The following is a 57,671-nucleotide window of genomic DNA, read 5'->3' as shown; positions in this document are numbered from 1 at the left end:
TATAGGTTTCACTTTTATGACCTGCAAGGGGCCCAAAACCCGAAAATCGGAGGTCGCTTCGATTGCTCTGCGCGATAATGCCGATAAGATGTTCGCGCAAGTTTTCACCCGCCACAGAATCACCCGCGCCAAAAGCGACAAATAATCCGGATCAATGCCCATGCAAGACGATAAAACACCCCCGAGATCGCAAAGTGATTCGGAAATCATGCGCTCTTACCCCCATCAATCAGCTCCGATTGAGGTGATCGACATGCATACCGGGGGTGAGCCGCTGCGAATCATTTCGTCCGGTTATCCCGAAATTCCCGGCGAAGACATTCTGGCCAAGCGCCGCTATGCCAAAGACCACCTTGATCATCTGCGCCGCTTTTTGATGTTCGAGCCGCGCGGTCATTACGACATGTATGGCGCGATCCTGGTTGCGCCCAGCCTGCCCGATGCCGACCTTGCGGTTCTGTTCATTCATAATGAAGGATATTCGACCATGTGCGGCCATGCGATTCTGGCGCTTGGTCGCTATGCGATTGATTATGGTCTGGTCAAAGCGGTCGAGCCGATCACCACCGTCAATATTGAATGCCCATGTGGCCTGGTGCGTGCCGAGGTCGAGGTGCATGAGGGTAAAACCGGCAAGGTCCGGTTTTCATCGGTGCCATCGTTTATGTTTGCCAGTGATGTCTCCTTACGCCTTGCCGACGGAACGCCGTTTGAAACCGATGTCGGATATGGCGGCGCGTTTTATGCCATTCTGGATGCCGGGCAATTTGATATTGCCATCACGCCGGAAAATGCCCGCCAACTGACACAGCTGGCGGAGGCGATTTGCCAAGCAGTGAATGACAGCGTAACGCTGTCCCATCCCGATCATGATGATCTGGCCTTTTTATATGGTGCGATCCTGACCGACGGGCGCGATGCGTTTGAGGGATCCGCCACACGTAATATATGTGTGTTTGCCAAAAATCAGGTCGACCGCAGCCCGACCGGGTCCGGCGTCAGTGCCCGCCTTGCCATTCAGCACGCCAAGGGACTGATTGCACCGGGACAGGTGCGCCTATTTGAAAGCGTGATCGGATCGCGCTTTGAAGGATCGGTTGAAGCCACAACCAGCTGTGGCCCGCATGAAGCCATCATCGCCTCGGTCACGGGCAAGGCGCATTACAGTGGCAAGGCCAGTTTCTGGCTTGAAGAGGATGATGTAATCGGGCGCGGCTTTATTGTTGGCTGAGTTCAACAAGACAGAAACAGAAAAGGGATGCCATCAGCATCCCTTTTTTCGTTTCGGACTTGGTCAGACTTGGTTCGCCTATTCACGCGCCTTGCGCAGGCAGTCCATCAGGCTGTCGGCAGAACTTTGAATGTGATTGGCGAGAAGCTCGACGGCTTCTTCGACATTCCCGGCCTTGCAGGCGTCAAATATCTGATGGTGTTCACGCTCGGCCCGGTCGGTTGCGCCGGAAAGGGCCAGCTGTGCCTGGGTAAAGCGCACGGTGTTGTTGCCGATCATGCGGACAATCTCGAGCGTCTTGGGACGGTTCGATGCGCGATAAAGCCGGTCGTGGAATTCGCGATTAAGCTCCCCCCACTTCGAAACATCGCCGGATCGGAACGCTTCGTCATAGACCATCAGGATATCTTCGACCGATTTGAGGTCCGCCGGGGTCAGGCGCGGGACGGCATGACGCAGAAGATCACATTCAAGCAGCTTGCGGACTTCAAACAATTCCTCGATCTCGTCAAGCGAGAGCTGCGAGACAATCGCGCCCTTGTGCGGCTGGAACGAGACGAGCCCTTCGGCATCAAGGCGCTGCAAGGCTTCGCGGACCGGAATGCGCGAGACATTATATTCACCCGCGATGGCATCCTGTCGCAATTGATATCCGGCAGGGAAATCGCCGGTCAGAATACGTGCACGAAGATCTTCGGTCACCTGATCGGTGATGGTACGGCGGGTAAATCGCGGTGATGCGGTCATTTCAGCTCTTTTATGGTGTTACCCCGACGCGACATGGCATGCTGATCAATCGGGCAAAATTCCATCCGACAGAATCTGTCAGTTTTGCTATTCATAGCGTTGGGTCAAACAAGTCGCAATACAATTGCCTACTGTATTAGCAGCCAAACTTCGCCGATATACGACAAAGGGGGCATGAAGCCCCCTTGGTGTGATCGACAGCACTTTGCCTATTTGACAATGAAGCCATGGGCATAGGGATCGCGGTCATCAATGAAGATGGTGTTGTAGCCATGCTTGCGCGCCCAGCCTTCGATCCCCGGCACGACGGCATCAAATTCGCCGACCTTGGTTTTCTCGACCACCGACACCCGGAACTGTGATCCGATAATGCTTTCATGGACCAACTCATGTTCGGGATCCCACTGCCCCTTGGCGACCAGTTGGGCGAGCCGGGCCGAGGAGCCGGTCCCGCAGGGCGAGCGATCAATACCCTTGTCACCATAGAACACCGCATTGCGATGCGTGCTGTCGGGTTGGGTCGGCTTGCCGGTCCACTGGATGTGCGACAGGCCCTTGATATCGGGATAAAGCGGATGCACAAATTCGTTCTGTTCGTTCAGACGATGGCGGAGTTCCGGGCTGATGCGTTGCAGGTCACCGGCCGAGAAATCGGCCATGTCGCGGTAGTTTTCCTGCGGTTCGACAATCGCATAGAAATTACCGCCATAGGCAACATCCACCTTGATCGGACCAAGATCCGGGCAATCGACTTCGATATCGGTTTTATAAAGGAACGACGGCACGTTGGTGAGCTTGACCGATTCAACGTAATCGCCAACCTGATTATATTCGGCAATGACGAGCCCCGCCGGTGTTTCAAGGCGCAGACGACCGGGGATTTTGGGTTTTACAAGGCCTTCCTCGATCGCCATCGTCACGGTGCCAATCGTGCCATGACCGCACATCGGCAGGCAGCCAGACGTTTCGATAAACAGCACGGCGACGTCATAGTCATCCGAGATCGGGTCATAGAGGATCGATCCCGACATGACATCATGACCGCGTGGCTCAAACATCAGCCCGGTACGGATCCAGTCATACTCACGAAGAAAATGCGCACGCTTTTCAAGCATGGTCGCACCGTCAAGCTTGGGACCACCGCCGGCAACCAGACGCACCGGGTTGCCGCAGGTATGACCGTCGACACAAAAGAAACTGCTTTTCGCCATGGAGGGGGCCCTAGATGCTATAGAAACGAGAGAAACGATTAATGCGATACGGGGTCATGTCGACCGGCGTTTTGCCCGTTGCCATCAGATCGGCAACCAGACGCCCGGTCGTCGCCCCAAGTGTTAAGCCCAGATGCCCATGCCCAAAGGCAAAATAAGCATTGGCATGATGCGGGCTTTTGGAAATGACCGGGGTTGAATCCGGCATAGAAGGACGGAAGCCCATCCATTCGGTACCGCCCTCGGCATTCAGTTTGGGCAGGACTTCCTTGCCCTTGGCAAACAGGGCCTTGGCACGTTCGTAATTTGGTGCCGCCAGAAGGCCCCCAAGTTCGACCGCCCCACCGACGCGAATGCCCATTTCAAGCGGACTTAAAACAAAGCTGTCATCAGCACAGACAATCATGCGCGACAGTTTGGCATCGTGATAAGGCACGGTGGTGTTGTAGCCGCGTTCGGTATCAAGCGGAACCGGCAAGCCCAGCCGCTTGGCCAGCGTCTTTGACCAGGCACCGCAGGCGACAACCACATGATCAAACGTGATCATGTCCCCAGCATCGGTGGTGGCGGCACGCGGTTTGCCATCGCGGAAGACAAAATTGGTCACATCGGCGGTCTGGAACTTGCCGCCACGATCGAGGAAATGCTTGAAAATGCCGGTGGTGATTTTGAACGGATCAAGGACATGGCCCCAGTCTTCTTCCATCACGCCGCAGGCAAAGATCGGCGCCAGATCGGGCTCGATATCGCGCACTTCATCACGGGTCAGGTCGCGCAGCTTTATGCCGTTACGCCGACGCAGATCAATGGCATATTCGGCCGCCTGACGGGATGCATTGCTGCGATACACCGCCATCGCGCCGTGTTTTTTGAAAACCGCATCCGTAAGGCCAGCTTCCTTAAGCACCGGGTCGTAATCATCCCATGCGCGGTTGAGCAAGGTCGCCATATTGGTTGCGATCTGTTCGACCCGTTGCTTTCTGCTGGATGCCAGAAACATCAACAACCAGGGCATCATTTTCGGCAAATAGCCCCAGCGCACCGAAAGCGGGCCCAACGGGTCCATCAACCAACCGGGAACGTTTTTAAGCACGCCCGGCATCGCAACCGGCGCGCATTCGGAAACCGCAATGCCGCCAGCATTGCCAAAGGACGCGCCCATGCCCGGTTCGCCGCGATCAAGAATTGTGACGTCATAGCCCTTATCAAGTAGCGCCAACCCGACATTGGCCCCGACAATACCCGCACCAATCACAACAACCTTTTGACCGGCGGCGGTATCGGATGGCGTGGTGGTTTTGGCTGATGTCATTTTGGGGCCTCTCGAATTTCGACGATGCGTATTTGGGCGCTTCTGAGCAGCAAACAGATAGCAGGAAGCTCCCCCGCGAGATAGGCGGAGGAGCTCACTGTTTCATCAAATACCGTCTCAATGCAATCACGGTTTTGCGGGTACGCATCCTGATTGCAAAGGACTGCCGATCAAAGCGACGGGCGGGTATCGATGGCTTTTTGGATGGTCGCCTTGATGGTTTCAAGCTCTTCACCGACCAGCGGCAGACGCGGTGCGCGAACGTGCGGTTTGCCAACGCCGGTCATTTCCTGAGCAAGCTTGATGTACTGAACCAGCTTGGCATGGACATCCATGTGCAGAACCGGGGTGAACCAGCGGTAGATTTCAAGCGCTTCGGTGTATTTGCCTTCAGACAGCAGCTTCCAGAGCGCGACCGATTCCTTCGGGAAGGCATCGGTGAAGCCGGAAATCCAGCCAACGGCACCGAGAACCTGCGTTTCCATGACAAGGTCATCCATGCCGCAGAACAGAACGAAACGATCGCCGCAGGCATTATAGATGTCGGTAATACGACGCGGATCGCCCGAGCTTTCCTTGATCGCAACAAGGTTTTTGACATCGGCAAGCTGGTTGAACTCTTCGGGCTTGATGTCGATGCGATAGGCACCCGGGTTGTTATAGATCATGATCGGCAGCTTGGTCGCGCCCGCCACCGTGCGGAAATGTTCGATATTCTCGCGCGGATCGGCGGTATAGACCATACCGGGCAGAAGCATCAGGCCATCAGCACCGAGCTTTTCACATTCCTGCACATAGCGGATGGCCGCACGGGTCGAATTTTCGGCGACACCAGACAGGACCGGGATGCGGCCGTTGGTGACTTCGACGGCGAGCTTCAGAACAGCGATTTTTTCGTCCGGCTCAAGGGCGGTGTTTTCACCAACCGAGCCCAACATGACAAGGCCATCAACACCGGCAGTAATCAGGTCTTCGATCTGTTTGGCGGTCATATCGAAATCAATCGAACCGTCTTCGTTCATCTGGGTGGCAACGGCGGGGAAAACGCCAGTCCAGTTTACCTGCATGGAAAGAAACCTCCTGATATGGCAGCACGGCAACATACCGGCGCCTTTAAGCATCACAGCCCCGATCAACGGCGACCGCATTCAATTCATGTATATTGTATACAAAACTAAAAATCACGATGCAACGGGATTTTTTCGAAAAGAAAAAGGGTCCGTTTTCGGACCCTTTCGATGCGATAAATCTGACACGGACAGCCAAGGCTCTTCAAGCTGTTGCAGTCGCCGTTGCTAGATGATTTGCCTCCATGGCCTCATCACCTGTCATGAAGGCAAGGGTCTGGGCAATGATGACGCTATCGCAAAGGTCGCGCTCTACTAGCTCTCGGGCAGCCTTGCCATAGGCCTTCCGCCGAGTGTCGTCTTCCATCAGTTCTTCGATCGCATCGGCAAGTGCTGTGCTGTCACGCAAAGGAACAAGAATTCCGTTCTCGCCATGGCGCACGATCTCTCGACAACCGGGCACGTCTGTTGCCACCATAGCAAGTCCGCTTGCAGCCGCCTCAAGCAAGGACTTCGGCAGGCCTTCGCGCCAGGACGGCAATACTGCAAGATCGGACTCACGCAGGAGTTCGCCGATGTCTGATCGTTTGCCCAACCATTCAACCAGGCCTTCCGACTGCCAGCTTTGCAAATCTTCCTCGCGGGCGCTATCGGGATTGGCCGGATCTACGTCACCGACCAAAACAATGCGATAGTTGCGATCACGAGATTTCAGGGCGCGCGCCGCCTCAATCAGTTCAGCAAGCCCCTTGGACCAGAGCATGCGTGCAACAAAAATCGCTGATTTGGGCTCGGACGTTTTCTCGCCTGCCGGGCTAAAGGCGGAGATATCAACACCGGATCCACGGATCAGTGCCAGACGCCTTTCCTTAAAGCCAAGCTTCTTCATCAAGGCATAGTCATCTGCATTCTGTACGATTACCCGGATCGATGGGCAGAGTGCATAAAAGCGCAGCAACAATGAAACGATCTGACGCACGATCTTTGTTTTTGCCCCATCTGAGACAAACAGGAAGCCAAGACCGGTGACCATGTTAACCGAACGCTTTGCACCGACCAGCAGCCCCGCAAATGAAGATAGAACCACGCACTGGATCGCCACATTGACGATAATATCGGGATTTTCTCGCCGGATCAGGCAAGCCAACGCTGTAATGGTTTTGAGTGATTTGAGCGGGCTTAGGCCACCGCGCGCAATCGGCACATGGACCACGCGAAAACCTTCCATGCGCAACCCCTCAGTCGCAGCAGCCGTGTTGCAGGCAACGACAACTTCATCCCCACGCACCAATGCTGCCCGCCCCAAACCGATCCGGTGCGAAACAAAGGACCAGTCTTCAGCACAGACGATCAAGGTTTTACGACGCTTCACGATGGCGTCCTTAGCAAGAAGTCGCTCGCGCCGCAGGAATGCCAATGCAAATGTCAACATCACCACACCAAACCACCACGAGGTCCAGAAGGAGTAATTGAACAACCCGGCAAACCAGTAGGCCGCCATCATCATCAATGTAAGTCCACCCGTAACAATTCCATTGTGGCGCACATCCTTAAACCCGGTGAGTCCGATCATTAAAACGAGCGAGACAACCACCGCCAATCCAAGGGCGCCAACTTCCAGCCAGATTTCCATAAACCAGCTATGGGGATGCCCCGGCAAAACAGATTGCGTTGAACTACCCGCCAATTCATTCGCACCCGGCACCCAAGGTGCCGCGTTAATCCCATAGCCGATAAGCGGATGATCAAAGACATGGCTAAAGGTAAACTGCCAGATCATTTGTCGATGTACATCGACAAGCCACATCGGCAGATAAGGCTCAAATCCACGCAGGTCGGACATATTACCTGTCACGTCGCCGAGCCAGGAAAGCGCGATCACGACCAATATTCCAATTGCAGCGGCGATAGCCACTTGCACCAGACGCGAACGGATCAGAAATACTGCACAAAAACCAATCGCGCCGCACGCAGCCAGCATTGCGGCAACGTTTGCTCTGCCATGGGAAACCTCGAGGATCGGTAAAATCGCGACGGCAATTGCGAGCGAGAAAAACCGGCTCGCCTTCTTCCGGTCGATCGCATCGAAAACCAAGATCATCGCGCCAAAGATCAGGAAACTGCCAACGGGTTTCAGGCGACGGGTAATATCAAAATTGAAATCGGGTTCTCGTAGCGCTTTAAGCGACAGGATTTCAGGTTGAATCAAAATCGCAAGCAGGCAATAGGTAACAAGTATCCAGGTGGCATAAATACAAGCATCCCATGCCAGTTTGGCTTTGGGTTCGATCAGGCGCATCAAATACCAGATGCCCGCAACCATCGCGAAACGTCCAAGCCACGTGCCAAATGATTTCTCTGGCACAACAGAAAAGCTTGCCGAAATCAGAAACACAATCAGTGTGGCAACAACCAGCCCGCCAATTGGCGTTGCGATATCACGGCGCATTTTGCGCCATGCTTCGCCATGATCAGCAGACACAACCGCACAGATCAGTGACAATCCAAGACCAATCCCCAGAGCCGCCCGACCAAAAAAGAACAAGGGTGCCGAGATGCCAAACAAAATGGCAGCGATGCCGAGCATTGTATCGCGCCAATGCCGGGTCGAGACGGTCTGTTGCATGATGGGCGGTTCCAAATTGAAGTCTGTCACCTTGCTAAACGCGCGGCGCTTTCGCGTCAATCATCATTGCAAGAACGCGTCGACCAGTTGGCACGACATATGGTTTAATCAACATCATAATTTTCAACCAACTAAACTTGAGGGCGATGATGACGGCGATGAAGGCCCTGCTGCGTTTTCCAGGTGAACGCAAACTTGCGCTGGCTAATTGCCCCATCCCGGCACCGGGCAAAAATGCTGTCCTTGTTAAAACCGCCTGCTCTGTCATCAGTCCTGGAACGGAATTCACTCAAGCAGACCAGACGCACGCATCCTTGTTGCAAAAGGCGTGGCAACGACCGGATTTGGTCGCGCTGACGGTCAAGCATCTGAAATCGGAAGGCTTTGGGAGAACGCGTGCGCGGGTCAACAATCGTCTGGGGCTACCGATGCCGATGGGCTATTGCGCCGTGGGTCGGATCGAGGCCACGGGCGAGAATGTTACGGACCTCAAAGCCGGCCAACGTGTTGCGATTGCGGGGATGGGGCAGGCCAATCATGCCGAGTGGAATCAGGTTTCGGTTAACCTTGCCTGCCCGGTTCCGAATGCGGTTCCCGACCGCAAGGCTGTGTTTGCGACATTGTATGCCTTGGCCTTGCATGCGCTTCGGCAGGGAGAGACATCGATTGGTGATCGGGTTGCTGTTATCGGGGCGGGTTTGATTGGTCAGCTTGTCAGTGAGGCGGCACACGTCGCGGGGGCGTTGGTGACCGTGATTGAACCGGACCTTTCGCGCCGTAAGATTGCAACGGGCGAAAGCCATGCAGTCGGTTTCGCCAAGGCAAGCGATGCGCCGCAAAGCAGATTTGACAGCGTATTTATCTGTGCGCCGGGCAAGGGAAATCATCGATTGATCGACGCCGCCGCCCGCCTTTGTCGTGACCGGGGCACAATCATATGCGTTGGCGATGTCGCGCCGAATGGCCGGCGCAAGACGTTGTATGAGAAGGAAATCACCATTCGGCAGGTCCGGTCCTATGGGCCGGGGAGATATGATCCCAATTATGAAGAACGCGGCGAAGATTATCCGCTTGGTCATGTGCGCTGGACCATCAAGCGCAACATGCAGGCAGCCCTTGATTTGATGGCTGATGGCCGCCTTGATCCGACACCATTGATCACATCCGAGATTGATTTTGCGGACATCGCAGATCACTTCGCCAAGGGGCCAGACCCGGCACAATTGGCGACACTGGTGCGATATAAAAATGCAGAAAACGCCCCATTAGAGTCCCCTGCTCCGTCAGCGCAGACTTCCGTGCCGGCCCGTGACCATGTCCGGGTCGGACTGATCGGGGCGGGCAACTATCTGGGCGGCAGTTTGTTACCCCTGTTGCAAAAGCATCCGAAGATCGAAATCTCGGCCTGCTGTTCTCAAAGCGGGTTGGCGGCCGTTGCGCTGTCAAAGCAGATTGATGGGCTTCGCATGTATGGCGGGGCGGATGAGTTGCTTGAGGACCAAAGTGTCAACAGCGTTATCATCACCACGCGCCATGACAGTCATGCTGAGCTGGCCGCCGCGTCCATTCTTGCTGGCAAAAATGTCTGGCTGGAAAAGCCGATTGCGATTGATCGGGCGGGTCTGGACTTGCTGCGAGAGGTCGCTAACCGCGTACCGCGACACATCTTCATGGTCGGGCATAATCGGCGTTATGCGCCGATGGCAGCGAAACTGCGCGAAGCGTTGCCAACTGGCGTAAAACAATTTCACTATCGGGTTCGCATCACGCCGCTTCCAACCGATCACTGGCTTAACCGTTCGGATCAGGGCGGGTGGACAATTGGCGAGATCAGTCATTTTATTGATCTGATTGTAAGCCTGGTCTGTAGCGAACTGATTGAGCTCAATTGTCACTGGATTGATCGTACGGCGGGTGACAGCATCTGGCAGCTGCGTTTTGCTGATGGGTCAATGGGCGAGGTCAGTTACTTGCACGGCAATCGGGGAGAGCCCAAGGAAGTGCTTGAGGTGACAGCACCGAATTTCTCGGCCAGGCTGTTTGACTGGAAGAAGATTCGGGTGAATGGCCGGATCGTTCTGCGCAACTGGCTTGGGCAGGACAAGGGTCAGGCGGCTGCGATTAAGGTCTTTGCAGGTGCAGTTACAAGTGGCGAGCGCCCTGCCCTGATGCCAAGGATCGAAGATGAAATCGATCTGATGGAGCGTATCCTGACGGCCGCCAACACGACCACCGCCCAAACGCCGAATTAAAGCAGCCCGGCATACAGGATCAGAAGCGGCAAGGTCAGCATGCTGATGATGGTGGTCAGCAGGATGGTCGTGGATGATCGATCGATACAGACATTATAGCTGCCCGCGACAATCGCGACATTGGCCCCGCTTGGCAGGGCTGCCACTAGTGTGACGATCATCAGCCAAAGCGGCGGCAGATCGAAAATGAAATGCCCGACCGAGAACACCAGAAGCGGCTGGACAAACATCTTGGCCGTGGTGCAGAGCAGGCTGGCACTGAGGTTACCACGCACCGACTGCCCGTAAAGCCCGGCACCGACCAGCAAAAGCGCAATGGTCGGACCGGCTGTGCGGAACCGTTCCAGCGTGCCATCGACCATTTCCGGCATGCGGATTTCAAAAAGCGATGCCAGTACACCAAGCACAATCGCCGCAATGATCGGGTTTCTGGCCACACGCACGATGCTGCGAAATACGTTGGACAGCCAATGACCATCGCCACCGCGACTGCCCTCAACAATCAGAATTGTCATCCCCATCAGGGTGACTGGATGGATCGACAGCACGATCAAAAGCGGCACCAGGCCTTCTTCGCCGTAGACCGCCTGTACAAGCGGGATACCTAGAAGAACGATGTTGGAAAAGACGCCGCCCATCGCGGTGACGGCTGCTTCATCGGTTTTGGCGCTCAGCCAAAGCTTGGCGATTATAAACACCAGCGCAAAGTTCAACAGCACGCCGGAATAATAACTGCCCCAAAGCCGCAGGTCGAAATGCGCGCTGATGTCGGATTGCGACAGGGTCTGAAACAGCATCGCCGGGATAAAGGCATTCATGGCAAGCTTGGCCAGAAACGGAATGCCTTCGCGCTTGATGATCTTGATGTGCGTAAGAAGAAAACCGCACAGGATCGTCAAAAAGACCGGTCCAACTTTTCCGACGATCAGATCAAGCATGTTTCCCCCAAAGGCGAGAATGAGCATCAAAGCCCAGAACAGCGCAACAGATCGGGAAAACCACGTCGATCACGCACAAAGAAAGGACAGCATCATTGACGCTGTCCTTTGATACTACAAATCATTTTGCAGTGTTACCAGCCCTGCCCGGCAATTCCATTGGCAAGGCAGCCATGCGTATCAGTCACTTGGCGCTGTTTGCACGCGCTTCACCGCATCTTTCCAGCCATCAAGCAACCCCTGACGGCGGCCGGGTTCGATGTCGGGTTCGAAGCTGGCATCGAGGTGCCATTTCTCGGAAATATGATCGAGATCGCGGTAAATACCGGCCTGTAATCCGGCAAGGTAGGCTGCCCCCAGTGCTGTGGTTTCGGTGACTTCGGGGCGTTCGACCGAAATACCCAACACGTCAGAAAGCATCTGACACATCCAGTCATTGGCCACCATGCCGCCATCAACCCGAACCGCCTTGGGCGATACGCCATCGGCCGCCATGGCTTCGAACAGATCAAAAGTTTGATAACAAACGCTTTCAAGTGCTGCACGCACGAACTCGCGCGGGCCGGTGTCACGGGTAAGGCCGAAAATCGCCCCGCGGGCATCCGGGTCCCAATAAGGTGCGCCAAGTCCGGTAAAGGCCGGGACAAGGTAAACGCCATGATTGTCATCAAGCGATTTCGCCAGCCCTTCGGTTTCGGCCGCGGACTTGATGATACCAAGCCCGTCGCGCAGCCATTGAACCGCCGCCCCGGCAACAAAGATGGCACCTTCGATGGCGTAACTTGTTTTGCCATTGATGCGATAGCCAACCGTGGTCAGAAGACGGTGCTGGGAGGTCACGGCCTCATCGCCGGTATTGAGGATAACAAAGCAGCCGGTGCCATAGGTGCTTTTGATATCGCCGGGCTCAAAGCAGCACTGACCGAATGCCGCCGCCTGCTGATCGCCCGCCATGCCCATCACCGGGATTTCCGCGCCAAACAGCTCGGCATCGGTCACCCCGAAATCAGCCGCACAGTCCTTGACATCGGGCAGCATGTTGCGCGGCACGCGGAAGATTTTGCAAAGCTCGTCATCCCAGGCATTTTCGCGGATGTTAAACAGGTTAGTGCGGGCCGCATTGGTTGCATCGGTCGCATGCGACTTGCCCCCGGTCAGACGCCACAACAGGAAACTGTCGACCGTGCCAAACGCCAGATCGCCCTGATCAGCGCGAGCACGTGCGCCGGAAACATGATCAAGGATCCATGCAACCTTGGTTGCCGAGAAATACGGATCAATCAAAAGGCCGGACTTGGCATTGACCGCCTCTTCAAGCTTGGGATCACGCTTTTTAAGATCATGACACAGTGCGGCTGTGCGGCGATCCTGCCAGACAATCGCGTTATAGATCGCCTTGCCGGTCTTGCGATCCCAGACAACGGTGGTTTCACGCTGGTTGGTGATGCCGATTGCGGCGACCTTGGCGATATCAACCCGTGCCAATGCCTCCTTGCAGACGGCAACTACGGTGCTCCACAAGTCTTCCGGGTCATGTTCGACCCAGCCACTATTGGGGAAATGTTGCGGGAATTCCTGCTGGGCGACGGAAACGGAGCGGCCGTTTTCATCAAAGACAATGGCGCGTGAGCTTGTCGTTCCCTGATCGATGGCAAGGATATAGCGCGTTTCTGACATGTTTGTTTTCCTCCCGAGCCGGCAGGTTTCCTGCCATCCGACCCTGCATACATTGATGCGTTGCGGCCCGTCCACATGACGATGCCATTGGTTTTATCGCTCTATTTAGAAAAAAATCGCGGCAAAAAACAATTCGTTTTCGAAAATTTTTCTGCGCAATGCGTTCATACCCCTGATTTACAAGGGAATTTTCAAACCGGTCTTGCTGAGCAAACAGGCGGGAAAAACGTGCCTGCTTAAGCACGGCACAGGGTTTGCAACGAAAACAGAAGAATGAATTTCAACCGGCATCTTTTTCCCCATGGAGGTTTCTGATGGGATTGTATGAAACGTTGGCTGCTGTCACCAACACCGCACAAAGCGCCAAAAGTGCGGCCAGTTTCCGCCAGACTATTTCATCGAACACCGTCCCGCTTCCCGAAAAGAAGAAGGAAGAAAATGCCGAGCTGGCCTATATCCGCGAACATGGTTTCACGACCTATGTAAAGGAAATCGAGGAACGCAAGATCGAAGAATTGCGTGCCAAGATCCTACAAAGTATGGGCCTTGATGAAGAGAAACTGGCCGAAATGGATGCCGATGATCGCCAGGCCATCGAAAAGGTCATTGCCGACGCCATCGAGCAGCGCCTGAACGGCAACAGTATGGCCGAGGCCGAACTTGGCAAATCAGCCGACGGGGATGAAACCGCCGATGAGCGCCGCGACCGGTTGCAGGCGCGGATTGCCTTTAACCCGAACATGTTTGATGTGTTTACCGAATTGCAGTCCGAACTGCCAAGCGGCTCGTCGCAGTCGATTACCGGCAAGCAGGACGAACAGGATGAAGCCTCTGGCGCACGCAAGAAAAACATCTTTGATGTCTGAGTGCGGGCCTTGTGGCCTTCAATACAAAAGGGCGCTGCGAGTTGCAGCGCCCTTTTCTTTTATGCCTTCTGGGGGATAAGCGTTATTCGTCAACGCCGCCCATGCAGACATATTTGACTTCGAGGTAGTCCTCGACACCGTATTTCGATCCTTCACGGCCGACACCGGATTGTTTGACGCCACCAAACGGCGCCACCTCGGTCGAGATGATGCCGGTATTAACCCCGACAATCCCGCTTTCGAGGCCCTCGGCCAGCTTCCAGATCCGGTTGATGTCACGCGAATAGAAGTAGGATGCCAAACCGAACTCGGAATCATTGGCCATCTCAAGCACTTCATCATCGGTTTTGAACCGGATCAGCGGTGCCATCGGGCCAAAGGTTTCCTCGCGGAAGACGGTCATTTCGCGGGTGGCATCGGCAATCACGGTCGGCTGGAAGAACGAGCCACCCTTTTCGTGACGCTTACCGCCCGTCAGGATACGGCCACCCTTGGCAACCGCATCGGCAATCTGGCTTTCGACCTTTTCGACGGCCTTTTCCGTGATCAGCGGGCCGATAACAACACCTTCGTCCGCGCCATTGCCGACGGTCATTTTGGCAACCTTGGTGGCGTATTTCTCGGCGAACTCGTCATAAATTGCGTCATGTACGAACAGACGGTTGGCACAGACACAGGTCTGGCCGGCGTTACGGTATTTGGACGCAATCGCCCCTTCGACCGCCGCATCAATATCGGCATCTTCACAGACGATAAACGGCGCATTGCCGCCAAGCTCCAAGCTGACCTTTTTGACGGTATCGGAACACTGGCGCATCAACAAACGGCCAATCGCGGTCGAACCGGTAAAGGTCAGTTTGCGGACCTTGGCATTTTCGGTCATTTCCGCACCGATCACCGGCGCATCACCGGTCACGATGGACAACAGCCCTTTGGGCAGACCTGCACGTTCGGCCAGTATGGCCATGGCAAGGGCGGAATACGGTGTTTCCATCGCCGGTTTGACCACCATCGCACAGCCAACGGCCAGGGCCGGGGCGGCTTTGCGGGTGATCATCGCGGTCGGGAAGTTCCACGGCGTGATAGCGGCACAAACACCAATCGGTTCTTTCAGAACCATCACACGGCGACCCTCGGCAAAGGTCGGGATGACGTCGCCATAGACGCGTTTGGCTTCTTCGGCAAACCACTGCAGGAAGGATGAGCCATAAGCGATCTCGCCCTTGGCCTCGGTCAATGGTTTGCCCTGCTCTGCCGTCATCAGGGCGGCCAGGTCGTCCTGATTTTCCATCATCAGGTCGTACCATTTCATCAGGATGCCCGCGCGCTCCTTGGCGGTGCGCCTTTTCCAAAGCTTCTGCGCCTTTTCGGCGACGTCAATGGCATGCGCAACTTCATCACGGCCAAGAACCGGAACGGTGCCAAGCACTTCCCCGGTTGCGGGGTTGGTTACCTCGGCTGTTTTCCCGTCTGGGGCATCGACCCATTCCCCGCCGACATAGGCCTGCTGGGTGAAAAGACTGGGGTCTTTAAGCGAAATCATTTGAGTGCCTCCGGAAAGCATTATTGGGAGCGACATGATCGCATTCTGGTCTTTATCTAGTCTGCTCCGTGGTGGATGCCACATTTTTGCGAGATATTTGCCCAATAGCAATCGCAAACCGGGGAACGAGCAACCTTTGCCATAAGATTGCATGCAAACAGTGTTTCACCAGCGGTTTTGGCAGAAACTGCGATCCATTGCCGTCCAGCGATCTATTCCCGGCGCGCACAGATAATCCAGCCCATCCATGGTTTGCGACATGAGCCGTATCATCAAATTTTTTCATTTTTAACCGATTTCAGGCCGCGCCATACCCTGATTAAAAACGAAATATTCGCAGCTTTCGACACACTTGAGCAATCGCTCAGAGGAAAATCCATTCGATTACAATGTGTTACAATTCGCCGATCCGAGTTCATAATCGAAAATTCCAAACAACCATAATTTTCGCTTGCAATTATTTTGGGGCGTTCGTAACGTTTGTGAAAGAACAGAATGGCAGTTGAGAACTGCTGTCACAAATAAGAGCAATTGGGGAGGAATCGGTTGCTCACTCCAAAAACATATGACATCGCCATTATTGGTGGTGGGATCAATGGCACGGGCATTGCGCGTGACGCATCGGGTCGTGGGCTCAGCGTCTATCTTTGTGAAAAAGATGACCTTGCCAGCGCGACCTCGTCAGCCAGCACAAAGCTGATCCATGGTGGCCTGCGGTATCTTGAACATTATGAATTCCGCCTTGTGCGCGAAGCGCTGATTGAGCGCGAAGTTCTTTTGCGTGCCGCCCCGCACATCATCTGGCCGCTTCGGTTTGTCCTGCCCCACGTCAAGGGCCTGCGCCCGGCATGGATGATCCGACTTGGCCTGTTTTTGTATGATCATCTTGGCGGTCGCGAAAAACTGCCCGGATCCGAGGGCATCAAACTTGCCACCCACCCGGCCGGTGCCCCACTGGTCAAGGGCATGGACAAGGCGTTCGTTTATTCCGATTGCTGGGTTCAGGACGCGCGCCTTGTGGTGCTGAACGCCATGGATGCCCGCGATCGCGGTGCCGATATCGAAACCCGCACCGAATGTGTATCGGCCAAACGCGAAGATGGCCTTTGGACCGTGACACTGCGCAATATCGATGACGGGTCGGAAAAAACCATTCAGGCCAAATCACTGGTCAATGCCGCAGGTCCGTGGTGTGCAGAGCTTCTTGAAAAGCGGGTTGAGGCCAAGAAGAAACAGGGCATTCGCATGGTTCAGGGCAGCCACATTGTGGTGCCAAAACTGTTTGACCATGACTATTGCTATATCTTCCAGAATCCGGACGGGCGGATTGTTTTTGCCATCCCCTATGAGCAGGACTTCACCCTGATCGGCACGACGGATCGCGATTACAAAGGCGATCCGGCCAAGGTCGCGATCAGCGCAGATGAAACCAAATATCTCTGCGAACTTGCCAATACCTATTTCGAAAAGAAAATCACCACCGATGATGTTGTCTGGGCCTATTCCGGTGTCCGCCCGCTGTATGGCGATGGAAGCGAAGACGCATCCCAGGTAACCCGCGACTATGTTCTGGAAATTGACCGGGGCGAAAATGCCGATAATGGTGCGCCGCTTCTAAACATCTATGGCGGCAAAATCACCACCTATCGCAAGCTTGCGGAATCAGCGATGAGCAAGCTTTGCCCGCTACTTGGCAGCAACGACACAAGATGGACAGCGGACAAACCACTTCCGGGCGGTGATATCCCCGATGCGGATTTCGAACGCTATCTTACTGCGATGCACAAGAAGTTTCCCTGGATTCCGCAAGCACAGCTATACCGTTACGTGCAAAACTACGGCACACTCACCAATATGATCATTGGCGATGCCAGCGATCTGAAAGGGCTTGGAAAGCACTTCGGTGACGACGTATACGAGTGCGAATTGCGCTATCTGGTGGATCAAGAATGGGCCAGAACGGCCGATGATATTTTGTGGCGCCGCTCCAAACTGGGGCTGCACCTTTCGGATGAGACGCGTAATGCCATTGTCCAATGGTTCAAAACCGAACCGACATCAAAAAACACCGTGAAAGCGGGCGAAGGAAACAGTGGAAAATGACCCTTACGCTTGAAAACATAACCAAGACCGTGGGTGGGGAGACCCATATCGACGATGTGTCGATGACGCTCGAACCGGGCTCGTTCAACGTCCTTTTGGGGCGGACACTTGCCGGGAAGACGACGCTGATGCGGATTATGGCAGGGCTTGAGCCGCCGACCAAGGGCCGCATCCTTGTTGATAATGCCGATGTGACCGGTATGGCGGTGCAGAAACGCAATGTTGCCATGGTCTATCAGCAATTCATCAACTATCCGTCGATGAACGTGTTTGACAACATCGCATCCCCGCTGAAATTGCAGGGCGTTGATAAGGCAGAGATCGAAAAGCGTGTGCGTTCGACAGCCGAACTCATGCATATCGAACATCTGCTTGATCGCCTGCCACAGGAACTTTCCGGCGGCCAGCAACAACGTACCGCCATGGCACGCGCCATGGTCAAGGATTGCAAATTGCTGCTGCTTGACGAACCGCTGGTCAACCTTGACTACAAGCTGCGCGAAGAACTCCGCGAAGAGATCCCCAACCTATTGGCCGAACGCGACACCATCGTTGTCTATGCCACGACCGAGCCGATGGAAGCATTGCTGCTGGGTGGCAAGTGCGCGGTGATGCATGAAGGCCGGATGACCCAGTTTGGCCCGACCACCGAGGTTTATCACAACCCGGCCTCGGTCAAGACCGGCCTGATCTTTTCCGATCCGCCGATCAACCTGGTTGAGGCCGAAGTGCGCGATGGTGCGATCTTTATGAAAAGCGGCCATCAGGTGCCGCTGAAAGGTCATCTGGCGAACCTGTCGAATGGCGATTACACCCTTGGCATTCGCGCCAACCACCTGTCGGTTGATCCGACCGGGGATGACACGATCGCGATGCAGGGACAGGTCGAACTGGCCGAAATCACCGGTTCGGAAACCTTTGTCCACGTCCATTTCAATGATGTGTCCTGGGTGATCCAGGAAGAGGGCGTTCACAACCCGCGCCTTGGCGAAGCAACCCAGTTCTATGTCGATCCGACACGCCTGTTTGCCTTTGATGCGAACGGTGCGCTCGTGGCCGCCCCGCCGGTCGAAATCAAAAACGGCAAAGCGGCGTGAGGGAAGAGTAAGAAAATGGCACGTATTGATCTTAAAAGCCTTGCGCATTCCTACTTCCCCGATCCGAAAACGGACGAGGACTATGCCCTGCGTCGCATGGAGCATGTCTGGGAAGATGGCGGCGCATATGCGCTTCTTGGCCCGTCGGGTTGCGGCAAGACGACTTTGCTGAACATCATTTCCGGTCTTTTGACCCCGTCACATGGGCAGGTCCTGTTTGATGGCAAGGATGTTACCAATCTGGCCCCGGAAGAACGCAACATCGCACAGGTTTTCCAGTTCCCGGTGATCTATGACACCATGACGGTTTATGACAACCTGGCCTTCCCGCTGCGCAATCGCGGTATCGATGAAAAACGCGTTGATGCCCGTGTGCGTGAAATTGCCGGGATGCTGGACCTGACCGGCAAGCTTAAGCAAAAGGCACGCGGCCTTGGTGCGGATGAAAAACAGACGATCTCGCTGGGGCGTGGTCTGGTGCGTGACGATGTTTCAGCCATTCTGTTTGACGAACCGCTGACCGTTATTGACCCGCATCTGAAATGGGTTCTGCGCCGCAAGCTCAAGGAAATTCACAACAAGCTGCGCCCGACCATGGTGTATGTCACCCATGATCAGGTCGAGGCGCTTACCTTTGCTGACAAGGTTGTCGTCATGTATGGCGGCAAGGTCGTGCAGCTGGGCACACCGCAGGAACTGTTTGAAAATCCGGCCCATACCTTTGTCGGTTACTTCATCGGAAGCCCCGGCATGAACATCATGGATTGCAAGATTGATGATGGTGCGGCCTGGGTTGACGGACAGCGTATCGGTCTTTCGGACCGCCACCTTGAAGCCGTTTCAAAACAGACCGGCAAGCTCGAGCTCGGCATTCGTCCCGAATTCCTGACACTTGAAACCGGCAATGCCGACAAGGGATCAGACGGGATCGAAGTCAACATCACCAAGGTCGAAGACCTTGGCCAGTTCAAGATCGCGACCACCCGTTTTGGCGCATCTGAAATCAAGGTCAAGCTCGGCGAAGACGAACAGGTTGTCGGCCAGTCCGGCATTCTGCGCTTTGCGCCGGAATGGACCAAGCTTTACGCCGACAGTCAGTTGGTCGCGTAAGGGGGGATGGGGAAATGAACAAGATTACCAACAACAAGGCCTGGTTCCTCGTCCTGCCAGTGTTCTTTATTGTCGCCATCAGCGCGATCATTCCGCTGATGACGGTTGTGAACTATTCGGTTCAGGACATTTTCGATCCGCAGACGCGGTTCTTTGTCGGCACCGAATGGTTTGAACAGGTTCTGGGCGACAGCCGCCTGCATGACGCACTGTTGCGTCAGATTTTCTATACGCTTTCGGTGCTGTTCATCGAAATTCCGCTCGGCATTGCGGTTGCACTGACCCTGCCGCGCAAGGGCTGGGGCGTTTCGGCATCGATGGTGCTGCTTGCCTTGCCGCTGCTTATTCCATGGAACGTGGTTGGCACCATCTGGCAGATCTTTGGCCGTGCCGACATTGGTCTTGGTGGCTATGTCATCAATCTGATGGGCATTGATTACAACTACGCCCAGAACCCGATGGATGCCTGGCTGACCGTGCTTGTGATGGATGTCTGGCACTGGACCAGCCTGATTGTGCTGCTGTGCTATGCCGGTTTGCGGTCTATCCCGGATGCCTATTATCAGGCGGCCAAGATTGACGGTGCATCACGCTGGGCCGTGTTCCGCTTTATTCAGCTGCCGAAAATGCAGTCGGTTCTCGTGATCGGTGTTCTGCTGCGCTTTATGGACAGCTTCATGATCTATACCGAACCGTTCGTCCTGACAGGTGGCGGTCCGGGTAACGCAACCACCTTCCTCAGCCAGTTCCTGACCCGGATGGCAGTCGGTCAGTTTGACCTTGGTCCTGCTGCGGCCTTCTCGCTGGTCTACTTCCTGATCATTCTGTTGGTTTGCTGGGTTTTCTATACCGTCGTGATGAACGCCGGAAAGCAGGGGGAACAATAAAATGCAGTTCCAGAAACGACATATCGGACTTCTTCTTTATATCCTGTTCCTGTTGGTTCCGATCTATTGGCTGTTCAACATGTCAATCAAGACCAATACGGAAATCCTGGGCGCCATGACGCTGTTCCCGGACAATCCGACATTGGCCAACTATGCCACCATCCTGACCGATCCGGCCTGGTATACGGGTTACATCAACTCGATGATTTATGTCGGCATCAACGTGGTGATCTCGCTCGTGGTTGCCCTGCCCGCGGCTTATGCGTTTTCGCGGTTCAACTTTACCGGCGACAAGCATCTGTTCTTCTGGCTTCTGACCAACCGTATGGCACCGCCGGCCGTGTTCCTGTTGCCGTTCTTCCAGCTGTATTCAAGTGTCGGCCTGTTTGACACCCATATTGCTGTGGCACTTGCGCACTGCCTGTTTAACGTGCCGCTTGCCGTCTGGATCCTCGAAGGTTTCATGTCGGGCATTCCAAAGGAAATTGACGAAACCGCCTATATCGACGGTTATTCGTTCCCGCGTTTCTTTGCCACGATCTTCTTGCCGCTGATCCGGTCCGGCATCGGTGTGACCGCGTTCTTCTGCTTTATGTTTAGCTGGGTGGAACTTCTGCTGGCGCGCACGCTGACCTCGGTCGAGGCCAAGCCGATTGCCGCCACCATGACCCGTACCGTTTCGGCATCGGGCCTTGATTGGGGCGTTCTGGCGGCTGCGGGTGTTTTAACCATCGTCCCGGGCGCCTTGGTGATCTGGTTCGTTCGCAACTACATCGCCAAAGGTTTCGCGATGGGTCGCGTGTAATCGGAAAACAGGAGGAATATCAAAATGGCATGGATGGCCTGGACCCCGATTACCGCCGCGTTCTTTGGCTGCATCTTTTTGATGCTGATCGGGATGGGAATTTGGCAGGCGGTTTCACCAACCGTACCGCGGCGTGGCTTTTTGCCACTGACCACCACACGCGGTGATCGCCTGTTTATCAGTTTGCTTGGAGCCGCCTATATCCATCTTGGCTGGCTGGCATTTACCGATGCCGCCCTTTGGATCGGTTCCATCATCGCACTTGTCTGGCTCGTCATCGTGATGCGCTGGGGTTAACAACCAAAACGGTACCGCGTCCTGCAGCGGTGCCGTTTTCGATCGAATTCATCACGGTGGGCTGTCCGTCTTCCCCCAGCGTCGATGACCGGGTTTACCGGATGAGCAATAAGGAAGACGACCAGGGAGAAAACGACATGATCGTTAAAGCCAAAGGTGCCAAAAGCGTTGTTAAAGGCAGCGCCGTTGCAGTCGCCCTTGGTCTTGCTGTGCTGGCGAACCCGGCCATGGCAGATCAATATACCGACGCGGCGAAAAAATGGATCGACAGCGAGTTCCAGCCGTCGAGCCTGAGCAAAGACGCCCAGATGGCCGAACTGGAATGGTTCATCAAAGCAGCTGAACCGTTCCGCGGCATGGACATCAACGTGGTGTCTGAAACCATCACCACGCACGAATATGAGTCCAAGGTCCTGGCAAAGGCCTTCTCGGAAATCACCGGGATCAACCTGACCCATGACCTGATCGGCGAAGGCGATGTCATCGAAAAACTGCAGACCCAAATGCAGTCGAACCGCAACATCTATGACGCCTATATCAATGACTCGGACCTGATCGGGACCCACGCGCGTTATGACGCGGTTGTGCCGCTGACCGACTGGATGGCGGGCGAAGGTGCGGACGTTACCTCTCCGACCCTGGATCTGGACGACTTCATCGGTCTGTCCTTCACCACCGGTCCGGATGGCAAGCTCTATCAGCTTCCTGACCAGCAGTTCGCGAACCTTTACTGGTTCCGTTATGACTGGTTCCAGCGTGAAGACCTGCAAAAGCAGTTCAAAGACAAGTACGGCTATGACCTGGGCGTTCCGGTCAACTGGTCGGCTTATCAGGACATCGCCGAATTCTTCACCAATGACGTTGGTGAAATCGATGGCCAGAAAGTCTATGGCCACATGGATTACGGCAAAAAAGACCCGTCACTGGGTTGGCGCTTCACCGATGCGTGGCTTTCCATGGCTGGCGCTGGCGACAAGGGCATCCCGAACGGCCTTCCGGTCGACGAATGGGGTATCCGTGTTGAAGGTTGCTCGCCTGCTGGTTCAAGTGTGACCCGTGGCGGTGCCGCAAACGGCCCGGCAGCGGTTTATGCCCTGACCAAATACATCGACTGGCTCAAGGCTTATGCCCCGCCAGAAGCAGCCGGCATGACCTTTGGTGAAGCTGGTCCGGTTCCGGCACAGGGCCAGATCGCACAGCAGATCTTCTGGTACACCGCCTTTACCGCCGACATGGCGAAAAAAGGTACTCCGGTTGTGAACGAAGACGGCACGCCGAAATGGCGTATGGCCCCGTCGCCGCACGGCCCGTACTGGGAAGAAGGCATGAAGCTTGGTTATCAGGACGTGGGTTCCTGGACTCTGATGAAGTCCACCCCGGTTGAGCGCCGCAAAGCTGCATGGCTCTATGCACAGTTCACCACCTCGAAAACCGTATCGCTGAAAAAGACCCTCACCGGTCTGACACCGATCCGTCAGTCTGACCTGGATACCCAGGAAATGACCGATATCGCTCCGAACTGGGGTGGTCTGGTCGAGTTCTATCGTTCGCCGGCCCGTGTTCAGTGGTCGCCGACCGGTACCAACGTTCCGGATTATCCGAAACTGGCGCAGCTCTGGTGGCAGAACGTTGCCGAAGCTGTAACCGGCGAACGGACCCCGCAGGAAGCCATGGACAACCTTGCGTCTGCCATGGACAGCGTTCTGCAGCGTCTGGAACGTGCAGGCATCGGTGGCGAATGTGCACCGAAGCTGAACGAAGAACGTGATGCCCAGTACTGGTTCGACCAGCCGGGCGCACCGAAACCGCCGCTTGCCAACGAAAAACCGCAGGGTGAGACCGTCAAATATGACGATCTGATCGCGGAATGGCGTGCAGCCCAGTAATTCGGGCTACACTACTGGGGGTGTCGGGGGTGATTTATTCGCCCCCGACCGTCCCGGACATTGTTCATCCCTTTTGATTTTTTCATATCTGATCGCCCGGTATTTTGCGGGCAAAGGTAACTTTCCCATGCGCCTGTCATCCTCCCTCCGCCGGACTGCTTCCGCTCTTGGCTGTGCTGCCGTAACGGCACTGGCCATGAGCGGCCTTTTTGCCACCGGTGCTGCGGCGTCCTCGGCCCTTGATGACGGCATTTCTGCCTATCGCCATGGGGAGTTTGAAAAGTCGGCCGATATACTCGCACCACTTGCCAAAAGCGGCGATGCCACCGCGCAATATCTTCTATCCTGCCAGACCATCAATGGCGTTGGTGTTACTGCCAACGAAGATGCCGGCTGGGCCCTGATGGAACAGGCATCAGACAACAACAATCCAAATGCCAGCGTTGTCATGGCTAGGCGTCTTGAAGCCATGGGCGGTGACAAAGACAAAATTCGCGGTCTTTATATTGCCGCCGCCCAAAAGAACAACACCCAGGCGATGCTGTGGCTGGCCCTAGATGCGCTTGATCGCGGCGATGCGGCACAGGCCGAAGCCCATCTTAAACAGGCGTGGGAACTTGGCGATCCGCGTGCGGCAACGCTTCTTGCCAACCGCTTTGCCAAAAGCGATGTCGACCGCCTGACATATTTGCGCCGTGCTGCCCAACACGGTGAAATGCGCGCGGCCGCTTACCTTGCCGAAGAAGCCCGCACAGTCGATGACAAGGCCGAAGCCGTTGGCTGGTGCGCCATTGCGACCGGCATGCCCGGCCATAACGAAGATGTCGACTGGAAAACCATTGGGGATGCGGTCGAAAAAAACTGCGGCCAGTTCGACAAGGACCTGTCGCCCAAAGACCGTGCGATCAACCGCGAACGCGTTGATCATTTCCTGTCTGAGTTCTTCAAGAATTACGAGCCGTGGCAGCCGTGGCGGGCCTGTGCGGTTGAACAATAGACCTCACAGCTCTGTGTTGCATCACAAGTTGTGTTAAGCCAAGCTAGCCTCAGTAGGAGGTATTGCTACCATGGGCTTCTGGTCTATTAGAGCTGCATTTGTCGTTGCAAGTATATTTGTCGACTATCTAATTGCGGAATTCCTGAGTGAGCATAACTCGGAGTTTTGGCTGATATTTACGGTACTGCTGACGGCACCAGTATTGTTCGCCCTCAAGTACGCCTTAATAAAATACGTTATCTGCACCGTATTTCTGAACGAGAGCGCCACGACTAAACTCCTGCTCAAGTTCGAGAGAGAGTCATGGCCATATCCTCTAATGAATTATCGCGACGGTATGGACTATCTTGTAGATTTGACAGTTGACGAAGATGCCTCGCCTGAAGTCAAAGTGTCGGCCGCACGCCTACACGGCAACTTGGAAAACCAATTCCAATCGATGCAATTGCTCAGCGCATTTATGTCGAACAAGGTTTTGACGAAGGCTGTTAATGCCTACCGAGAAGCCCATCCTAGCTCTTAGTCAATGCAACTTGCTTCTCCAACGCAACATTGACCGTACGAAGGTCATCCGGCGTATTGACGTTGGTAAACGGTTCCAACCCGGAAACCTGATCTTCAAACACCACCCGCGGTGCTTCCAGCGCCTGCAATGGCCCGCGCACCCTTCGATCATCGGACGCCAGCAGGTCGGCAATCACCGGGGCGGCGTCGCGGTGCCAGATGCTGGAGAGGTAATGGTCGCGGTCTGCATGGCTGGCAAAGGCCGCCTTCGCCCCGGCATCCTCGGCTGCGGCCCGCAAGCGCCCCACCATATCAAGCGGCACAATCGGGCAATCGACCGGGAAGGTCACCAGCCAGTCAATGCCATCGGGCAGCGCTTTCAAGCCACCCAAAATACCCCCCAGCGGCCCCTGCCCCGGCTTCGGATGATCCGCCACAACTGGTAGGCCATAATCCGCGAACGCCTCTGCTCCGGCATTTGATGAAATCATCACCTGATCGCATTGGGCTTGGGCAACATCGATCACCCGCCCGATCAGGCTTTTACCCCCGACCTCACGAAACGCCTTGTTCCCGCCCATGCGTCGCGCTTCGCCCCCGGCCAGAACAAGGCCAAGGGTTGGGACATGTTGGGATTGGGGCGTGTTCACGATAAGACCAAACCTTTGAAGGGGGCGAATAATCAGATGCCGTCATCATAATCCAGCGCGCCAACCGTTGCATCTGTCGTCTTGTCACGAACGCGTTTTCTAAAGCCGCGCCCTAATGCTGCACTGCGTCATTTTTGCATTGTCGCCCTACGGGCATTGATTTAGAGTGATTAAAGACTTTGCGACTTCCGCCTTGATACCGGACGACCGGTATTCCTGATCCGATCAATGGGGACGGCCCCGCAAGACAGGAGGCCCCCATGGCCTGGACAGCGTTGGTTATTGCCGGATTTCTCGAAATTTGCTGGGCGATTGGCCTGAAATACACCGAAGGCTTCACCAAGCCCATCCCAAGTGCCCTGACCATTGCCGCAATCGCTGCCAGTTTCTGGCTACTTTCGATTGCCATGCGCACCATCCCGATCGGAACGGCCTATGCGATCTGGACCGGCATCGGTGCGGCGGGTGCGGTGATCTTTGGCATCATCATGGTCGGTGAACCGGCCAACCCGGGACGGTTGGTCGCGATTGCGCTGATCCTTTCCGGGATCGTGATGCTCAAACTGTTCAGCCCGTCGTAAAGCGCCGGTCACAATACGCAAATGCAAAACGGGGCAGCCAATGACTGCCCCGTTTTTTAATCGATCGTGCTCGGTTGGCTTAGACGCCAGCTGGAATACCGCTGCGTTCAACCTTGCGCGGCGAGGTGATTTCTTTCCATTTGGAAAGCGCCTTGTTGACGGCCGGATACGGTTCGCGGGCGATGAATTCGCCGTCGCCGCATTTGGCAAGAACCACACCTTCTTCAGCCGCAATACGGCCGCGGCTGAGCGTGTAGCGCGGAAGGCCGGTAACCTCGATGCCTTCAAACACGTTGTAGTCAATCGCCGACTGCTGGTGTTTGGCGGTGATGGTTTTCGACGCCTTCGGATCCCAGACCACAAGGTCGGCATCGGCCCCGACAAGGATCGCCCCCTTGCGCGGGTAGATGTTGAGGATCTTGGCAATGTTGGTCGAGGTCACGGCCACAAACTCGTTCGGGGTCAGACGACCGGTGCCAACGCCATAGGTCCAGAGAAGCGGCATACGGTCTTCAAGACCGCCGGTGCCGTTCGGGATCTTGGTGAAGTCGCCAACGCCCATGCGTTTCTGTTCGGTCGTGAACGCACAGTGGTCGGTGGCGACAACCTGCAGGCTGCCCGATGCCAGACCATTCCACAGGCCATCCTGATGTTCCTTGCTGCGGAACGGCGGGGACATGACGCGACGTGCGGCGTGATCCCAATCGGCGTTTTTATATTCGCTGTCATCAAGAATAAGGTGCTGGATCAACGGTTCGCCAAACACGCGTTTGCCGTTGGCACGCGCACGACGGATGGCTTCGTGGGCCGGTTCGCAGGATACATGCACGATATAAAGCGGCACATTGGCCATATCGGCAATCATGATCGCACGGTTACACGCCTCACCCTCGACATCCACAGGACGTGAATAGGCGTGTGCCTCTGGCCCGTTATTGCCTTCGGCCAGCAATTTCTGCTGAAGGGTGGCGACCACGTCACCGTTTTCAGCATGCACCAGCGGCATCGCGCCCAGTTCCGAACAGCGCGAGAAGGATGCGAACATTTCGTCATCATCGACCATCAAGGCACCCTTGTAGGCCATGAAGTGCTTGAAGGTGTTGATGCCCTTTTCCTGAACGATGGTCTTCATTTCATCAAAGACCTGCTCGCTCCACCAGGTGACGGCCATGTGGAAGGAATAGTCACATACCGCCTTGGAGGATTTGTTATCCCAGGCTTGCAGCGCTTCGAGCAGCGACTGGTTCGGCGCCGGCAGGCAGAAATCGACAACCATGGTCGTGCCACCGGCAACGGCGGCCTTGGTGCCGCTTTCGAAATCGTCTTCGGAATAGGTGCCCATAAAGGGCATCTCCATATGGGTATGCGGATCAATCCCGCCGGGCATCACATAGCAGCCGTCGGCCTCGATCACCTTGTCCCCGGTCAGGTTGTCCCCGATGGCGGCAATCTTGCCGTCTTCGATCAGAATATCGGATTTGTAGGTCAGGTCGGCGGTAACGATGGTTCCGCCACGAATAACCATGGACATGGGTGGCTCCTTGTCTGTCTCTGCGGCGAAAAGTTGCGGGCCATCCCGGCATTTCGCCCGTTATCTCCAAACACCCCCGAGGGTATTCAATCTCTATTCAATCGATCGTCATAGTCCTGGAAGTCATCCCGTCCGGCGAAGCCAAAACTCCGCCGGACGGATAAAAGTCACAAGATGGAAGATTACATCTTGTCGGTCACGGCGTGGGTCCAGGCACCTTCCGGTTCCTTGGTGATCACCGGATCTGAACCACCTGAAAGCAGGCTGTCAACGGTACGCTGATAGGCTGCCTCGTCGAGAACCGCAGAATCACCAAGCAGTTTGGCGATTTCGGTCATCATGCGGACCTGATGTTTTTCGGTCTGGGCACCGGTCATGTCGTTATCAAGAACGATCATCGCGGCGTCTTCCGGGTTTTCCTTGGCCCAGTTCCAGCCCTTCATGCTGGCTGCAACAAAGCGCGACATTTTGTCGACGAATGCCGGGTCCGAAAGGTTGTCTTCAAGAACATAAAGACCGTCTTCAAGGGTTGCGACACCCTGGTCTTCGTATTTGAAGACCTTGAGGTCATCAGCCGGAATACCGGCATCAATCACCTGCCAGTATTCGTTATAGGTCATGGTTGAGACGCAATCGGCCTGCTTCTGGATCAGCGGATCAACGTTGAAGCCCTGCTTAAGCACGGTCACACCATTTTCACCGCCATCGGTCGGAATGCCGAGTTTCGACATCCAGCTCAGGAACGGATATTCGTTACCAAAGAACCAGACACCAAGGGTACGACCCGGGAAGTCATCCGGGCTTTCAATGCCGGTTTCCTTCAGGCAGGTCAGCATCATGCCCGATTTGGCAAACGGCTGTGCGATGTTCACCAGCGGCACACCCTTTTCGCGCGATGCAAGGGCGGATGGCATCCAGTCAATGATCACATCCGCACCACCACCGGCAATCACCTGCGGCGGGGCAACGTCCGGACCACCCGGATTAATGGTCACATCAAGATCGGCTTCTTCGTAGAAACCTTTATCGAGTGCCACATAGTAGCCTGCAAACTGGGCCTGCGTGACCCATTTAAGCTGCAGGGTTACCTCGTCTGCTGCCATCGCCGAAAACGATGCCAACCCGAAACTCAACCCCATAGCAGTCGAAATAAACTTATTCATTCGTCGATGTCTCCTCAGGTTGTAGTCAAGTCCTCCCGACGGGTCGTCTTGTTTTATGCCTTTAATGGCGACGTACCCGGAATGACGGATGCCATGACGTTGCTTTTCTCTCAATATAAGCCACGGCTCCGTAGAAGGCGGTCCCCGCAAGGGCCGCCAATGCAATTTCCGCCCAGACCATGTCGATATTCATCCGCCCGACCTCGGTCGAGATGCGGAAGCCCATACCAACAATCGGGGTGCCGAAAAATTCGGCGACGATTGCGCCAATCAGCGCAAGCGTGGAATTGATTTTAAGTGCGTTGAAAACAAACGGCATGGCAGCCGGCAAACGCAGACGAAACAGCGTTGACCAATAGCCCGACGCGTATGTCGCCATCAGATCCTTTTCAAGCTTTCCGGCGGCATTCAACCCGGTCACGGTATTCACCAGCATCGGGAAGAAGGTCATGATCACGATCACGGCCGCCTTGGATTGCCAGTCAAAGCCAAACCACATCACCATGATCGGTGCGACCCCGATGATCGGCAGGGCCGAGACCATATTGCCCAGCGGCAAAAGACCACGTTTGAGGAACGGCACACGGTCGACCGCAATCGCCACGATAAAGGCCGAACCACAGCCCATGACATAGCCACTTAGCACCGCCTTCACAAAGGTCTGGTGGAAGTCGGCTGCCAGAATGTCGGTGGAATTGACGAAACGTTCGCCAATCATGCTGGGCGGCGGCAACAGAACCTGTGGCACGCCAAAGCCCGAAACGACAACTTCCCAGACAAACAGGAGCCACACACCAAAGGCCACCGGCACGACAAAGTTCGCCAGATGCTGTTTGGTGCGATCAAGGCTGTGGAAGTTGGCAATCACATCAATCCCGCGCCAGACAAACGCCCAAAGCGAGGCGATGAACAACCAGAACCCCGGCCCGGCATAACCGGCAACACCGTAATCATACAGAACACTGATCGCCTGCCAGCAGCCAAATACCGCAATTGCCAGAATGACCATGCCGGCGGTGACGGATCCGACACCAAGCCAGGTAAAGGCCGACCCGGCAATCACACAGAGCGCCATGGCAACGGCAAGACCGGGAATATCCCCGACAAAGGCAACCTGTTTGCCGGTATCCCCATCCACACCGGCCAACGGGAAAATCAGGGCCAGCAAGGCCGCAATCGCCGCGACGAGACAGAACTTGTCCAATTTCGCCCAGGTCATGACTTCACCCCCATCCGCACAAGAACCCTGCGTTCACACCAGCCGACGATCACCACAAGGATGGCGGCCACAAACGCCGCGGTCAGAAGGGCCGACCAGATTTGAATGGTCTGTCCGTAATAGGAGCCCGCCAGCAAACGTGCGCCAAGCCCCGCCTGCGCACCGGTCGGCAATTCACCAACGATGGCACCGACCAGACTGATCGCAATCGCAACCTTCAGGCTGGCAAACAGATATGGCATGGCGGACGGCAAACGAAGCTGCCAGAAGGTCTGCCATTTCGAGGCATTATAGGTCCGCATCAGATCAAGCTGGATCACCTGCGGGGAACGCAGGCCCTTGACCATGCTGATCGTGACCGGGAAGAAGCACAAATAGGTCGAAATGACCGCCTTTGGCACCAGCCCCTTGATCCCGATGGCGCCCAGAACAACGATGATCATCGGCGCGATGGCAAGGATCGGAATGGTTTGCGATGAAATCACCCACGGCATCAGGCTTTTTTCAAGCGTCATGACATGAACAATGCCAACCGCCAGCAACACACCAAGCAACGTACCAATCCCAAACCCAAGAAGGGTCGAAGAAAGCGTTACCCAGCTGTGATACACCAGCGAGCGTTTGGACGTGATCTTGATGGCAAAGATGGTGTGATACATCTCGACCGCCACCTGATGCGGGGCGGGCAGGATCGGGCGATCTTGCGCAAGGGTATCTTCGATCAACTGGCCTGCGGTCCAGGTCTGGTCAGCACGGTTGTAACGGTCAATCTGGGTCGGCGCGTTCATGAAAACCGCCCCGACATACCACAGAACAAGAAGGGCGATCAGAACAACGCAGACCGGCCCGGTCTGGCCAGACATCATGCGCGTCCAGGTCGATGGTCCGCGAACGGCCCCGGTCATGGCAGCAGTATTACTCGTCATTGCTGTGCCCCGCACGCAGCCCTTCCCGCACCCGATGCGCAATCTCGAGAAATTCCGGCGTTTCGCGGATATCAAGTGTGCGGTCTTTCGGGAAGTCGGTTTCGATCACGTCAATGATCCGCCCCGGACGGGGTGACATCACGACAATCTTGGACGACAGATACACCGCCTCGGGGATGGAGTGGGTGACGAACGCCACCGTCTTGTTGGTGCGCGCCCACAATTTCAACAGCTGTTCATTCAGGTGATCGCGCACGATTTCATCAAGCGCACCAAACGGTTCGTCCATCAGCAACAGGTCGGCGTCGAACGACAGGGCACGCGCGATTGATGCGCGTTGCTGCATGCCGCCTGACAGCTGCCATGGGAATTTCTTTTCAAAACCATTGAGCTCGACCAGTTTCAGGGCCTCCTGGGCGCGCTTGACGCGCTCTTCCTTGGAGATTTCCATGATTTCGAGCGGCAAGGTCACGTTGCGTTCGATCGAACGCCACGGCAAAAGTGCCGGTGCCTGAAACACATAGCCATAAGCACGCTTTTCACGCGCTTCGTGTGGCGTCACACCATTGATCGAAATCTCGCCGCCGGTGGCTTGTTCAAGGTCGGCAATCACGCGCAAAAGTGTCGTTTTGCCGCAACCCGACGGGCCGATAAAGGAAACAAAATCGCCTTCCTCGATGGTCAGATCGACATCAGAAAGGGCGTAAACGGGACCATCTGCCGTCTGGAAGGTCAGCGACAGTTTCTTGATATCAACAACTGCTTTTTTCGATGCGGGCATCTCAGCAACATTATTGACGACTTGTTTTAGCGTCATGGGGTTTCCCCTGATCGTATGTCTCTCTCAGAACCAAAAGCGTCTCTTTTGGCACAGTCGATGGAAGCCTCCCTCAGGGACGTTGCCCTGAACCTTGTCGACATTGATCAAACGCATAAAGCCTTTGCCCGGTCGTTGCCGGGAACGGGGAATGATACCCCACCTGTCGATCAAGGCAAAACAGCGAGCAGCGCTTTGACCGCTCGCCGGTATCATGAAATCAGTTCCCGTCCGTCAGACGGGTATAGGTCGACGGGCGACGGTCGCGGAAGAATTGCCAGTTGTCGCGAATTTCGCGCACCATCGACATATCCATGTCATGGACCAGCAATTCGTCATTATCGCGCGATGCCTGTGCTTCGATTTCGCCGCGTGGATTGACGAAATAGCTTTGGCCGTAAAACTCGCCAATATCCCATGGCTGTTCGCGGCCGACCCGGTTGATCGCGCCGATAAAGCACCCATTGGCGACAGCCGACGCCGGCTGTTCGAGTTTCCAGATATATTCCGACACCCCGGCAACGGTCGCCGACGGGTTGACGATATATTCCGCGCCATTAAGCGCGAGCGCACGCCAACCTTCCGGGAAGTGGCGGTCATAACAGATATAAACGCCAAGTTTGCAATACTGGGTATCAAAGACCGGCCAGTTCGATACGCCCGGCTTGAAGAAGAATTTTTCCCAGAAACCGGCGACATGCGGGATGTGGGTTTTGCGGTATTTGCCAAGATAGGTACCGTCGGCGTCAATCACGGCAGCGGTGTTGTAATAAACACCGGTGATGTCTTCCTCATAGATCGGAACAACGATCACCATTTTGTATTTGGCGGCCAACTCACACATCAGCTGTGTGGTCGGGCCATCAGGGATTTTTTCTGCGGCCGCGTACCATTTCTTGTCCTGGCTCGGACAGAAATAGGGCTGGGTGAATACTTCCTGAAAGCACAGAACCTGCACACCTTTTTTGCCCGCCTCTTCGATATAGGGCAGGTGTGCGTCGATCATGGCCTTGCGGATTTCTTCGGGGGACTGATCGGTTGAACCCTTAAGGCTCATTTGAATCAGGCCACCTCTCAGCTTTGACATCCGAGATACCTCCTTGATCTGATATTTTTATGTCCTTGCCACTTTTGTGGTCTGACGGACTTATGCCCGAACGCGCCCCATGAACCCTGTTTGTTTTTTTGCGGGTTCGTTCCCAGACGGGACGCGATCAGAAAAATCGCGAAACAGATGTTTCCTCCGTGGCGTTGCAGACCCGTTTGTTTTTGGTGGTTCTGCAAGCCGGGTGTCCCCTGCCCGTTTGCGCAGGCAGGGAACGAAAATCGTAATTCTAGTCGATCTCTTTAAGCACTTCGCGCAAGGTGCCGAACAGCTGATCAATGTGTGATTTTTCCAGGATCAGCGGCGGCGACAGCGCAATGATATCACCCGTGGTGCGGATCAGGATGCCCTTCTCAAATGCCTTCAGGAAGGCATTGAACGCACGCTTGGTCGGGAAGCCTTCAATCGGCTCCAGCTCGATCGCACCGATCAGGCCAAGGTTACGAACATCCTTGACCAGCGGCAGGTCGATCAGGCTATGCACCGCATCTTCCCAATACTGGCCAAGTTCCTTGCCCTTGGAATACAGACCTTCTTCTTCATAGGTCTCAAGCGTTGCCATGGCGGCCGCACAGGCAACCGGGTTGCCCGAATAGGTGTAGCCATGGAACAGCTCGATCATGTTTTCCGGGCCGGTCATGAAGGCATCATGGATTTCGTCGGTGGCAAACACCGCACCCATCGGGATGGTGCCGTTGGTCAAGCCCTTGGCGGTCGTGACCAGATCCGGCTGAACACCAAAGTAATCAACCGCAAACGGTGCGCCAAGACGACCGAAACCGGTGATGACCTCATCAAAGATCAACAAGATGCCATGCTTGGTGCAGATCTCGCGCAGGCGTTCCAGATAGCCCTTCGGCGGGATCAGAACACCGGTGGAGCCTGCAACCGGTTCGACAATGACGGCCGCAATGGTCGACGGATCATGCAGCGCGCAAATGCGTTCCAGATCTTCGGCAAGGTATGCGCCATGTTCGGGCATACCGCGGGTAACACCGTTTTCGTCCGGCAGGTAAGTGTGACGCATATGGTCGACACCGCCCAGCATCTGGCCAAAGGTCTTGCGGTTACCCGAAATACCACCGACAGAAATACCGCCGAAGTTCACACCGTGATAGCCACGTTCGCGACCGATCAGGCGGGTCCGCTGTCCATCGCCGCGTGCACGATGATAGGCCAGTGCGATTTTAAGCGCGGTTTCAACCGACTCAGAACCGGAGTTGGTATAGAAAACGTGGTTGAGATTGCCCGGCATCAACTGTGCCAGACGGCTGGCCAGTTCGAACGCCTTGGGATGGCCCATCTGGAATGCCGGGGCATAATCCAGTTCGTCCATCTGTGCCTTGACCGCTTCGACGATTTTCGGACGCTTGTGACCGGCGTTGCAGCACCAAAGGCCTGCGGTGCCATCAAGGATGTCGCGGTTATCGTCGGTTTTGTAATACATGCCATCGGCCGACACCAGCATACGCGGGGTCTGCTTGAACTGACGGTTGGCAGTAAAGGGCATCCAGAACGCCGAAAGATCGTTCGGACGGCTAATTTTCGTGGTGGCTGTCATCAAAAGGTCTCCCGTACCTTTTCAAGTTCTTCCCTCGACCGGTTCGGTGGCGGGCCACCGTGCACCGGCATCTGATATTCTTCATCCCGTTTTCGCGAAAAGGTATCTGGCCAAATGACCAAAATGTCGCACATTCGTTTCCCGGGACGGCCCGACCTGTTGCGGGCACACAAACGTCGTTAGCATGAGACATGCCCACGCACTAGCGCTTTAATACCACCGCGGAACTGTTTCGAATATTCGACTGTCAAACACCATTTCGGCGACCCTGATTTTTATTTACGGCGTCTATTTTGTGTTTATCTTTCATCGGTACTGTTCGATATTTCGGACAAAACCGACTCTTGACCATGGCTTGGAACGACGCGCATAAAAAGTTTCTTTTTGATATTTGCAGTAGAGGTTATTTTAACCTGACCAAACGGTCAAGATAAATGACGCGATTTAGACAGCACGATTGAGATCCATCAAAATCGGCGCGAAACGGGACACAAAAATGAGCACAAAACCCGCAGTAAACGGCGCACACAAGGCCGCGATCCGACAGGAAAACGAAGAACAGATTCTGGCCGCTGCCGAACGGGTCTTTGCCGATTTCGGGTTCAAGGGGGCGACCACCGCGCGGATTGCCGAAATCGCCAATGTTCCAAAGGCCAATGTGCATTATTATTTCAGCACCAAAGAGGCCCTTTATCGCCGCATCATGGAAGATGTTTGCGACCACTGGCTCGAAGCGGCAATGACATTCGATAACAGTGCCGACCCCGCCTTCATTCTGCGCGGTTATATCGAGGCCAAGATGGATTTGTCGCGCGTGCGTCCATACGGCTCACGGCTTTGGGCACATGAAATCATCCGTGGCGCCAAATTCTCGTCGGAATATATCTCGACCACGGTGAAAAACTGGCTTGATAGCCGTGTGGAGGTCATTCGGGGCTGGATTGACGAGGGCAAGATGGATGATGTCGAACCCTACACCCTGATGTACATGATCTTTGCCACCACCCAGCACTATGCCGACTTTGGCCGCCAGATCGAGATTTTCAACAATGACAAGCCACTGACCGACGCGCAGTTTGCCGAGGCCAAGGAAAATGTCGTGCGCATCATATTGAAGGGTGTTGGCCTCGCCTGATCCCCCGTTTGGGGACCTGACTGCGGCCGACGTCACCACTTCTGTATAGTTGTATCGGATTATCGCGGGACCAATTTTAGTTATTCCTGATAATCACGATGTTTGCAGACAATAATGGTGTGTATCGGACCATCACTTCGCGCTGTTTGTGGCTGTATTTCCGCTGTCCTGATCGGCGGATCTGAGTCCCTGATGACATTCCCGGCAGCTGCCGAAAACGCAATTTTAGCCCAGACACAAAATACCCCGCCTGCCAGCAATTGCAGGAAGCTGTCGGTTGGCGGCGCAGACGGTTGGGAGCCGATCACCTATATCCGTGATGATGGCCAACAGACCGGGCTTGCAATCGACATTTTGCAGGAATACGCCAAACGCAACGACTTGCAGCTCGACCTCAATCTCGACATTCCCTGGACACGCGCCATTCAGATGCTCAGCAATGGCGAACTCGATGTGATTGCCGGGGCCTATTTCACCCACGAGCGCGATCAGGTCCACTTTTACAGTGTGCCATTTGCCAATGACGACATCATGGTATTTCAACGCAACGACAATCGTTTTCCGGTTGTCGAGCTAAGTGACCTGATCGGGTATGATGGTGCGCGTCCGCAAGGTGGCAGTTATGGCGATTATATCGACCGCTTTGCCGAGCAACGGCTGAACATGATTTTTTCCCCCACTGGCAATCGCATCTTTGACGTCCTGCTGAATGGGCGGGTCGATTATGTGATGCTGGGACGCTTTGACGGGCTGACCAATATCTATCGCGATAATCTGATCGACGAGATCATCGTGGTCGAACCACCGATTGACAGCAACAAAGTCCATTTCATGTTTTCACGCAAAAGCCCCTGCATGGGCCATGTCAGAAACCTGAATATCCTGATCGAACAGCTTGCCGAAGACGGAACGCTTGATCAGTGGACCGAGAACCATCTTCTTGATGTGTCCGAAGGGGCGAGTTAACCACTGCCTGCCGCTGCTACAAAAAAAAGAAAAAAGGTAAAAAGTGAAAAAAAGAGACAGTCCCTTTTCCACAAACCTCTTGCCGTTGTTAGCCGATCCCCACAAGGCTGCCCAGAAACAGACGAACAAATGCGGGACTTTCTTCTGGAATGGCAAGTGATACCTCCCAGCATGTTAAAGTTCGACACGTGACCTTTTCGCTAATTGTTTTAGAACTGCCTCGCAAGCAGGCCGATAAAATGCGACACCAGACAACTTCATCGAGTTCTCAAAGTCTTCAAAGTCTGGCTCGACCTTCCCTGTGTATGGTTCGTCTCTGAAATATCTTGCAGGCTCGAACAAAACCAAGCACCGAGAATAAATCACAAGGGCCTCATACATCTCTTTGTGAGTGAAATCCGCAATCTGGTCTCCGCCTGCCTTCCCATTAAGAATTACCTTCACCCCTCTCGTCCCACCCTTACCGAGCGTTTCCTGGTATACAATACTTCTGGCCTGCTTCATTTGCATGACATGCGACAGCTCACCCAGAGCAGAAAGCAATGGCTCCTCTTGCTTTGCTGCAACAGCGATAATCTTATCGATAACGGTTTCTGGCATTGAAAACACTGGGATATACCTGTCCGTTATTGGCAACTCATCGGGAAAGTTCTCGGCAAAATCAAGCAACTCTTCGATGTATATTTTGCAGCCTGCCGTTATTTCACTTAGAATATGCGCAAGCCTCATTCTATCAACTTTCGCAGCATTTCTGCGCTCTCTGATGCGCAATTCCCCTTCGGCCCGCTTGTCCTTTCTCTGCAATTCCCATCCCTTTGCCGCAATGAGAGCAGTTACAACGATACCAAGCGCGCTGATAGTTGGAGCAGCAACATCTCTCAAAGTGATATCCACTACGCCCATGCCAGAGATATCAACGGCTCCCACAGCAACCAGGAAGATACTGGCCAACACCCCTCCAAGAAATGCTGCAAAGCTATAAAGAGCTATAACTGTAACCCAAGGCGTATGCTTATCCATATCGGCTCCCTATGCGATCCAATAACTCAGAGAATAAACACATCTTAGCGGGCCATGCATCATGTCAAAGATACCAATCTGCTGATCGAAATCTTACAACTGACCTGACGCTTACGCGCTGGACGCAAAACCACCTTTATGAGTTTTCCGAAGGGGCGAGTTAACAGCGACGTGCTGCCACAATAAAAAAGCAGGGCGTTATATGCGCCCTGCTTTGTGTTGGTCACCTTGAAATGGCGGGACCTATTTTTGCATCACGGTTTCATCGGCCTTGGCCAGAACCGCATGCAGAAGAACCTGACCACCGGCATCCGACCAGTGTTTATGCACTTCTTCGATCTCGTTATGGGAAATGCCATCAACACACGGGATGAAAATCATCGCGGTCGGGCAGACTTGCGCGAGATAACAGGCATCATGCCCAGCGCCCGAGACGATTTCACGCGCAGAGAACCCGCCAAGTTCGGCCCCCATGCGCACCGCATCGACACAGGATTTATCGAACGGCACCGGTGCGTAATAAAAAATCTGCTCAAGCTCGGTCTGAAGACCGATCTCCTTGGCAATCTTTTCCACACCTTCGCGCAATGCCTTGTCCATATCGGCCAGAACCGCATCATCGGGATGGCGGAAATCGACGGTAAAGAACACCTCGCCCGGGATGACGTTGCGCGAGTTTGGATGGATTTGCATCATACCGACCGTCGCACAGGCAAGCGGGGAGCGATCCAGACCGATCTTGTTGACCAGATCAACCACGCGCGCCGCACCAAGCAATGCATCCTTACGCGTCTTCATCGGGGTCGGGCCGGCATGGGCTTCGACACCAGTGAACTTGATTTCATACCAACGCTGGCCCTGGGCATCGGTGACAATGCCGATATCCTTGCCTTCATCTTCAAGGATCGGGCCCTGTTCGATGTGGGCTTCGAAATAGGCCCCCATCGGATGGGCATCAATGGTCGCCTCGTCCGGGCCCATATAGCCGATCCGCTCCAACTCCTCGCCCATGGTTTTGCCATCAACATCCGCACGGGAATGACCGTATTCAAGGTCAAACACCTTGGCAAAGACGCCAGATGCCACCATGGCCGGGGCAAAGCGCGAGCCTTCCTCGTTCGTCCAGCAAACGACCTCAAGCGGCGCTTCGGTTTCGTATTTGGCTTCATTGAGCGTGCGGATCACTTCAAGACCCGACAGCACCCCGTAAACACCGTCATACTTGCCACCTGTGGGCTGGCTATCAAGGTGGCTTCCCATCACTACGGGCGGCAAATCGGGATTACGGCCTTCGCGGCGGGCAAAGATATTGCCCATCTTGTCGATCCGGATCGAGCAGCCCTCTGCCTTGCACCAGTCGATGAACAGATCACGGCTTTCACGGTCAAGATCGGTCAGCGCCAGACGGCAAACGCCGTCCTTTGCGGTTTTGCCGATCTTGGCCATCTCCATCAGGCTATCCCAAAGGCGGTCACCATCAATTGACAGGTTACGTACACTGGGTTGAGCAGTCATTCGTCAGTCCTTTTGGTTTTGGTGGCGTTTGCGCGGATGGCTTATTCAGCAGCCACGCGCATGGGATTAAGCGGATGTTCCGGCCAGGTCATCGGCGGCTTGTCGGTCTTGACCGGCTCCATGGTGATGCAATCCGGGACCGGGCAGATGTGATAGCAAAGGTTACAACCCACGCATTCCTCATCGACCACTTCAAACAGACGGCCGCCTTCGGGCTTGTCGGTCATGGTGATTGCCTGGTGCGAGGTATCTTCGCACGCAATATGGCAACGACCACACTCGATGCAGTTATCCGGGTTGATCACCGCCTTGGTGTCGAAGTTCATGTTAAGCTCGTTCCAGTCGGAAACCTGCGGAACGGCAGCACGGGTGAACTGTTCGACACTGGTATAACCCTTGTCATCCATCCACTGGCTCATACCGTCAATCAGGTCATCAACCACGCGGAAGCCATAGATCATCGCAGCCGTGCAAACCTGAACGGCATTCGATCCAAGCGCCATGAATTCAACGGCATCTTTCCAGGTGGTGATGCCCCCGATACCGGAAATCTCAAGATCGCGGGTTTCAGGCGTTCTGGCGATTTCAGCCACCATGTTGAGCGCAATCGGCTTGACCGCCGACCCGCAATAACCGCCATGCGTGCCCTTGCCGTCAACGACCGGCTCCGGGATCATGTTGTCGATATCGACCGACACGATGGAGTTAACGGTGTTAATCAGCGATACGGCATCCGCACCGCCCTTGAGTGCTGCTTCGGCCGACCACAGGATGTTGGTGATGTTCGGGGTCAGTTTGGTAAAGACCGGAATATCAACCGCATCCTTGACCCAACGGGTGACCTGTTCGACCATTTCCGGCACCTGACCGATGGCTGATCCCATGCCGCGTTCACACATGCCGTGCGGGCACCCAAGGTTAAGCTCCAGACCATGCACACCGCTTTCGGCGATCTGCTGGGCCAGGTCCTTCCAGGCGCGTTCCTCGATCGGGGCCATCATCGAACCGATGATGACGTGATCAGGATACTCTTTCCGGCATTCGCGGATTTCCTGAAGGTTGGTGGCCAGCGGACGGTCGGAAATCAGCTCGATGTTGTTGATCCCGAGCAGACGGCGGTTCTGGTCATGGTGCGCGCCATAGCGCGAGGACACGTTGACCACGGGCGGATCAATGCCCAGCGTCTTCCAGACAACCCCGCCCCAGCCCGCTTCAAAGGCACGAACGACGTTGTATTTCTTGTCCGTCGGCGGCGCGGATGCCAGCCAGAACGGGTTAAGCGAATCAATACCGGCGATTTTGCAGCTTAGATCAGCCATTTTTCTCTCTCCCTTTGCTGGCGGTTCAAGCGGATTTCAGGAATGCATCAATGGCGATGGCGGCCTGTTTGCCGTCTTCGACCGACTGAACAGTCAGGTCTTCGCCACTCTTGATGCAGTCCCCACCGGCGAACACGCCCGGGGCGGTTGTCTGATAGTTTTTATCGACCACGATCTTGCCACCGGTGATCTCCATCCCGGCAAGGTCATCGGTTTTGATTTTTTGTCCGATGGCCTTCAAAATCTGGTCTGCACGCACTTCAAAGGTTTCGCCTGTGCCAACAAGTTTGCCATTGGCATCAAGTTCGGTTTTTTCGAACGCCATGCCCATCAGCTTGCCATTGGCCTTGATCGCGACCGGTTTTGCCCAGTAACGCACAACAACGCCGTTGGTTTTGGCCAAATCCTGTTCGAACTCGGTCGCGGACATGTTTTCCGCACCCCGGCGATAAACAAGGGTGACTTCCTCAGCCCCCAGGCGTTTGGCCTGAACCGCGGCGTCAATTGCGGTGTTACCACCGCCAATGACGATGACCTTGTCACCAACCGGCATGTCGGATTTCGGCTCGGTCTGACGCAGTTTTTCGATGAAATTGATTGCATCATCAACGCCCGGGAAATCTTCGCCCTTAAGGCCAAGATCATTGGTCGAGCCAAGACCAACACCAACAAACACGGCATCATATTTGGCTTTGAGGTCGGCAAGGTTGATGTCCTTGCCAAGCGCCTTGTTATATTCGATTTCAATCCCGCCAATGCCCAGAAGGAATTCAACTTCGCGCTGCGCGAAATCATTGGTCATCTTATAGGCGGCCAGACCATATTCATTAAGCCCGCCCGGTTTCGACTTGGCTTCGAACACGACAACGTCATGGCCGAGCATCGCCGCACGGTGCGCACATGAAAGGCCCGCCGGACCGGCACCGACAACGGCAATTGTCTTGCCGGTTTTGGGCGCACGCTTGAACGGATGGGGCAGATCGCGCGCCATCAGATGATCAACCGCGTATCGTTGCAAACTGCCGATCTCAACGGCGGTATCTTCGGCGACGTTGCGAACGCAGGCCTCTTCACACAGCACTTCGGTCGGGCAGGCCCGCGCACAGGTGCCGCCCATGATGTTGGCTGACAAAATGGTCTTTGCCGCACCATCCGGGTTGCCGGTGCTGATTTTGCGAATGAAGGATGGAATATCGATTGATGTCGGGCATGCGGTCACGCATGGCGCGTCATAGCAATACAGGCAGCGGTTGCTTTCCGCCATCGCCTGAAGCGTGGAATAGGCCGGATGCAGATCGGAAAAGCCGTCATCTGCGTCATTGTGACCAGCACCGCCATGAACGGCACCGGATTTTGAAGCTTGCTTGGCCTGCAAGGTGGTCATTTGTTTGTCTCCCTGCCAAAAAGGCGTCCTCTCCTGACGTCATCGAGAGACAAAACAAGAATGACATTACAATCGACCGCGGGCCAAAAATGATCGCAGCTATCGCGCGATCAGAATGCAATTATGGCGTTACGTGGACGGGCGGGCCCGACCAACTCAGGGTCTCTCGTACTGACATTCTTGGCGTATCCGTCCGGCTTGTGCCGGATTGTTTCCCAGTATTTGATCTGCCGTGTGGTTATAGTTTCGGGGTTATCCCCGGTTGATACACGTGCAGATGCCTCTCTCTGACGGATACAGCATGTCCAATCCTGATCATTTGGTCAAGATTAAAAATCCGAATTCTTGGTTGGGTCGCAAAACACCTGCATCCGCGCGGAAAAACCGGGGTCCGGCATCATCAGATCCACATCGGATAGCAGCCCCTTGGACATCCGGTATGTCCCTGATTTGGCAACATTTTGTGCTGGCTTTATTTAGACAAACTAAAGTAACGTCATCGGACAAACCCACTTCGGAAAGCCTTCGATGACCCTTGTAAACGATGCCACCGACACCCTCCCCGACCGTCAACCGTCGGTGCGTGCCGTTGCCATGCCGTCCGATACCAACCCGACCGGGGATATCTTTGGCGGCTGGTTGATGTCGCAAATGGACCTTGCCGCCGGAACCGCGGCCGCACGCCGAGCCAAGGGTCGAACCGCAACCGTCTTTGTCGACAGCATGTCGTTCCTGCGTCCGGTCCATGTCGGCGATGAGGTGTCGTTCTTCACCGAAATCATCCATGTCGGGCGCACATCCCTTCGCATCCATGTCCAAGCCTGGCGCCAGACCCGGTTTGGAGAAACATCAGATAAAGTCACCGAAGGTATCTTTACCTTTGTCGCGCTCGATGAGGCTGGCCGCCCCCGCCCGCTTGATCCCGATCCGGAAGACGCCTTGTCCGAGGCCTGATCGATCCGGTCGGACCCACTTTTTTTAAGCGTTCTTGCAAAACATTCCCACGCGCGCCGAAAAATTCGGCGCGTTTTATTTTGTTTGGGCGGCAAATAACACGCCAAAACAGAACATCTTATTTTTATATCTCAACTTTTTGGCGAATTCATTTCAGTTTTATGTATCATTCCCCGATGTCGTTTCACTTGGCGCTGGAAATGAAATTCGGGGGAACCGTCGTGTGCTGGTGTCAGGGACAAAGACGGCATGGTACAGGCCGACACCTGTATTGCGAGAGGAAGTGGGAGAGTCTTATCCGACATTTCAGTCTCTGATCAGGAGAAGCAAGCACATGACCGATCAGCCAATTCTCGTGGGCTATGACGGAACTGATGCCGCGCAGCGCGCCGTGGAATTTGCGGCCAAACGCGCAACAGCCGAGGGCTGTGCAATCCATTTGGTTTACGTTCTTGAATGGTCCCCATACAGCTTCCTGTCGACACAGGAACTTGAAGAACGCCATCAGCGGCGTACGGAAGAATTGTCGCGGGCAGAACAGACGCTCAAGCCCGCACTCGATACCCTGAACAAACAAAAAATACCGGTTACTTCGGAGGTCCGTTACGGCCATTCCGGCGAACTGATCTGCCAAATCGCCGAGGACAAGGGCGCATGTCAGATCATTGTCGGCAGGAAAGGCGGGTCGGCACTTGGCGCAAGACTGCTGGGCAGTTTGCCGCTCACCCTGGTACAGGCATCGCCTGTTCCGGTCACGGTCGTTCCTTAAGGCATCACACGAAGTTAAACCGGAGAAGCATCATGTTCTGGAAAAAGACAGCAGCGACCAGCGCCGTTGCAATGATGTCGGCCACCCTGCCGCAAATCGCACTTGCGCAGGAAGTCGGCCTTGATGAAAGAATCAATCAGGCAATCGCACCGATTTCTAACGTGATTGCCGGCACCATGTTCTATTCCGTGCCCATTGCCGGCACGGAATTTCCGCTTATTGTCGGCTGGCTTGTTGTTGCCGCCACCATTTTCACGCTTTATTTCGGCTTTGTTCAGTTCCGTCGATTTGGCCATGCCATAGCACTGGTCAAGGGCGACTATTCCCACCCCGAAGATGCTGGTGAAGTTTCCCACTTTCAGGCCCTTGCCACCGCCCTTTCAGGCACGGTCGGGCTTGGCAATATTGCCGGTGTCGCCGTTGCCGTTTCCATCGGCGGACCGGGGGCAACATTCTGGATGATCCTTGCCGGACTTTTGGGCATGGCATCGAAATTCACCGAATGTACGCTGGGCGTTAAATACCGTAACGAATATGAAGACGGCCGCGTTTCAGGCGGGCCGATGTATTACCTGTCCAAGGGCATGGCTGAAAAAGGCAAACCGGGATTGGGCAAGGTCTTGGCTGTCGTCTTTTCGATCTGCTGTATTGGTGGCGCTGTTGGCGGCGGCAATATGTTTCAGGCCAATCAGGCCTTCCAGCAGGTGGTCAATGTCACCGGCGGGGAAAACAGCTTCCTTGCCGGATCGGGCTGGTTGTTTGGCCTGATCATGGCAATCATTGTTGGCGTCGTGATCATTGGCGGCATCAAATCGATCGCCAAGGTGACCGAAAAGATCGTGCCGCTTATGGCGGTGATTTACGTTACCGCCGGCATGATCATTATCCTGTCCAACATCACCATGGTTGGTGACGCCTTTGCCCAGATCTTTGTCGGTGCCTTTACCGGTGCCGGTGTTGCCGGCGGTGTGATCGGTGCGCTGATCCAGGGCTTTAAACGTGCAGCCTTCTCGAACGAGGCCGGCATTGGCTCAGCCGCCATCGCCCACGCCGCCGTCCGCACCAAGGAACCAGTGACAGAGGGTTATGTCGCCCTGCTGGAACCGTTCATTGATACGGTGGTGATCTGCACCATGACGGCCCTTGTGATTACCATCAGTGGTGAGTTGAATTCCGGTCTGACCGGGGTTGAGCTGACCTCGGCCGCGTTTGCATCGGCCTTTACGTGGTTCCCGCTGATCCTGGCACTGGCTGTCGTGCTGTTTGCCTTTTCGACCATGCTGTCTTGGTCCTATTACGGGCTGAAAAGCTGGACCTATCTGGTCGGTGAAGGCAAAGGCAAGGAGATCATTTTCAAACTGTTCTTCTGCCTGTGCGTGATCGTCGGTGCCTCCATGAGCTTGGGTCCCGTGATTGATTTCTCGGACTCCATGATCTTTGCCATGGCGATCCCCAACATCATCGGCCTTTATTTCCTGATGCCGGTGGTGCGTGGGGAGATCAAGCAATACTGGGCCAAGATCGAAAGCGGCGAGATCAAAAAGGTCAAGTAAGCCAAAACTTTGAAACGATTCCAAACACCCCTGCCCCTTGGCGGGGGTGTTTTGGTTGGCGCCCTGCAAGTCCGGCATGGCAGCTCATCACGGCCATAGCTATGCAAGGCTTGTGAAATATGCGATTTTAATCGGCACAGGCAGCAGGCTGTGATAGAAGCCGCGCCAGAGAGATTTCCCGCAGACGACCAGATAGAAAAGACCCGCAAGTGATGAGTAATCAATCGCGCCGTTCCGAATTGCTGATGCCCGCAGGCTCGCTCGAAAAGCTGAAAGTTGCTGTGCTGTATGGCGCAGACGCCGTTTACATGGGCACGCCGGACCTGTCGCTGCGCGTCAAAAGCCAGATGTCACTCGATGACGTGGTCGAGGGCATTGATTTTGCCCACAGTCATGGTGTGCGCGTTTACCTCACACTGAACCTGTTTTCGCATAACAAGGACATCGACAAGCTTCCGGAATATGTCGATACCGTGCGCAAGGTCCGCCCGGATGGCCTGATCGTGGCCGATCCGGGTGTTTTCATGTTTGTCCGCGAACACGCGCCGGAACTCGATTTGCATGTCTCGACACAGGCCAATGTGTGTTCGTGGCAGTCCGTCAAATTCTGGCAAAGCATCGGTGCCAAGCTTGTCGTTCTGGGGCGTGAAGTTTCCTATGAGGAACTGACCGAAATCCGCGAAAAATGCCAGGACATCAAGATCGAGGCGTTTGTGCATGGCTCGATGTGCATGACCTATTCCGGTCGTTGCCTGCTGTCGAACTTCATGGCCGAACGCGGTGCGAACCAAGGGGCCTGTGCCAACTCGTGCCGCTGGAAATACAAAGTCCACATGAAGCTTAAGGACGGCACGGTCAAGGAACTCAAACTGACCGAGGAAAACTTGGAAATGTTTGACTTCTTCCTGGAAGAAGACATGCGTCCGGGCGAGCTGATGGAAATTCAGGAGGACGAGCGTGGATCTTACATCCTGAACTCGCGCGATCTGTGCATCATGCCGAAACTTGAAGATTACCTGAAAATCGGTGTCGACAGCCTCAAGGTCGAAGGCCGCGGCAAAAGCCCCTATTACGCCGGCCTCGTTGCCCGTGCATACCGCATGGCGATTGATGACTGGTACAAGGATCCGGAAAACTGGTCAGCCGAAGAATATATGAAGGAACTGGCGACCATCCCGAACCGGGGCTATACGCTGGCCTTCCATGATGGTCGCCTGACCAACTACGCGCATGGCTATGACAGCAACACCAATGTGTCGGATTGGGAATTTGCCGGAATGATCGAGGAAGTCGAAGACGACGCCTTTATCATGTCGGTCAAAAACCGCATGCTGCCCGGTGACGTGATCGAAATCGTGCCGCCGCGCACGCGCCAGACGATCTTCATCCGCATGTATGAATTCATCGATGCCAAAACCGGCAAGGTCGGCGAAGCTGTTCACGCCAATACCCATCCGCGCATCCGTCTGCCATTCAGCCTGTTTGAACAGGAAGACCCGGAATTCCTGAAACGCGAAATCCTGCCGATGACCATCGTGCGCAAGGAAAAGGCCCTGTCAGAAGACGAATGGCAGCGCCTGAAACTTGATCAGGAAGGCCACAAGATCGAGATGGGCAAAGGCAACGAGGAACGCTATGACGCCAAACGCGAAGCGCTTCAGACCGCCCTTGATGATCGCCAGAAGGAACGTTCCTTCCGCACTCCGCGCGTTGGCACCAAGGGCTGCTGTGGCCGGGGTTGCAATGGCTGTCTGATCTTCTGGCACGATGAAAGCTACGCCAAGGCGCGCGAAATTCTTGCCAAACGCAAACAGGGCGAGATGCTGGAAAAAGACGGCAAGACGATTGCTGCTGAGTAACCAGTTTCCGTGAAATCGTCATTCCCGCGAAGGCGGGAATCCATGATGCGATCCATCGGCCATAGATTCCGGGTCTGCGCTTCGCTCCGCCCGGAATGACAAGTATAATAAAAAACGGCAGCATTCGATTTCGATGCTGCCGTTTTTCGTTGGATCACTTGATGGCGCGTTCGGCCTGTTGCTCCAGCCGATCAATCCGGCGAAGCGCAAACCAGCCCAGCACAAGAAACACGATCAGCAAGATCGGGCTGAGCATCGCAAGGTTTTGTTCGACCAGTTCTGACATCCCCGCCCCCAGGCTATGACCCAGCCCGTAATAAAGCCCGACCCAAAGCAGGACCGACGCGATGCTAAGCGGCAGGAAGCGGATAAACGACATCGAACTCATACCGACCGGAAACACCCCAAACGATCGCACCCCATGCGGATAGCGGCACAGCAGGATATAGGCGACACCGTAATGCTCAAACAAGCGCAGGGTCTTGCCCATCCAGTCTGACAGGGATTTGGGCAGCTTGCGAACAATCGCATCGCCGTATTTGCGCGCTAACCCAAAGCGCAACACATCGCCGACAAGCCCACCGGCAATCATCGACGTAACCGCCGGCACAATCATCAGGCTTTCGGCCGCCACCAGCATGCCGGCAAAGATCGGCAGGATGCTGGATTTACTGACGCAATAGGTGAAGATCAGGATATAGACCAGATCCTGATGATCCTGAATCCACAGATTAATCGTCTCAAACACGGCACGCCCGCCTGCACTTATTGGATGATGGTTCGCCTTCTAGGCCAAACCGGACGCACTTGAAAGTGTGCCCGATCACAGTTGCGTTGATTACGCCAGCTCGAACTTGATCGACTGCGCACCTTCCCAAAGCGTCATTTTACCCAACTTTTCAAGGTCTTCGAGATTGCTGGTGATGGTGATGAAATGGTTGCCGGCAAGCTGGCCGACCTTGGAGGCGAAATGCACCCCGCCATAGGCGAGCAGGATTTCGGTTTCGCTGATCCCTCCCGGATAAAGGATGATCTGTCCCGGGGCCGGGAAGCTGGTGTGGTTTTCATAATCAACACCGAACTGATAATCGCCAAGTGGCATCCACACCCCCTCGCCGCTCCAGCGGACATGGACTGCCTTGCTTTCAAACGGCATGCGATCAAGGAACGCCTTGCAGGTATGTGGTGCCTTTTCGATTTCGAGCACCGCGTCAAAGGTAAACGGACCGGCGGTAATTTTGATATTGGACATGATGTTTCCTATGAAATCAGGATGACCCAACCCAGCGACAGCGCCAGACTGATCAATGTAACAGGCACGCCAAGGCGCGCATAATCGATAAATGAAATCACCGTTCCGGCCTTTGCGGCCTGTTCAACAGCAATGATATTGGCAACCGAGCCAACAATCAGGAAGTTGCCCGACAATGTCGAAAAAATCGCCAGCGCATGCAACATTTCCGGGCTCCATTCCGGACCGAGTGAGAGCAACATCATCACCAGCGGCACATTGCCAATCGTATTTGACCCGGCCAGCGATACCCCGGCCAAAACACCCGGATGATGGATTTGCAACGTGATCAGGACATCGCGAAACAGGCTGGCAATCACGTCATTTTGCGCCATCGCGCCGGTTACGATAAACAACCCGCAAAACAGCGCCAGCAAATGCCAGTCAACCCGCCCCAGAACCTGATCGGTCGAAAGACGACGGCTGAGCAGCAAGGCCCCCACCACCAGAAGCGACCAAAGTGCACGGTCTTCGACAAAGACAAAAATCGCGATCACGGCGATGGTCGCCAAAACCGCCTTGGTCAGGATGGTTTTATCAAGCGGGCAAACCGGTTGATCAACTGATCGCGCATTTGCCCCCGCCGCGGCAACACTTGTTTGCCCGCGCATCAAGGGGCTTCGCAAAATCACGACATAGACCACGCCAAGTGCCACGAGTGCGGGCACAGCGCAGGCCAGAACAAAGCCGATGAAATCAAGTTTGCCAAACTCGGCAATCATCAGGTTTTGCGGATTACCAATCAGGGTGGCCGCCGATCCGGCATTGGCAGCACACGCCACCGCAATCACATAGGGTTTGGGATCAAGCCCACGCGCAATCACCCCGGTAATCAAAACCGGCGTCACCGCCCAGACCACAACATCGTTGGTCAGAAAGGCCGACAATAGCCCGCACATGACGATCACCCCGGCCAGCAACCCGCCCGGCCCGCATTTGAGCGCGGTGATCCGATACCCGATCCAGTCAAAAAAGCCACTTGCCGCATATTGTGACGACAGCACCATCAATGTCAGCAACACCGCAAGGGTGGCAAAATCAATCGACGCCAGCGCGCCATCGCGGTCAACCGCCCCGCTGATCAGCAAGATCACCGCGCCGAATACGGCAATGCCGGTGCGATTGATCGCAAGCCACGGCCAACGCCCCAGCGCCATGCCGATATAGACCAGAACAAAAACAACGGCGATCAGCCAATTCATAAAATGCCCCCGTGACCACGGCGACTGCCGGGTTTCGAATAATGGCTACAGCGCCGCCGGGAAACGGTCAATCGGCTTGATATTCACGTTCCGGTTATGCGCAAATTGCAATGCCCCATACCGAAATGCGCCAACTGAATTTCTTACAAAGCCCGAACGCGGCCATTTGAGCCATTTTGTGCGTTGCGACATCAGTTCTTCGACGATCCTGCGATTGTTTCATGACAAAACGGGTGAAAATTTCACTTGCGCGGAAAAAGCAACGGGCGTACATGCGGACTTGCCCAAAGTCGCACGTGCCTGTGGTGGTCCTGCTTACTGGAACCCGTAGGACTTACTTAAAGCAACGACGGTGTAGGGCTTTTTTGGTCTCAGGTGGCGTCCAAATCCACCGACACTAAAGAGGCACACCATCATTGCCCACGTGCGGAACGGGAACTCCCCATTCCATAGCGAGGCAGACTTAACTTCGCAGTTCCGGTTGGCCCCGGGGCTAAACAGCACGCAAGTAGTCCGCGTCATTGCGCCTCCACCGCGCACACGCATCAGGTACATGCACGCTGCCATATCGTGGAATGGGAGAACGCCCCAATGGCAACTCAGCGTATTATTGATTTTCTCGCACAGAACCGCCCGGAAGGCCCGTGCCTTGTTGTTGACCTCGACGTTGTTCAGCGCAACTACGAGACCTTTACCCGTGCCCTGCCGAGCTCGCGCATTTTCTATGCCGTCAAAGCAAACCCGGCACCGGAAGTTCTGAGCCTGCTTGCCGATCTTGGCAGCAACTTTGACACCGCATCCGTCCCGGAAATCGAAATGGCGATGGCCGCAGGTGCAAGCCCTGACCGCATTTCGTTTGGCAACACCATCAAAAAAGAACGCGACATTGCGCGCGCTTTTGAACTCGGTGTGCGCCTCTATGCGGTTGATTGCGTCGAAGAAGTCGAAAAAATTGCCCGTGTCGCACCGGGTGCGCAGGTTTTCTGCCGCATTCTGACCGACGGCGTTGGCGCAGAATGGCCGCTGTCGCGCAAATTCGGTTGCGCACCTTCCATGGCGCTCGAAGTTCTTCAGCATGCCCATCACATGGGTCTGGATGCCTATGGCGTGTCGTTCCATGTCGGGTCGCAGCAGTGCAACCTTGACGCCTGGGACACTGCGCTTTCGGAAGCATCCTCGATCTTCCGCACCCTGGCGGAAAAAGGCATTCACCTTCGCATGGTCAATATGGGTGGGGGCTTCCCGACCCGTTACCTGCGCGACATTCCGGCAACCGAAGCATACGGTGCGGCGATTGTTGATGCGCTTCACAACCACTTTGGCAACCATATGCCCGAAACCATTATCGAACCGGGCCGTGGCATGGTGGGTGATGCCGGCGTGATCAAAGCCGAGGTTGTTCTGATTTCGCGCAAGCATGCCGATGATCCGGTGCGCTGGGTTTACCTTGATATCGGTAAATTCGGTGGCCTTGCCGAAACCATGGACGAAGCGATCCGCTATCCGATCACCACGATCCATGATGGCGGCGAAGTTGCCCCGTGCGTTCTGGCTGGCCCGACCTGTGATTCGGCTGACGTGCTGTATGAAAAGACCCCGTATGACCTGCCGGTCTCTTTGACCATCGGTGACGAGGTTCTGATCGAAGCAACCGGTGCCTACACCACCACTTATGCATCTGTGGCGTTCAACGGCTTCTCGCCGCTTGCCGCCTATATCATCTGACCCCATTCGGGAAAGATAGGCCAATGATCACAATTGATCGCGAAGGCGCATATTCGCACATTGAACGCGAAAAGCTGCTTGATCGCGTAATGGGTCAGGCGCGGTTTCAGAAATCGTCTGAAATCCTGCGCCGTAATCGGCTTCCGGCGGACGGTCTTGCGTTTGTCGCCCACGACGGCAAACAAATGATCGGCACCGTCCGGTTGTGGAATGTCAATGCTGGCGATGCAGGGGATGCATTGCTGCTCGGCCCGCTTGCCGTCGACAAGATCTATAGCGGGTCCGGCGTGGGTGCCGGTCTGGTTTATGCCGCCCTTAATGCGGCACAGGCAGCCGGTCACCGTTCGGTTCTTCTGGTGGGGGATCCGGACTACTACGCGCGCTTTGGCTTCCATGCGGCCCCCGCAAGCGGGCTTTTGATGCCCGGCCATTTTGACCGTCACCGGTTCCAGGCGGTCCATCTTGGCAACGGCGATGGCTTAAGTGGTTCAACCGGTATGCTGAGCGCAACCGGGGCCATGGTCCACTAAGACATCAAAGAAATAAGACAAAAAAAATCCCGGCCCGGGTTTCCCCGGCCGGGATTTTTGTTATCAGATCTTTGTCGATCAGATCAGCAAGTCTTTTCCGACAACCAGCCGATAAACACGCCGTTCTGTTCAAGGCGTTCATGGGCAAAGCATTCGCCGCCGGGATAGGCGCTATTGGCAGGGGTATAGCGCACAATGTCTTCGCCGGGCAAAATGTTGGTCGTGGTTTCGACCTGTTCGGTATGGGCGGTGCCCATGCCATCAGACGTCACAAGACAATCATAACGCCCGCCATTGCCATTGATGGTTCGGACACCAACCATGCCATGATCCATCGGCCAGGCTTTCAGCACCGAAACCAGATCACCGGGATTTTTGGCAAGGCAGGCGGTGATGGCTGGCATCATGTCATCGAAATAGCGCGTCCAGATACCATCGCCCTGTCTTTTAAGCTCGGCAACCGAGACCACCGGGAAATCCCCCGGTGCAAGGGCAAGGCTTGCGGCCTCGACCGGCATGGATGAAACCGCACAATGGAAATCGCCCGACGGCGTTGTCCAGATTGCATCAGCCCCCTTGCCCCGCAATTCGTACATGTCATTGCCATAGCCATATCCCGAACCGGTCGGCATCTGCGCCAGACTGATCGGTTCGCGTCCGCGCATTTCGACAATGGCGCGTTCCGCGTCATGATCAAATGTCACGGCAAAGCGGCTTTGATCATCGCAGATAAACAATTCCGGCCCGGTCATCGGATCCGGGGTGCTGTTAAGCTGGCTTAACATCGCCTCGATACGGCTGAGTGCCACCTTGCTTTGCGACAATGCGCCGCTGATTTCATGTTCATCGGGCTGGCTGGATGTGCCGTTGACGGTTTTGGTGCCACTTGAAAAGCGCCCCTGGGCGAAATCAAGTGTCAGGGTGTAATGCAATGGGGCGTCGCTTTGCTCCCCGCCGTAATTGACCCGTTTGGCGTCCTCGGCAAAGCGCAGCAATTGACCATTACGGTAATAAAGTTTGACGTCGCTTGATCCGTAATCACCAAGATCGCGATGTTCATCAACCAGAAGCGGTTCACCATCCGTCGTGACATAGGCCTTATAGGTCACGGTGTGGTCCGATGCGGAATACTGGCCGGGAATGACACGCATGTCGGCCAGTTTGGCCTCGATCGCTGCGATGTCGTCAGGCACATCCGATCCATCGCCGTTGCGCGCACCGTCACCCTGAACGCGCGGCACCTGACGAACGACGATATCAACATCGCTTGGCGCACCACGGGTCAGGACCGGGTAGCTTTGATCGTTGCGAAACAGAAGATCGCCATTGGCATTGACGATTTTGGCTTCCACCGCATAGCTGTGACGCGGCTCGATATCATCAAGATCATAGGGCAGGATGAAAACCATCGGCGGATTTGCCACCGGCTGGCGCAGCGATGCAATCTCCACCGATGGCGCGTCAGCGCGCGAGACATCAAGCAACCGCACAACAAGGAAGGTATTGTCCGGCGAAAGTGCGATCCGTTCACGGTAACTGACCGATCCGGTGACGCTGTTGCTTGGTGATTGCAGGGCGGCACAGCCCGACAATATTGCGACCACGCCAAAGGCAATAAGCGCCCTTGCCCACATGGTTGCGGCGGTAACAGGTTTCATTTTAACCCCGGCTTGCTCGTATTTTTGGTGATGTGTTCTGCCACCACATAATGGTGACGCCAAACATACTGAAAACCAAGGCCAAAAATGGGCAAATCGCGCCAATTACCCGATTTAGGGCACCCAAGGGGCTGTTTGGCGCGATTTGCACCTAAGGCGATGCAATCCTGACGAAAAAAGCCTAGCCGGCAAACGGGTGGCACAATTGGCCGGCAACCTCGGTTCGGATCGACAACAGCGCACCTTCAAGTGGATTGCCATTGCCTTCCAACCCGACCGCGGCCGAGGTGATATAAAGCGTCTTGAGATCCGGCCCACCAAACACGCAACTGGTCGGCTGGGTCACCGGCAGGTCGATAATGCGATCGACACTGCCATCCGGCGCAAAGCGGATCAAACATCCCCCGCCCCACCGCGCGTTCCAGATATAGCCATCGGCATCCATCGCCGAGCCATCCATATTGCCGCGATCCTGCGGCCCAAAGAACAGTTTGGGATTGGATGGCACGCCGGTTTTCATGTCAAATTCATAGACATTGAGCGTATTGGTGATGGTATCGCCAAAGAACATCTTTGTGCCATCGGCCGACCATAACAGCGTGTTGGAAATGCCGATATTCTCGCCAAAACGCAATGTCTCGCCCTCCGCTGTGACACAGTTCAGCGTCCCGGTCGAAATGGTGACCGGCAGGTCTTCGCCATTCGGCCCGATATTGTTTTGCATGGTCCCGATCCAGAAACGGCCCATCGGGTCAACCCGGCTTTCATTCGATCGGTTGCCCGGATGATCACCATCGGGGGCGACAAACGGGGTGGTTTTGCCACTGTCGGGATCCAGAAAGGCCAGCCCGTCGGCAAGGGCCACAACAAGCCCGCCCTTTTGCCGTGGCACGATGGCAGCAACCGGCTGATCAAATACCCAGCTGCGCGATCCGCCGTCATCCGGGCGGAGCGCATAGGCCGTCTTTCCGACGATATCGACCCAGTACAGAACGCCATCTTCGGCATCCCAATGCGGGCCTTCCCCCAATGTGCATCGCAGATTTGGCAAAACGGTTTTTACGTTAGACATGGGTTCTCCCTGATCACGGCGCGTCTGTTTTAGCGCCTTGTAATTGTATGACCATTCTTATCGCGGCAAACCGCGCGATGCGATCAAAATTATAAGCTTTCATTGCTACCCGGAATGATGCCCGCTGAAAAGTAATTTTATATGATGATTGGATGGGCTGATTTAATTTTCCGCGGGCTGCAATCGCAACTCGGTTGCATTTAGAGAAAGTAATTGATAAGCATTCTCAGACTTTACAGCGCGCCTGCTTGCCGCGATCCGGCGATGGCGCAGTTTCCATTTCCCGGCGCATGAGTTTCCGTCCATGTTCGACCTGAAAGACGTCGCTTTCAAAAGTGATGGCAAAAAGCCAAAGACGCTGCTTGAGGACATTACGGTCGGCTTTCCGACCGGGGCGTTCAGCGCGATTGTCGGCCATAACGGATCGGGCAAAAGCACGCTGATCAAGCTTCTGGCGCGCAAAAACAAACCGGCATCCGGGGCCATCGCACTCGACGGACAAGACCTTGCCGATCATGGCACGCGCGATTTCGCCCGCAAGGTCGCCTACCTTCCGCAAAACCCGGTTGTCCCTCCGCATTTGAGTGTGCGCGAACTGGTGGCCTTTGGCCGCTATCCTTGGCGCGGGGCGTTTGGGCGGTATCGCGACGAAGACCACGCCAAGATCGATCGGGCAATGGACCTAACCCACGTAACGGAGTTTTCCGACCGGCTGGTCGCAAGCCTTTCGGGCGGGGAACGCCAGCGGGTCTGGCTTGCCATGTTGCTGGCCCAAGATGCGCCGGTGCTGCTGCTTGATGAGCCGACCTCGGCCCTTGATGTCGGTCATCAGCGCGACATTTTGCAACTGGTCGCCAACCTTAAGGATCAGAACAATCTGACCGTGATTGCCGTTTTGCATGACATCGACATGGTCGGGCGCTTTGCCGATCACATTCTGGCACTGCGCGGCGGGCGCACCTGTTGGCAGGGCACGCCGCACGATTTCATGAATGGCGATACGCTGCGCGATATTTTCCAGACCGACATCGACGTCATCAAACTCAGCAACCCGGACCGCTTCATAAGCTATGTCGCCTAGCTGCTTGCGCACGTCTCCACATCAACAGGGATCAGGGAAATCATGATATCAAAACCTTGGATTGGCAGCATTGCGGCGCGCCTTGCTCTTGTCGCCGGAATGGTTGGCGCATTTGTTACGGCCCAGCCCGTCATGGCCGAGGAAACCTTTACCCATGAGTTGGGTGAGATCAGCCTTGATACCCACCCGACCCGCTTTGCGGTTTCCAACTGGGCCCTCACGGAAAGCCTGATCGCGCTGGGCATTGATCCGGTGGCGATCCCGGAATCTGATGGATACCGCGCTTGGGTGGTGGAACCGAAACTGCCCGAAAGCTTCACTGACCTTGGCACCCGCCGGGAGCCGAATTTTGAAGCCCTTCGCGATGCCAAGCCGGACGCCATCCTGATCAGCACCGATGTCGCCATGGCCCATGAAAAACTATCTGGCTATGCGCCGACACTCGTTTATTCGATCTATAATACCGGCAGTGATGAGCCCGCCATTGACCGGGCCGAGGCGCTTTTGCGCAATGTTGCCAAACTGGCCGGTAAACCGGCCGCCGCCGAGGATGTCATTTCATCGGTCAATGCCCGGATCGAAGCCGCCGCCGCGCGCATCCGTGATCACGTCGGCGATGATGCGAAATTCGCTGTTGTCCGTATTCTTGATGAGTCGCATTTCCGCATTCATGGCAAGACGTCGCTGTTTGGCTCCGTCCTTGGCCGCATGGGTTTTGCCAATGCCTGGGACGGGGATGTCAATGGCTGGGCGTTTCATAATGGCGATGTGTCGGATCTGGCCAAAATGGGTGATGTACAATTCGCCTATGTCGAGCCGATTGCACCGACCACGCGCGAAACCCTGTTTAATTCCGCGATCTGGAAGGCCATGCCGTTTGCGCGCAACGACCATGTCCATGCCATCCCGGCAAGCTGGACCTTTGGCGGGGTATTGTCCGCGGCACGCTTTGCCGAATTGCTTGCCGATGCGGTTACGGGCACTGACACCGCCGCAAGCGGTTCATAAGGGACATCTGGCATGAACATCCTTCGCGCGCTTGTTTGTCCGGTTTTGCTATGTGTAGCCCTGATCGGTGCAAATGCATCAACCGCCATCGCCGATCCGATCGAGATCGAACATGAACGCGGCACTTTGCGCCTTGATGCCCCGGCCACGCGGGTGGCGACCATCAACTGGGCCTTTACCGAAAGCGTCATTGCCCTTGGCCTTGATCCGGTCGCCATTGCCGACCCGCAAGATTACGTCGACTGGGTTGCCAAGCCCGACCTTCCGCAAAGCTTCGTTGACCTTGGCCAGCGTTCATCGCCCAACCTTGAAGCGCTTCGTGCATCAAAACCGGACCTGATCATTTCCGTTCCCGATCTCGGCATGTCTTATGAAAAACTGGCCGCGATTGCGCCGGTTCTGGAACTCAGACTGTTTGATGGCAAGCGCCCCGCGTTTGAAACCGCGCGCGAGGTGTTTGGCAAAATCGCCAAGGCCACCGGGCGCGAGGCAGAGGCCAAAGCCTATCTGGCCGATATTGATCAGGAATTGATCAAATATGGCGACCGCATCAAAACCGCGATTGGCCCCGATCAAACAATCAACGTTGTGTTCTTCTTTGATGAAAGCAATGTCGGGGTCTTTGCCGATACCTCCCTGCCCGGTTCGGTGATGACGGCAATGGGCGTGCCGGTCGCCTATGACGGGGAGGTCAACAAATGGGGCTTTGGCCGTGGCGGGTTGGAGATTCTTGCCCCCTATGCCAAGGAAACGCTGGTCTATACCAATCCGGTGCCCGACGTTGTGCTTGATAAACTTCTGAATTCCCCGATCTGGAAGGTGATGGATTTCACCCGCAACAACCGGGTTTATGAATTGCCGGTGGTCTGGGCCTATGGCGGGGTACCGTCCGGGCTTCGTTTTGCCAAGCTCCTGACCGAG

At 55.2% G+C, this 57,671-nt stretch carries 51 protein-coding genes (2 of these 51 running past the window's edge); 25 read left to right on the top strand and 26 right to left on the bottom strand.

Features of this window, described 5'->3' with window-relative positions; translation table 11 throughout:
* On the bottom strand, positions 1-210 hold part of the coding region annotated (locus tag AUQ41_RS21170) for a hypothetical protein (protein WP_232308346.1) (this coding region is incomplete at its 3' end). Its footprint begins 212 nt before the window's first position; 210 of 422 annotated nt are visible.
* On the opposite strand from AUQ41_RS21170, the gene AUQ41_RS09065 reads away from it, so the two are divergent.
* Positions 209-1,231 (top strand): proline racemase family protein, encoded by a 1,023-nt coding sequence (locus AUQ41_RS09065; protein ID WP_063088054.1) that lies wholly within the window; start codon positions 209-211, stop codon positions 1,229-1,231. The genes AUQ41_RS21170 and AUQ41_RS09065 overlap by 2 nt on opposite strands.
* Before the next feature lie 78 nt (positions 1,232-1,309).
* On the opposite strand, the gene AUQ41_RS09060 is transcribed toward AUQ41_RS09065, so the two are convergent.
* The 5 genes from AUQ41_RS09060 to AUQ41_RS09040 all read right to left on the bottom strand — a co-directional run bounded on the left by AUQ41_RS09060 (position 1,310) and on the right by AUQ41_RS09040 (position 8,194).
* Entirely contained in the window at positions 1,310-1,978 is a 669-nt protein-coding gene (locus AUQ41_RS09060) for a GntR family transcriptional regulator (protein WP_008890092.1), read from the bottom strand.
* A gap of 209 nt (positions 1,979-2,187) precedes the next feature.
* Positions 2,188-3,189: a 4-hydroxyproline epimerase gene (locus tag AUQ41_RS09055; RefSeq protein WP_063087986.1), complete on the bottom strand. Its 1,002-nt coding sequence runs from the start codon at positions 3,187-3,189 to the stop codon at positions 2,188-2,190.
* Positions 3,190-3,199: 10 nt separating this feature from the next.
* Positions 3,200-4,501 carry an FAD-binding oxidoreductase gene (locus AUQ41_RS09050; RefSeq protein WP_063087984.1) on the bottom strand — a complete coding sequence of 434 codons (1,302 nt, stop codon included), beginning with the start codon at positions 4,499-4,501 and terminating at the stop codon, positions 3,200-3,202.
* A gap of 170 nt (positions 4,502-4,671) precedes the next feature.
* On the bottom strand, positions 4,672-5,568 hold the full coding sequence (locus tag AUQ41_RS09045) for a dihydrodipicolinate synthase family protein (RefSeq protein ID WP_063087982.1): 897 nt from the start codon (positions 5,566-5,568) through the stop codon (positions 4,672-4,674).
* Between the two features lie 205 nt (positions 5,569-5,773).
* On the bottom strand, positions 5,774-8,194 hold the full coding sequence (locus AUQ41_RS09040) for a glycosyltransferase (protein WP_083952804.1): 2,421 nt from the start codon (positions 8,192-8,194) through the stop codon (positions 5,774-5,776).
* Between the two features lie 158 nt (positions 8,195-8,352).
* Here AUQ41_RS09040 and AUQ41_RS09035 point away from each other — a divergent pair, with 158 nt between their 5' ends.
* Positions 8,353-10,446, top strand: coding sequence for a bi-domain-containing oxidoreductase (locus AUQ41_RS09035; protein ID WP_168173414.1), 2,094 nt, complete (start codon positions 8,353-8,355; stop codon positions 10,444-10,446).
* Here the strand turns inward: AUQ41_RS09035 and AUQ41_RS09030 are convergent.
* Together AUQ41_RS09030 and glpK are read right to left on the bottom strand one after the other, a co-directional pair.
* Positions 10,443-11,384: an AEC family transporter gene (locus AUQ41_RS09030; RefSeq protein WP_063087976.1), complete on the bottom strand. Its 942-nt coding sequence runs from the start codon at positions 11,382-11,384 to the stop codon at positions 10,443-10,445. The two genes, AUQ41_RS09035 and AUQ41_RS09030, sit on opposite strands and share 4 nt — an antisense overlap.
* 180 nt (positions 11,385-11,564) lie before the next feature.
* Positions 11,565-13,061, bottom strand: coding sequence for a glycerol kinase GlpK (gene glpK / locus AUQ41_RS09025; RefSeq protein WP_063087974.1), 1,497 nt, complete (start codon positions 13,059-13,061; stop codon positions 11,565-11,567).
* 75 nt (positions 13,062-13,136) lie between these two features.
* On the opposite strand from glpK, the gene AUQ41_RS20690 reads away from it, so the two are divergent.
* Both AUQ41_RS20690 and AUQ41_RS09020 read left to right on the top strand, forming a co-directional pair.
* The gene (locus AUQ41_RS20690; protein WP_157092642.1) at positions 13,137-13,301 is read left to right on the top strand and encodes a hypothetical protein; all 165 of its coding nucleotides are present in this window, start codon (positions 13,137-13,139) and stop codon (positions 13,299-13,301) included.
* A 74-nt stretch (positions 13,302-13,375) separates the two neighbouring features.
* Positions 13,376-13,927, top strand: coding sequence for a hypothetical protein (locus AUQ41_RS09020; RefSeq protein ID WP_008890099.1), 552 nt, complete (start codon positions 13,376-13,378; stop codon positions 13,925-13,927).
* Positions 13,928-14,009: 82 nt separating this feature from the next.
* Here the strand turns inward: AUQ41_RS09020 and AUQ41_RS09015 are convergent, their stop codons facing one another.
* Entirely contained in the window at positions 14,010-15,470 is a 1,461-nt protein-coding gene (locus AUQ41_RS09015; protein ID WP_063087972.1) for an NAD-dependent succinate-semialdehyde dehydrogenase, read from the bottom strand.
* A gap of 546 nt (positions 15,471-16,016) precedes the next feature.
* Between AUQ41_RS09015 and glpD the strand changes: the two genes are divergently transcribed.
* The 9 genes from glpD to AUQ41_RS08970 all read left to right on the top strand — a co-directional run bounded on the left by glpD (position 16,017) and on the right by AUQ41_RS08970 (position 25,175).
* Entirely contained in the window at positions 16,017-17,573 is a 1,557-nt protein-coding gene (glpD, locus tag AUQ41_RS09010; protein ID WP_063087970.1) for a glycerol-3-phosphate dehydrogenase, read from the top strand.
* Complete coding sequence (locus AUQ41_RS09005; protein ID WP_063087968.1) at positions 17,570-18,670, top strand: ABC transporter ATP-binding protein; 1,101 nt, start codon at positions 17,570-17,572, stop codon at positions 18,668-18,670. Before glpD ends, AUQ41_RS09005 begins: the two co-directional genes overlap by 4 nt.
* 15 nt (positions 18,671-18,685) lie before the next feature.
* On the top strand, positions 18,686-19,780 hold the full coding sequence (locus tag AUQ41_RS09000; RefSeq protein ID WP_063087966.1) for an ABC transporter ATP-binding protein: 1,095 nt from the start codon (positions 18,686-18,688) through the stop codon (positions 19,778-19,780).
* 14 nt (positions 19,781-19,794) lie between these two features.
* Complete coding sequence (locus AUQ41_RS08995) at positions 19,795-20,667, top strand: carbohydrate ABC transporter permease (RefSeq protein WP_008890109.1); 873 nt, start codon at positions 19,795-19,797, stop codon at positions 20,665-20,667.
* A gap of 1 nt (position 20,668) precedes the next feature.
* A complete protein-coding gene (locus tag AUQ41_RS08990) occupies positions 20,669-21,472 on the top strand; it encodes a carbohydrate ABC transporter permease (RefSeq protein ID WP_008890110.1) in 804 nt (267 codons plus the stop codon).
* 24 nt (positions 21,473-21,496) lie between these two features.
* The gene (locus tag AUQ41_RS08985) at positions 21,497-21,769 is read left to right on the top strand and encodes a DUF2160 domain-containing protein (RefSeq protein WP_063087963.1); all 273 of its coding nucleotides are present in this window, start codon (positions 21,497-21,499) and stop codon (positions 21,767-21,769) included.
* 137 nt (positions 21,770-21,906) lie between these two features.
* Positions 21,907-23,655: an ABC transporter substrate-binding protein gene (locus AUQ41_RS08980; RefSeq protein WP_063088052.1), complete on the top strand. Its 1,749-nt coding sequence runs from the start codon at positions 21,907-21,909 to the stop codon at positions 23,653-23,655.
* Positions 23,656-23,782: 127 nt separating this feature from the next.
* Entirely contained in the window at positions 23,783-24,652 is an 870-nt protein-coding gene (locus AUQ41_RS08975; RefSeq protein ID WP_232308344.1) for a tetratricopeptide repeat protein, read from the top strand.
* Positions 24,653-24,722: 70 nt separating this feature from the next.
* Entirely contained in the window at positions 24,723-25,175 is a 453-nt protein-coding gene (locus AUQ41_RS08970) for a hypothetical protein (RefSeq protein ID WP_063087961.1), read from the top strand.
* On the opposite strand, the gene mobA is transcribed toward AUQ41_RS08970, so the two are convergent.
* Positions 25,165-25,806, bottom strand: coding sequence for a molybdenum cofactor guanylyltransferase MobA (gene mobA, locus AUQ41_RS08965; RefSeq protein WP_063087959.1), 642 nt, complete (start codon positions 25,804-25,806; stop codon positions 25,165-25,167). The genes AUQ41_RS08970 and mobA overlap by 11 nt on opposite strands.
* 260 nt (positions 25,807-26,066) lie before the next feature.
* Here mobA and sugE point away from each other — a divergent pair, with 260 nt between their 5' ends.
* Positions 26,067-26,387 (top strand): quaternary ammonium compound efflux SMR transporter SugE, encoded by a 321-nt coding sequence (gene sugE / locus AUQ41_RS08960; RefSeq protein ID WP_008890117.1) that lies wholly within the window; start codon positions 26,067-26,069, stop codon positions 26,385-26,387.
* Positions 26,388-26,466: 79 nt separating this feature from the next.
* Here sugE and hydA read toward each other — a convergent pair whose 3' ends face one another.
* From hydA to AUQ41_RS08925, 7 genes are all read right to left on the bottom strand, one after another.
* Positions 26,467-27,918 (bottom strand): dihydropyrimidinase, encoded by a 1,452-nt coding sequence (gene hydA, locus AUQ41_RS08955; RefSeq protein ID WP_008890121.1) that lies wholly within the window; start codon positions 27,916-27,918, stop codon positions 26,467-26,469.
* A 182-nt stretch (positions 27,919-28,100) separates the two neighbouring features.
* The gene (locus AUQ41_RS08950) at positions 28,101-29,081 is read right to left on the bottom strand and encodes an ABC transporter substrate-binding protein (protein ID WP_008890122.1); all 981 of its coding nucleotides are present in this window, start codon (positions 29,079-29,081) and stop codon (positions 28,101-28,103) included.
* A gap of 61 nt (positions 29,082-29,142) precedes the next feature.
* The gene (locus AUQ41_RS08945; RefSeq protein WP_063087957.1) at positions 29,143-30,300 is read right to left on the bottom strand and encodes an ABC transporter permease; all 1,158 of its coding nucleotides are present in this window, start codon (positions 30,298-30,300) and stop codon (positions 29,143-29,145) included.
* A complete protein-coding gene (locus AUQ41_RS08940; RefSeq protein ID WP_063087955.1) occupies positions 30,297-31,226 on the bottom strand; it encodes an ABC transporter permease in 930 nt (309 codons plus the stop codon). Before AUQ41_RS08940 ends, AUQ41_RS08945 begins: the two co-directional genes overlap by 4 nt.
* A complete protein-coding gene (locus AUQ41_RS08935; RefSeq protein ID WP_008890125.1) occupies positions 31,216-32,007 on the bottom strand; it encodes an ABC transporter ATP-binding protein in 792 nt (263 codons plus the stop codon). The genes AUQ41_RS08940 and AUQ41_RS08935 overlap by 11 nt, the downstream gene beginning before the upstream one ends.
* Positions 32,008-32,263: 256 nt before the next feature.
* Entirely contained in the window at positions 32,264-33,130 is an 867-nt protein-coding gene (locus AUQ41_RS08930; RefSeq protein WP_008890127.1) for a nitrilase-related carbon-nitrogen hydrolase, read from the bottom strand.
* Between the two features lie 247 nt (positions 33,131-33,377).
* Positions 33,378-34,709: an aspartate aminotransferase family protein gene (locus AUQ41_RS08925; RefSeq protein WP_008890128.1), complete on the bottom strand. Its 1,332-nt coding sequence runs from the start codon at positions 34,707-34,709 to the stop codon at positions 33,378-33,380.
* A gap of 496 nt (positions 34,710-35,205) precedes the next feature.
* On the opposite strand from AUQ41_RS08925, the gene AUQ41_RS08920 reads away from it, so the two are divergent.
* Positions 35,206-35,844 (top strand): TetR/AcrR family transcriptional regulator, encoded by a 639-nt coding sequence (locus tag AUQ41_RS08920; RefSeq protein ID WP_008890129.1) that lies wholly within the window; start codon positions 35,206-35,208, stop codon positions 35,842-35,844.
* Between the two features lie 192 nt (positions 35,845-36,036).
* Positions 36,037-36,810 carry an ABC transporter substrate-binding protein gene (locus AUQ41_RS08915; RefSeq protein WP_063088048.1) on the top strand — a complete coding sequence of 258 codons (774 nt, stop codon included), beginning with the start codon at positions 36,037-36,039 and terminating at the stop codon, positions 36,808-36,810.
* Between the two features lie 174 nt (positions 36,811-36,984).
* On the opposite strand, the gene AUQ41_RS08910 is transcribed toward AUQ41_RS08915, so the two are convergent.
* The 4 genes from AUQ41_RS08910 to AUQ41_RS08895 all read right to left on the bottom strand — a co-directional run bounded on the left by AUQ41_RS08910 (position 36,985) and on the right by AUQ41_RS08895 (position 42,048).
* Entirely contained in the window at positions 36,985-37,830 is an 846-nt protein-coding gene (locus tag AUQ41_RS08910) for a hypothetical protein (RefSeq protein WP_063087953.1), read from the bottom strand.
* 243 nt (positions 37,831-38,073) lie between these two features.
* The gene (locus AUQ41_RS08905; RefSeq protein WP_063087951.1) at positions 38,074-39,345 is read right to left on the bottom strand and encodes a Zn-dependent hydrolase; all 1,272 of its coding nucleotides are present in this window, start codon (positions 39,343-39,345) and stop codon (positions 38,074-38,076) included.
* Between the two features lie 41 nt (positions 39,346-39,386).
* Positions 39,387-40,664 carry an NAD-dependent dihydropyrimidine dehydrogenase subunit PreA gene (gene preA / locus AUQ41_RS08900; protein ID WP_008890132.1) on the bottom strand — a complete coding sequence of 426 codons (1,278 nt, stop codon included), beginning with the start codon at positions 40,662-40,664 and terminating at the stop codon, positions 39,387-39,389.
* A 25-nt stretch (positions 40,665-40,689) separates the two neighbouring features.
* Entirely contained in the window at positions 40,690-42,048 is a 1,359-nt protein-coding gene (locus AUQ41_RS08895) for an NAD(P)-dependent oxidoreductase (protein ID WP_063087950.1), read from the bottom strand.
* Between the two features lie 528 nt (positions 42,049-42,576).
* Between AUQ41_RS08895 and AUQ41_RS08890 the strand changes: the two genes are divergently transcribed.
* The 4 genes from AUQ41_RS08890 to AUQ41_RS08875 all read left to right on the top strand — a co-directional run bounded on the left by AUQ41_RS08890 (position 42,577) and on the right by AUQ41_RS08875 (position 47,183).
* Positions 42,577-43,002 (top strand): acyl-CoA thioesterase, encoded by a 426-nt coding sequence (locus AUQ41_RS08890; RefSeq protein WP_063087948.1) that lies wholly within the window; start codon positions 42,577-42,579, stop codon positions 43,000-43,002.
* Between the two features lie 334 nt (positions 43,003-43,336).
* The gene (locus AUQ41_RS08885; RefSeq protein WP_063087946.1) at positions 43,337-43,771 is read left to right on the top strand and encodes a universal stress protein; all 435 of its coding nucleotides are present in this window, start codon (positions 43,337-43,339) and stop codon (positions 43,769-43,771) included.
* Between the two features lie 32 nt (positions 43,772-43,803).
* A complete protein-coding gene (locus tag AUQ41_RS08880; protein ID WP_063087944.1) occupies positions 43,804-45,324 on the top strand; it encodes a sodium:alanine symporter family protein in 1,521 nt (506 codons plus the stop codon).
* A gap of 212 nt (positions 45,325-45,536) precedes the next feature.
* Entirely contained in the window at positions 45,537-47,183 is a 1,647-nt protein-coding gene (locus tag AUQ41_RS08875) for a U32 family peptidase C-terminal domain-containing protein (protein WP_008890140.1), read from the top strand.
* A 154-nt stretch (positions 47,184-47,337) separates the two neighbouring features.
* Here the strand turns inward: AUQ41_RS08875 and AUQ41_RS08870 are convergent, their stop codons facing one another.
* From AUQ41_RS08870 to AUQ41_RS08860, 3 genes are all read right to left on the bottom strand, one after another.
* On the bottom strand, positions 47,338-47,931 hold the full coding sequence (locus AUQ41_RS08870) for a DedA family protein (protein WP_063087942.1): 594 nt from the start codon (positions 47,929-47,931) through the stop codon (positions 47,338-47,340).
* A 90-nt stretch (positions 47,932-48,021) separates the two neighbouring features.
* On the bottom strand, positions 48,022-48,435 hold the full coding sequence (locus AUQ41_RS08865; RefSeq protein ID WP_063087940.1) for a DUF3830 family protein: 414 nt from the start codon (positions 48,433-48,435) through the stop codon (positions 48,022-48,024).
* Between the two features lie 8 nt (positions 48,436-48,443).
* Positions 48,444-49,676 (bottom strand): SLC13 family permease, encoded by a 1,233-nt coding sequence (locus AUQ41_RS08860; protein WP_063087938.1) that lies wholly within the window; start codon positions 49,674-49,676, stop codon positions 48,444-48,446.
* A gap of 591 nt (positions 49,677-50,267) precedes the next feature.
* Here AUQ41_RS08860 and AUQ41_RS08855 point away from each other — a divergent pair.
* Together AUQ41_RS08855 and AUQ41_RS08850 are read left to right on the top strand one after the other, a co-directional pair.
* On the top strand, positions 50,268-51,401 hold the full coding sequence (locus tag AUQ41_RS08855; protein WP_008890144.1) for a type III PLP-dependent enzyme: 1,134 nt from the start codon (positions 50,268-50,270) through the stop codon (positions 51,399-51,401).
* 23 nt (positions 51,402-51,424) lie between these two features.
* The gene (locus tag AUQ41_RS08850) at positions 51,425-51,931 is read left to right on the top strand and encodes a GNAT family N-acetyltransferase (protein WP_063087936.1); all 507 of its coding nucleotides are present in this window, start codon (positions 51,425-51,427) and stop codon (positions 51,929-51,931) included.
* Between the two features lie 83 nt (positions 51,932-52,014).
* Here AUQ41_RS08850 and AUQ41_RS08845 read toward each other — a convergent pair whose 3' ends face one another.
* A complete protein-coding gene (locus AUQ41_RS08845) occupies positions 52,015-53,589 on the bottom strand; it encodes a YbaY family lipoprotein (protein ID WP_063087934.1) in 1,575 nt (524 codons plus the stop codon).
* A gap of 181 nt (positions 53,590-53,770) precedes the next feature.
* Positions 53,771-54,661, bottom strand: a complete 891-nt coding sequence (locus AUQ41_RS08840; RefSeq protein WP_063087932.1) for an SMP-30/gluconolactonase/LRE family protein — start codon at positions 54,659-54,661, stop codon at positions 53,771-53,773.
* Positions 54,662-54,965: 304 nt separating this feature from the next.
* On the opposite strand from AUQ41_RS08840, the gene AUQ41_RS08835 reads away from it, so the two are divergent.
* The 3 genes in view from AUQ41_RS08835 to AUQ41_RS08825 are tightly spaced (at most 42 nt apart) and all read left to right on the top strand, a layout consistent with a single transcriptional unit that may run on beyond the window.
* Positions 54,966-55,742: an ABC transporter ATP-binding protein gene (locus tag AUQ41_RS08835; protein WP_063087930.1), complete on the top strand. Its 777-nt coding sequence runs from the start codon at positions 54,966-54,968 to the stop codon at positions 55,740-55,742.
* A gap of 42 nt (positions 55,743-55,784) precedes the next feature.
* Positions 55,785-56,750, top strand: a complete 966-nt coding sequence (locus tag AUQ41_RS08830) for an iron-siderophore ABC transporter substrate-binding protein (RefSeq protein ID WP_063087928.1) — start codon at positions 55,785-55,787, stop codon at positions 56,748-56,750.
* A 12-nt stretch (positions 56,751-56,762) separates the two neighbouring features.
* On the top strand, positions 56,763-57,671 hold the 5' portion of the coding sequence (locus AUQ41_RS08825; RefSeq protein ID WP_063087926.1) for an ABC transporter substrate-binding protein. It continues 24 nt past the right edge of the window; 909 of the gene's 933 nt are visible here — the first part of the coding sequence; it begins with the start codon at positions 56,763-56,765; the stop codon falls past the right edge of the window.

It is taken from the genome of Thalassospira sp. MCCC 1A02898 (assembly GCF_001618185.1).
Taxonomy (GTDB): Bacteria; Pseudomonadota; Alphaproteobacteria; order Rhodospirillales; family Thalassospiraceae; genus Thalassospira; species Thalassospira tepidiphila.
This window is presented reverse-complemented; position numbering and strand designations above follow the sequence as displayed.

Bases quoted from the DNA above. Each gene is read 5' to 3' on its own strand.
- AUQ41_RS20690 (WP_157092642.1), top strand. From the start codon at position 13,137: ATGACGATGCCATTGGTTTTATCGCTCTATTTAGAAAAAAATCGCGGC.
- AUQ41_RS08850 (WP_063087936.1), top strand. From the start codon at position 51,425: ATGATCACAATTGATCGCGAAGGCGCATATTCGCACATTGAACGCGAA.
- AUQ41_RS08895 (WP_063087950.1), bottom strand. From the start codon at position 42,048: ATGACCACCTTGCAGGCCAAGCAAGCTTCAAAATCCGGTGCCGTTCAT.
- AUQ41_RS08875 (WP_008890140.1), top strand. From the start codon at position 45,537: ATGAGTAATCAATCGCGCCGTTCCGAATTGCTGATGCCCGCAGGCTCG.
- AUQ41_RS08890 (WP_063087948.1), top strand. From the start codon at position 42,577: ATGACCCTTGTAAACGATGCCACCGACACCCTCCCCGACCGTCAACCG.
- AUQ41_RS08940 (WP_063087955.1), bottom strand. From the start codon at position 31,226: ATGACGAGTAATACTGCTGCCATGACCGGGGCCGTTCGCGGACCATCG.
- AUQ41_RS09035 (WP_168173414.1), top strand. From the start codon at position 8,353: ATGAAGGCCCTGCTGCGTTTTCCAGGTGAACGCAAACTTGCGCTGGCT.
- AUQ41_RS08905 (WP_063087951.1), bottom strand. From the start codon at position 39,345: ATGACTGCTCAACCCAGTGTACGTAACCTGTCAATTGATGGTGACCGC.
- AUQ41_RS08950 (WP_008890122.1), bottom strand. From the start codon at position 29,081: ATGAATAAGTTTATTTCGACTGCTATGGGGTTGAGTTTCGGGTTGGCA.
- AUQ41_RS08935 (WP_008890125.1), bottom strand. From the start codon at position 32,007: ATGCCCGCATCGAAAAAAGCAGTTGTTGATATCAAGAAACTGTCGCTG.
- AUQ41_RS08925 (WP_008890128.1), bottom strand. From the start codon at position 34,709: ATGACAGCCACCACGAAAATTAGCCGTCCGAACGATCTTTCGGCGTTC.
- glpK (WP_063087974.1), bottom strand. From the start codon at position 13,061: ATGTCAGAAACGCGCTATATCCTTGCCATCGATCAGGGAACGACAAGC.
- AUQ41_RS08835 (WP_063087930.1), top strand. From the start codon at position 54,966: ATGTTCGACCTGAAAGACGTCGCTTTCAAAAGTGATGGCAAAAAGCCA.
- AUQ41_RS08865 (WP_063087940.1), bottom strand. From the start codon at position 48,435: ATGTCCAATATCAAAATTACCGCCGGTCCGTTTACCTTTGACGCGGTG.
- AUQ41_RS08920 (WP_008890129.1), top strand. From the start codon at position 35,206: ATGAGCACAAAACCCGCAGTAAACGGCGCACACAAGGCCGCGATCCGA.
- AUQ41_RS08975 (WP_232308344.1), top strand. From the start codon at position 23,783: ATGCGCCTGTCATCCTCCCTCCGCCGGACTGCTTCCGCTCTTGGCTGT.
- preA (WP_008890132.1), bottom strand. From the start codon at position 40,664: ATGGCTGATCTAAGCTGCAAAATCGCCGGTATTGATTCGCTTAACCCG.
- AUQ41_RS09030 (WP_063087976.1), bottom strand. From the start codon at position 11,384: ATGCTTGATCTGATCGTCGGAAAAGTTGGACCGGTCTTTTTGACGATC.
- hydA (WP_008890121.1), bottom strand. From the start codon at position 27,918: ATGTCCATGGTTATTCGTGGCGGAACCATCGTTACCGCCGACCTGACC.
- AUQ41_RS08840 (WP_063087932.1), bottom strand. From the start codon at position 54,661: ATGTCTAACGTAAAAACCGTTTTGCCAAATCTGCGATGCACATTGGGG.
- AUQ41_RS08995 (WP_008890109.1), top strand. From the start codon at position 19,795: ATGAACAAGATTACCAACAACAAGGCCTGGTTCCTCGTCCTGCCAGTG.
- AUQ41_RS09020 (WP_008890099.1), top strand. From the start codon at position 13,376: ATGGGATTGTATGAAACGTTGGCTGCTGTCACCAACACCGCACAAAGC.
- AUQ41_RS08915 (WP_063088048.1), top strand. From the start codon at position 36,037: ATGACATTCCCGGCAGCTGCCGAAAACGCAATTTTAGCCCAGACACAA.
- AUQ41_RS08910 (WP_063087953.1), bottom strand. From the start codon at position 37,830: ATGGATAAGCATACGCCTTGGGTTACAGTTATAGCTCTTTATAGCTTT.
- AUQ41_RS08830 (WP_063087928.1), top strand. From the start codon at position 55,785: ATGATATCAAAACCTTGGATTGGCAGCATTGCGGCGCGCCTTGCTCTT.
- AUQ41_RS08930 (WP_008890127.1), bottom strand. From the start codon at position 33,130: ATGTCAAAGCTGAGAGGTGGCCTGATTCAAATGAGCCTTAAGGGTTCA.
- sugE (WP_008890117.1), top strand. From the start codon at position 26,067: ATGGCCTGGACAGCGTTGGTTATTGCCGGATTTCTCGAAATTTGCTGG.
- AUQ41_RS09015 (WP_063087972.1), bottom strand. From the start codon at position 15,470: ATGATTTCGCTTAAAGACCCCAGTCTTTTCACCCAGCAGGCCTATGTC.
- AUQ41_RS08860 (WP_063087938.1), bottom strand. From the start codon at position 49,676: ATGAATTGGCTGATCGCCGTTGTTTTTGTTCTGGTCTATATCGGCATG.
- AUQ41_RS08885 (WP_063087946.1), top strand. From the start codon at position 43,337: ATGACCGATCAGCCAATTCTCGTGGGCTATGACGGAACTGATGCCGCG.
- AUQ41_RS09060 (WP_008890092.1), bottom strand. From the start codon at position 1,978: ATGACCGCATCACCGCGATTTACCCGCCGTACCATCACCGATCAGGTG.
- AUQ41_RS08945 (WP_063087957.1), bottom strand. From the start codon at position 30,300: ATGACCTGGGCGAAATTGGACAAGTTCTGTCTCGTCGCGGCGATTGCG.
- AUQ41_RS08970 (WP_063087961.1), top strand. From the start codon at position 24,723: ATGGGCTTCTGGTCTATTAGAGCTGCATTTGTCGTTGCAAGTATATTT.
- AUQ41_RS08990 (WP_008890110.1), top strand. From the start codon at position 20,669: ATGCAGTTCCAGAAACGACATATCGGACTTCTTCTTTATATCCTGTTC.
- AUQ41_RS08845 (WP_063087934.1), bottom strand. From the start codon at position 53,589: ATGAAACCTGTTACCGCCGCAACCATGTGGGCAAGGGCGCTTATTGCC.
- AUQ41_RS09065 (WP_063088054.1), top strand. From the start codon at position 209: ATGCGCTCTTACCCCCATCAATCAGCTCCGATTGAGGTGATCGACATG.
- AUQ41_RS09005 (WP_063087968.1), top strand. From the start codon at position 17,570: ATGACCCTTACGCTTGAAAACATAACCAAGACCGTGGGTGGGGAGACC.
- AUQ41_RS09000 (WP_063087966.1), top strand. From the start codon at position 18,686: ATGGCACGTATTGATCTTAAAAGCCTTGCGCATTCCTACTTCCCCGAT.
- AUQ41_RS08855 (WP_008890144.1), top strand. From the start codon at position 50,268: ATGGCAACTCAGCGTATTATTGATTTTCTCGCACAGAACCGCCCGGAA.
- AUQ41_RS08985 (WP_063087963.1), top strand. From the start codon at position 21,497: ATGGCATGGATGGCCTGGACCCCGATTACCGCCGCGTTCTTTGGCTGC.
- AUQ41_RS08980 (WP_063088052.1), top strand. From the start codon at position 21,907: ATGATCGTTAAAGCCAAAGGTGCCAAAAGCGTTGTTAAAGGCAGCGCC.
- AUQ41_RS08880 (WP_063087944.1), top strand. From the start codon at position 43,804: ATGTTCTGGAAAAAGACAGCAGCGACCAGCGCCGTTGCAATGATGTCG.
- AUQ41_RS09045 (WP_063087982.1), bottom strand. From the start codon at position 5,568: ATGCAGGTAAACTGGACTGGCGTTTTCCCCGCCGTTGCCACCCAGATG.
- AUQ41_RS09040 (WP_083952804.1), bottom strand. From the start codon at position 8,194: ATGCAACAGACCGTCTCGACCCGGCATTGGCGCGATACAATGCTCGGC.
- AUQ41_RS09050 (WP_063087984.1), bottom strand. From the start codon at position 4,501: ATGACATCAGCCAAAACCACCACGCCATCCGATACCGCCGCCGGTCAA.
- AUQ41_RS09055 (WP_063087986.1), bottom strand. From the start codon at position 3,189: ATGGCGAAAAGCAGTTTCTTTTGTGTCGACGGTCATACCTGCGGCAAC.